The organism is Paenibacillus solisilvae, from assembly GCF_042656405.1.
In the GTDB taxonomy this organism is placed as follows: Bacteria; Bacillota; Bacilli; order Paenibacillales; family Paenibacillaceae; genus Paenibacillus_Z; species Paenibacillus_Z solisilvae.
Genome location: NZ_JBHSOW010000016.1, coordinates 57,672 through 115,342, shown reverse-complemented (window position 1 = coordinate 115,342; position 57,671 = coordinate 57,672). Strand labels below are relative to the sequence as shown.

Annotated in this window: 56 protein-coding genes (1 of these 56 only partly in view); 6 read left to right on the top strand and 50 right to left on the bottom strand. The window is 48.6% G+C overall.

The window, feature by feature from the left end:
• Position 1: 1 nt before the first annotated feature.
• The 9 genes from ACFPYJ_RS04860 to pdhA all read right to left on the bottom strand — a co-directional run bounded on the left by ACFPYJ_RS04860 (position 2) and on the right by pdhA (position 9,112).
• Positions 2 to 322, bottom strand: coding sequence for a hypothetical protein (locus tag ACFPYJ_RS04860; protein WP_379186922.1), 321 nt, complete (start codon positions 320 to 322; stop codon positions 2 to 4).
• Positions 323 to 418: 96 nt separating this feature from the next.
• Positions 419 to 1,906, bottom strand: coding sequence for a glutamate synthase subunit beta (locus tag ACFPYJ_RS04855; protein WP_379186921.1), 1,488 nt, complete (start codon positions 1,904 to 1,906; stop codon positions 419 to 421).
• A gap of 226 nt (positions 1,907 to 2,132) precedes the next feature.
• Positions 2,133 to 2,633 (bottom strand): dihydrofolate reductase, encoded by a 501-nt coding sequence (locus ACFPYJ_RS04850; protein WP_379186920.1) that lies wholly within the window; start codon positions 2,631 to 2,633, stop codon positions 2,133 to 2,135.
• Positions 2,634 to 2,653: 20 nt separating this feature from the next.
• Positions 2,654 to 3,448: a thymidylate synthase gene (thyA, locus tag ACFPYJ_RS04845; RefSeq protein WP_379186919.1), complete on the bottom strand. Its 795-nt coding sequence runs from the start codon at positions 3,446 to 3,448 to the stop codon at positions 2,654 to 2,656.
• A gap of 49 nt (positions 3,449 to 3,497) precedes the next feature.
• Positions 3,498 to 4,010, bottom strand: a complete 513-nt coding sequence (locus ACFPYJ_RS04840; protein ID WP_379186918.1) for an acyl-CoA thioesterase — start codon at positions 4,008 to 4,010, stop codon at positions 3,498 to 3,500.
• Between the two features lie 94 nt (positions 4,011 to 4,104).
• Positions 4,105 to 5,520, bottom strand: coding sequence for a dihydrolipoyl dehydrogenase (gene lpdA, locus ACFPYJ_RS04835; RefSeq protein WP_379186917.1), 1,416 nt, complete (start codon positions 5,518 to 5,520; stop codon positions 4,105 to 4,107).
• A gap of 3 nt (positions 5,521 to 5,523) precedes the next feature.
• Positions 5,524 to 6,858: a dihydrolipoamide acetyltransferase family protein gene (locus ACFPYJ_RS04830; protein ID WP_379186916.1), complete on the bottom strand. Its 1,335-nt coding sequence runs from the start codon at positions 6,856 to 6,858 to the stop codon at positions 5,524 to 5,526.
• 98 nt (positions 6,859 to 6,956) lie between these two features.
• A complete protein-coding gene (locus ACFPYJ_RS04825) occupies positions 6,957 to 7,934 on the bottom strand; it encodes an alpha-ketoacid dehydrogenase subunit beta (RefSeq protein ID WP_379186915.1) in 978 nt (325 codons plus the stop codon).
• A 107-nt stretch (positions 7,935 to 8,041) separates the two neighbouring features.
• On the bottom strand, positions 8,042 to 9,112 hold the full coding sequence (pdhA, locus tag ACFPYJ_RS04820; protein ID WP_379186914.1) for a pyruvate dehydrogenase (acetyl-transferring) E1 component subunit alpha: 1,071 nt from the start codon (positions 9,110 to 9,112) through the stop codon (positions 8,042 to 8,044).
• Between the two features lie 282 nt (positions 9,113 to 9,394).
• Between pdhA and ACFPYJ_RS04815 the strand changes: the two genes are divergently transcribed.
• Positions 9,395 to 10,132: an alpha/beta hydrolase gene (locus ACFPYJ_RS04815; protein WP_379186913.1), complete on the top strand. Its 738-nt coding sequence runs from the start codon at positions 9,395 to 9,397 to the stop codon at positions 10,130 to 10,132.
• A gap of 80 nt (positions 10,133 to 10,212) precedes the next feature.
• Here the strand turns inward: ACFPYJ_RS04815 and ACFPYJ_RS04810 are convergent, their stop codons facing one another.
• Both ACFPYJ_RS04810 and ACFPYJ_RS04805 read right to left on the bottom strand, forming a co-directional pair.
• Positions 10,213 to 10,701: a low molecular weight protein-tyrosine-phosphatase gene (locus ACFPYJ_RS04810; protein WP_379186912.1), complete on the bottom strand. Its 489-nt coding sequence runs from the start codon at positions 10,699 to 10,701 to the stop codon at positions 10,213 to 10,215.
• On the bottom strand, positions 10,698 to 11,381 hold the full coding sequence (locus tag ACFPYJ_RS04805; RefSeq protein ID WP_379187012.1) for a trimeric intracellular cation channel family protein: 684 nt from the start codon (positions 11,379 to 11,381) through the stop codon (positions 10,698 to 10,700). The genes ACFPYJ_RS04810 and ACFPYJ_RS04805 overlap by 4 nt, the downstream gene beginning before the upstream one ends.
• Positions 11,382 to 11,683: 302 nt before the next feature.
• Between ACFPYJ_RS04805 and ACFPYJ_RS04800 the strand changes: the two genes are divergently transcribed.
• On the top strand, positions 11,684 to 12,325 hold the full coding sequence (locus tag ACFPYJ_RS04800) for a thiamine diphosphokinase (protein WP_379186911.1): 642 nt from the start codon (positions 11,684 to 11,686) through the stop codon (positions 12,323 to 12,325).
• A 12-nt stretch (positions 12,326 to 12,337) separates the two neighbouring features.
• Here ACFPYJ_RS04800 and ACFPYJ_RS04795 read toward each other — a convergent pair whose 3' ends face one another.
• The 5 genes from ACFPYJ_RS04795 to ACFPYJ_RS04775 form a co-directional block, all read right to left on the bottom strand.
• Positions 12,338 to 14,344, bottom strand: a complete 2,007-nt coding sequence (locus tag ACFPYJ_RS04795) for an endonuclease MutS2 (protein ID WP_379186910.1) — start codon at positions 14,342 to 14,344, stop codon at positions 12,338 to 12,340.
• Between the two features lie 479 nt (positions 14,345 to 14,823).
• Positions 14,824 to 15,564: an MBL fold metallo-hydrolase gene (locus ACFPYJ_RS04790; protein WP_379187011.1), complete on the bottom strand. Its 741-nt coding sequence runs from the start codon at positions 15,562 to 15,564 to the stop codon at positions 14,824 to 14,826.
• 77 nt (positions 15,565 to 15,641) lie between these two features.
• The gene (locus ACFPYJ_RS04785) at positions 15,642 to 16,310 is read right to left on the bottom strand and encodes a GNAT family N-acetyltransferase (RefSeq protein WP_379186909.1); all 669 of its coding nucleotides are present in this window, start codon (positions 16,308 to 16,310) and stop codon (positions 15,642 to 15,644) included.
• A gap of 20 nt (positions 16,311 to 16,330) precedes the next feature.
• Entirely contained in the window at positions 16,331 to 17,002 is a 672-nt protein-coding gene (locus ACFPYJ_RS04780) for a GNAT family N-acetyltransferase (protein WP_379186908.1), read from the bottom strand.
• Between the two features lie 28 nt (positions 17,003 to 17,030).
• On the bottom strand, positions 17,031 to 17,891 hold the full coding sequence (locus ACFPYJ_RS04775) for a carbon-nitrogen hydrolase family protein (protein WP_379186907.1): 861 nt from the start codon (positions 17,889 to 17,891) through the stop codon (positions 17,031 to 17,033).
• Positions 17,892 to 18,055: 164 nt separating this feature from the next.
• Here ACFPYJ_RS04775 and ACFPYJ_RS04770 point away from each other — a divergent pair, with 164 nt between their 5' ends.
• Positions 18,056 to 18,538: a C40 family peptidase gene (locus tag ACFPYJ_RS04770; RefSeq protein ID WP_379186906.1), complete on the top strand. Its 483-nt coding sequence runs from the start codon at positions 18,056 to 18,058 to the stop codon at positions 18,536 to 18,538.
• A gap of 115 nt (positions 18,539 to 18,653) precedes the next feature.
• On the opposite strand, the gene ACFPYJ_RS04765 is transcribed toward ACFPYJ_RS04770, so the two are convergent.
• The 15 genes from ACFPYJ_RS04765 to ACFPYJ_RS04695 all read right to left on the bottom strand — a co-directional run bounded on the left by ACFPYJ_RS04765 (position 18,654) and on the right by ACFPYJ_RS04695 (position 35,245).
• A complete protein-coding gene (locus ACFPYJ_RS04765) occupies positions 18,654 to 20,009 on the bottom strand; it encodes a HAMP domain-containing sensor histidine kinase (RefSeq protein ID WP_379186905.1) in 1,356 nt (451 codons plus the stop codon).
• Positions 20,006 to 20,704 (bottom strand): response regulator transcription factor, encoded by a 699-nt coding sequence (locus ACFPYJ_RS04760; protein ID WP_379186904.1) that lies wholly within the window; start codon positions 20,702 to 20,704, stop codon positions 20,006 to 20,008. Before ACFPYJ_RS04760 ends, ACFPYJ_RS04765 begins: the two co-directional genes overlap by 4 nt.
• Before the next feature lie 106 nt (positions 20,705 to 20,810).
• Entirely contained in the window at positions 20,811 to 22,049 is a 1,239-nt protein-coding gene (gene chrA, locus ACFPYJ_RS04755; protein WP_379186903.1) for a chromate efflux transporter, read from the bottom strand.
• A 51-nt stretch (positions 22,050 to 22,100) separates the two neighbouring features.
• Complete coding sequence (locus ACFPYJ_RS04750) at positions 22,101 to 23,660, bottom strand: ABC-F family ATP-binding cassette domain-containing protein (RefSeq protein ID WP_379186902.1); 1,560 nt, start codon at positions 23,658 to 23,660, stop codon at positions 22,101 to 22,103.
• 143 nt (positions 23,661 to 23,803) lie between these two features.
• Complete coding sequence (locus ACFPYJ_RS04745; protein ID WP_379186901.1) at positions 23,804 to 23,959, bottom strand: hypothetical protein; 156 nt, start codon at positions 23,957 to 23,959, stop codon at positions 23,804 to 23,806.
• A 6-nt stretch (positions 23,960 to 23,965) separates the two neighbouring features.
• Positions 23,966 to 25,363 (bottom strand): serine/threonine protein kinase, encoded by a 1,398-nt coding sequence (locus ACFPYJ_RS04740; protein WP_379186900.1) that lies wholly within the window; start codon positions 25,361 to 25,363, stop codon positions 23,966 to 23,968.
• A gap of 124 nt (positions 25,364 to 25,487) precedes the next feature.
• Entirely contained in the window at positions 25,488 to 26,504 is a 1,017-nt protein-coding gene (locus ACFPYJ_RS04735) for an SAM-dependent methyltransferase (RefSeq protein ID WP_379186899.1), read from the bottom strand.
• Positions 26,501 to 27,283 (bottom strand): ABC transporter ATP-binding protein, encoded by a 783-nt coding sequence (locus ACFPYJ_RS04730; RefSeq protein WP_379186898.1) that lies wholly within the window; start codon positions 27,281 to 27,283, stop codon positions 26,501 to 26,503. Before ACFPYJ_RS04730 ends, ACFPYJ_RS04735 begins: the two co-directional genes overlap by 4 nt.
• 59 nt (positions 27,284 to 27,342) lie before the next feature.
• Positions 27,343 to 27,651: a cyclic-phosphate processing receiver domain-containing protein gene (locus ACFPYJ_RS04725; RefSeq protein WP_379186897.1), complete on the bottom strand. Its 309-nt coding sequence runs from the start codon at positions 27,649 to 27,651 to the stop codon at positions 27,343 to 27,345.
• Positions 27,644 to 28,489: a deoxyribonuclease IV gene (locus ACFPYJ_RS04720; RefSeq protein ID WP_379187010.1), complete on the bottom strand. Its 846-nt coding sequence runs from the start codon at positions 28,487 to 28,489 to the stop codon at positions 27,644 to 27,646. Before ACFPYJ_RS04720 ends, ACFPYJ_RS04725 begins: the two co-directional genes overlap by 8 nt.
• A gap of 7 nt (positions 28,490 to 28,496) precedes the next feature.
• Entirely contained in the window at positions 28,497 to 29,312 is an 816-nt protein-coding gene (locus ACFPYJ_RS04715) for an Fpg/Nei family DNA glycosylase (RefSeq protein ID WP_379186896.1), read from the bottom strand.
• A gap of 15 nt (positions 29,313 to 29,327) precedes the next feature.
• Complete coding sequence (locus ACFPYJ_RS04710; RefSeq protein ID WP_379186895.1) at positions 29,328 to 30,155, bottom strand: TIGR01457 family HAD-type hydrolase; 828 nt, start codon at positions 30,153 to 30,155, stop codon at positions 29,328 to 29,330.
• Positions 30,156 to 30,324: 169 nt separating this feature from the next.
• Positions 30,325 to 31,821 carry a ribonuclease H-like domain-containing protein gene (locus ACFPYJ_RS04705; protein WP_379186894.1) on the bottom strand — a complete coding sequence of 499 codons (1,497 nt, stop codon included), beginning with the start codon at positions 31,819 to 31,821 and terminating at the stop codon, positions 30,325 to 30,327.
• Positions 31,818 to 34,103 (bottom strand): DEAD/DEAH box helicase, encoded by a 2,286-nt coding sequence (locus ACFPYJ_RS04700; protein ID WP_379186893.1) that lies wholly within the window; start codon positions 34,101 to 34,103, stop codon positions 31,818 to 31,820. Before ACFPYJ_RS04700 ends, ACFPYJ_RS04705 begins: the two co-directional genes overlap by 4 nt.
• Before the next feature lie 161 nt (positions 34,104 to 34,264).
• Positions 34,265 to 35,245 (bottom strand): metal-dependent hydrolase, encoded by a 981-nt coding sequence (locus ACFPYJ_RS04695; RefSeq protein ID WP_379186892.1) that lies wholly within the window; start codon positions 35,243 to 35,245, stop codon positions 34,265 to 34,267.
• A 223-nt stretch (positions 35,246 to 35,468) separates the two neighbouring features.
• On the opposite strand from ACFPYJ_RS04695, the gene ACFPYJ_RS04690 reads away from it, so the two are divergent.
• Entirely contained in the window at positions 35,469 to 36,035 is a 567-nt protein-coding gene (locus ACFPYJ_RS04690; protein WP_379186891.1) for a DJ-1/PfpI family protein, read from the top strand.
• 177 nt (positions 36,036 to 36,212) lie between these two features.
• Here ACFPYJ_RS04690 and rnz read toward each other — a convergent pair whose 3' ends face one another.
• The gene (gene rnz / locus ACFPYJ_RS04685; protein WP_379186890.1) at positions 36,213 to 37,133 is read right to left on the bottom strand and encodes a ribonuclease Z; all 921 of its coding nucleotides are present in this window, start codon (positions 37,131 to 37,133) and stop codon (positions 36,213 to 36,215) included.
• Positions 37,134 to 37,253: 120 nt separating this feature from the next.
• Complete coding sequence (metH, locus tag ACFPYJ_RS04680) at positions 37,254 to 40,691, bottom strand: methionine synthase (RefSeq protein WP_379186889.1); 3,438 nt, start codon at positions 40,689 to 40,691, stop codon at positions 37,254 to 37,256.
• Between the two features lie 215 nt (positions 40,692 to 40,906).
• Between metH and ACFPYJ_RS04675 the strand changes: the two genes are divergently transcribed.
• Positions 40,907 to 41,455, top strand: a complete 549-nt coding sequence (locus ACFPYJ_RS04675) for an acireductone dioxygenase (RefSeq protein WP_379186888.1) — start codon at positions 40,907 to 40,909, stop codon at positions 41,453 to 41,455.
• A gap of 113 nt (positions 41,456 to 41,568) precedes the next feature.
• On the opposite strand, the gene ACFPYJ_RS04670 is transcribed toward ACFPYJ_RS04675, so the two are convergent.
• From ACFPYJ_RS04670 to ACFPYJ_RS04650, 5 genes are all read right to left on the bottom strand, one after another.
• A complete protein-coding gene (locus ACFPYJ_RS04670) occupies positions 41,569 to 42,354 on the bottom strand; it encodes an HAD family hydrolase (RefSeq protein WP_379186887.1) in 786 nt (261 codons plus the stop codon).
• 23 nt (positions 42,355 to 42,377) lie between these two features.
• Positions 42,378 to 42,902, bottom strand: a complete 525-nt coding sequence (locus tag ACFPYJ_RS04665; protein WP_379186886.1) for a hypothetical protein — start codon at positions 42,900 to 42,902, stop codon at positions 42,378 to 42,380.
• A 44-nt stretch (positions 42,903 to 42,946) separates the two neighbouring features.
• On the bottom strand, positions 42,947 to 43,933 hold the full coding sequence (locus ACFPYJ_RS04660) for an aldo/keto reductase (RefSeq protein WP_379186885.1): 987 nt from the start codon (positions 43,931 to 43,933) through the stop codon (positions 42,947 to 42,949).
• 25 nt (positions 43,934 to 43,958) lie between these two features.
• Positions 43,959 to 44,150: a DUF896 domain-containing protein gene (locus ACFPYJ_RS04655; protein ID WP_379186884.1), complete on the bottom strand. Its 192-nt coding sequence runs from the start codon at positions 44,148 to 44,150 to the stop codon at positions 43,959 to 43,961.
• Between the two features lie 194 nt (positions 44,151 to 44,344).
• Entirely contained in the window at positions 44,345 to 44,719 is a 375-nt protein-coding gene (locus ACFPYJ_RS04650) for a LysM peptidoglycan-binding domain-containing protein (RefSeq protein WP_379186883.1), read from the bottom strand.
• A 190-nt stretch (positions 44,720 to 44,909) separates the two neighbouring features.
• Between ACFPYJ_RS04650 and lexA the strand changes: the two genes are divergently transcribed.
• Positions 44,910 to 45,530: a transcriptional repressor LexA gene (gene lexA / locus ACFPYJ_RS04645; RefSeq protein ID WP_379186882.1), complete on the top strand. Its 621-nt coding sequence runs from the start codon at positions 44,910 to 44,912 to the stop codon at positions 45,528 to 45,530.
• A 110-nt stretch (positions 45,531 to 45,640) separates the two neighbouring features.
• On the opposite strand, the gene ACFPYJ_RS04640 is transcribed toward lexA, so the two are convergent.
• From ACFPYJ_RS04640 to miaA, 12 genes are all read right to left on the bottom strand, one after another.
• Positions 45,641 to 46,210: a hypothetical protein gene (locus tag ACFPYJ_RS04640; RefSeq protein WP_379186881.1), complete on the bottom strand. Its 570-nt coding sequence runs from the start codon at positions 46,208 to 46,210 to the stop codon at positions 45,641 to 45,643.
• Between the two features lie 203 nt (positions 46,211 to 46,413).
• Positions 46,414 to 47,742 carry a type I glutamate--ammonia ligase gene (gene glnA / locus ACFPYJ_RS04635; RefSeq protein ID WP_379186880.1) on the bottom strand — a complete coding sequence of 443 codons (1,329 nt, stop codon included), beginning with the start codon at positions 47,740 to 47,742 and terminating at the stop codon, positions 46,414 to 46,416.
• Between the two features lie 49 nt (positions 47,743 to 47,791).
• Entirely contained in the window at positions 47,792 to 48,202 is a 411-nt protein-coding gene (locus ACFPYJ_RS04630; protein ID WP_379186879.1) for a MerR family transcriptional regulator, read from the bottom strand.
• Between the two features lie 62 nt (positions 48,203 to 48,264).
• Positions 48,265 to 49,500, bottom strand: a complete 1,236-nt coding sequence (locus tag ACFPYJ_RS04625) for a methionine gamma-lyase family protein (protein WP_379187008.1) — start codon at positions 49,498 to 49,500, stop codon at positions 48,265 to 48,267.
• An 84-nt stretch (positions 49,501 to 49,584) separates the two neighbouring features.
• The gene (gene hflX, locus ACFPYJ_RS04620) at positions 49,585 to 50,877 is read right to left on the bottom strand and encodes a GTPase HflX (protein ID WP_379186878.1); all 1,293 of its coding nucleotides are present in this window, start codon (positions 50,875 to 50,877) and stop codon (positions 49,585 to 49,587) included.
• Positions 50,878 to 50,925: 48 nt separating this feature from the next.
• A complete protein-coding gene (locus ACFPYJ_RS04615; RefSeq protein ID WP_379186877.1) occupies positions 50,926 to 51,906 on the bottom strand; it encodes an AAA family ATPase in 981 nt (326 codons plus the stop codon).
• Positions 51,907 to 52,064: 158 nt separating this feature from the next.
• Positions 52,065 to 52,769, bottom strand: a complete 705-nt coding sequence (locus ACFPYJ_RS04610; protein WP_379186876.1) for a YdcF family protein — start codon at positions 52,767 to 52,769, stop codon at positions 52,065 to 52,067.
• Positions 52,766 to 53,323 (bottom strand): ribonuclease FAU-1 family protein, encoded by a 558-nt coding sequence (locus tag ACFPYJ_RS04605; protein WP_379186875.1) that lies wholly within the window; start codon positions 53,321 to 53,323, stop codon positions 52,766 to 52,768. Before ACFPYJ_RS04605 ends, ACFPYJ_RS04610 begins: the two co-directional genes overlap by 4 nt.
• A gap of 310 nt (positions 53,324 to 53,633) precedes the next feature.
• Entirely contained in the window at positions 53,634 to 54,314 is a 681-nt protein-coding gene (locus ACFPYJ_RS04600; protein ID WP_379186874.1) for a peptidylprolyl isomerase, read from the bottom strand.
• Between the two features lie 80 nt (positions 54,315 to 54,394).
• Positions 54,395 to 57,010: a PBP1A family penicillin-binding protein gene (locus ACFPYJ_RS04595; RefSeq protein ID WP_379186873.1), complete on the bottom strand. Its 2,616-nt coding sequence runs from the start codon at positions 57,008 to 57,010 to the stop codon at positions 54,395 to 54,397.
• A 205-nt stretch (positions 57,011 to 57,215) separates the two neighbouring features.
• Positions 57,216 to 57,455, bottom strand: coding sequence for an RNA chaperone Hfq (gene hfq, locus ACFPYJ_RS04590; protein ID WP_379186872.1), 240 nt, complete (start codon positions 57,453 to 57,455; stop codon positions 57,216 to 57,218).
• 18 nt (positions 57,456 to 57,473) lie between these two features.
• A protein-coding gene (miaA, locus tag ACFPYJ_RS04585) for a tRNA (adenosine(37)-N6)-dimethylallyltransferase MiaA (protein WP_379187007.1) crosses the window boundary here: on the bottom strand, positions 57,474 to 57,671 show its final stretch. Its footprint extends 777 nt past the window's final position; 198 of the gene's 975 nt are visible here — the last part of the coding sequence; the start codon falls outside the window, past its right edge; its stop codon occupies positions 57,474 to 57,476.

Genomic DNA, 57,671 nt, shown 5'->3' with positions numbered 1-57,671 from the left:
TTCATTTGGGGAGAGGGCTGGAGGTGATAAGCGCTTGTATGTCCGGGCTTTCAATATACGAGCTTATCTGCGCTTTTTCGTCAGCTGTAAACTGAAATTCACAGTCACAGCCTTCATCTAACGGCACGATTTGTGCGATGACACCGCTGACCGTACAAATAACCAAAATGGTTAATTCCGATATCCCGTCCGGCACAGGTGTTGCTGGGGATAACTTGGCCGTAAGCTCAATGTCTACCCACTGATCATCACGTCGTTCGATTCGCGGACGGAAAGCATGAAATCGTAGTTGTGTTACCTCTTCCGAATCATATTGAATCATCTGAGCATCCTCCTCTCTTTCGAAACAAAAAGCGCCCGAAGGCGCTTTGCATGTCATCATAAATTTCATTGTTTTATATATAAATATCTCAGTTATTTAAGGAAGCATGGTCGTACCCATCAGGTAACGATCCACTTCACGTGCCGCTTCACGGCCTTCGTTAATTGCCCAAACAACCAGACTTTGACCACGGCGCATATCTCCCGCAGCAAACACTTTATCCACACTTGTCCGGTAGTCGCCATATTTGGCTTTGACGTTGGAACGGCGATCTTGAGCAAGACCAAGCTGTTCAATCAATGTGTTCTCTGGCCCTTCGAAACCGACTGCGATCATTACAAGATCAGCTGGCCATACTTTTTCAGTACCAGGGATTTCTTTATAAATTTTACGGCCAGTTTCATCAACTGTACGTTCGATTTGTACGGTGTGCAGTTCTTTCAGATTGCCATTCTCATCACCAACGAATTTCTTCGTTAGTACGGAGAACGCACGAGGATCTTGACCATACAGAGCACGTGCTTCTTCCTGTGCATAATCAAGCGTATATACATTAGGGAATTGCGGCCAAGGGTTGTTCACTTGATCACGCTCAAGCGGTGCTTTGGCATGTGTACCGAACTGGGTTACCGATTTGCAGCCGTGACGCAGTGCTGTAGCAACACAGTCCGTACCGGTATCTCCACCGCCGATTACGATTACATCCTTGCCTTCTGCAGAGATATAATTGCCGTCAGTCAGGTTAGAATCCAAGTAGCTCTTGATCGTGCCATTTAAGTAATCCATCGCCAGATGAACACCTTTAAGGTTACGGCCTTCAATTTCAACTTCACGCGCTTTCGTTGCACCGCCGCAAAGAACGACTGCATCGAATTCATCCATCAGCTGCTGGGCAGAAACGTCCTTGCCGATTTCTGTGTTTGTAACAAATTGAACGCCTTCCGCTTCCATCAATTCAACACGGCGCTCAACGATCTTCTTGTCCAGCTTCATTGTTGGAATTCCATAAACGAGGAGGCCGCCAATGCGGTCAGCGCGTTCGTACACCGTAACCGTGTGACCTGCTTTGTTCAATTGGGCTGCTGTAGCCATTCCAGCCGGGCCGGATCCAACAACGGCAACCTTTTTGCCTGTGCGCACATGCGGAATTTGAGGAACAACCCATCCCTCATCAAAACCTTTATCGATAATCGCTTGCTCAATTGTCTTGATCGTAACCGAGTCGCCAATTAAGCCAACTGTACATGATCCTTCGCATGGAGCCGGACAAACGCGGCCCGTAAACTCAGGGAAATTGTTTGTTTTATGCAAACGGTCAAGTGCTTCGCGCCACAGACCGCGGTATATCAAATTATTCCATTCGGGAATGAGGTTGTTGACCGGACAGCCGGAAGCTCCCCCAGGAAGCTCAATGCCTGTGTGACAATAAGGAGTCCCGCAATCCATGCAGCGAGCGCCTTGTGTGCGCAGTTGATCTTCACTGAAATGTTTATGAAATTCTTCCCAATCCTTAATCCGCTCAAGCGGATCGCGGTCAGCGGGCAGCTCGCGTTTGTAATCCATAAATCCAGTAGGTGTAGACATGATCGCTTATCCTCCATCTGTTTTCCCGTTACCCAGTTGACAGTATCTCTCTAAAACTATATCGGGAATCCAATTATTATTCAATATCAAACTTTCCCATCATTCCGTAAACGGCTATCCACAATATCGTAGCAATTAGCCCTATACCGTTAAATGGATTATCCGTACAATCATTTGCACTTTATGACATAACGTTCGACTTTATTGGCAAGTAAGCTGCACGGCTTCATTTCCCCCGCTTGCGCTCATAAGTCTGAATTTTAAAGTCATAGCTGTTTTTCTCATCCTTCGAAAATGACTCACTATTAACCAGTGACCATTCCTCCGAATCAAACGCCGGAAAATAAGCATCGCCATCGATATTCGCATCAACTTCGGTTAGAAGCAGCTTGTCCGCATAAGGCAGAAATAGACTGTAAATTTCCGCACCGCCCATGACGACCAGCTCTTCTACCGCTGCAGCCTCGTAAAGGTTCAACGCTTCTTCCACCGTATGTACAATTTCACATCCAGCAGGTGCATAATCGATATTCCTGGTCAAGATAACATTACGTCTATCCTTTAGAGGGCGGCCTAAGGATTCAAAGGTTTTACGCCCCATCAATACGGTTCTGCCTATAGTCGATCTGCGGAAATGGCCCATTTCGGCCGGCAGATGCCAGGGCATGGCATTATCAACGCCAATAACCCGGTTATTCGCCATGGCGCCGATCATTGTTACGGTCAATGTAAAGCGCCCCTTTTTAATTATATCGCAACTTCAGCTTTGATGGTTGGATGGTGGTCGTAATTGACGATTTCGAAATCGTCGTAATGATAATCAAATATGGAAGCCGGTTTACGCTTTATGTTAAGCTGCGGCAGAGGCTTTGGCTCCCGTCCCAGCTGAAGGTTTACTTGATCAAAATGATTGCTGTATATATGAACGTCGCCGCCAGAATAGATAAAATCCCCAACCCCAAGATCACACTGCTGGGCAATCATATGCGTAAGCAAGGCATATTGTGCAATATTAAACGGCAGTCCTAAGAAAATATCAGAGGATCGCATTGTCAGCATACAGGACAGTTTACCGTTCACCACGTAAAATTGAAAAACAAAATGACACGGAGGCAATTTCATTTTATCGATTTCCGCCACGTTCCAGGCACTTACAAGGTGACGCCTTGAATCCGGATTTCGTTTAATGGAGTCGACCACCTGTGCGATTTGGTCAATATGCCGGCCGTCCGGCGCTTCCCAAGCACGCCACTGCGAGCCGTAAACCGGACCTAAATCCCCGTTCTCATCCGCCCATTCATTCCAAATACGAACGCCATGCTCCTGCAGGTATCGAACGTTCGTATCCCCTCGAAGAAACCATAAAAGCTCATGAATAATCGACTTAAGATGCATCTTCTTCGTCGTCACAAGGGGAAAGCCTTTATTCAAATCGAATCGAAGCTGGCGGCCAAAAACCGATTTCGTCCCAGTACCTGTTCGATCTTCCTTCACAGCCCCGTTATCCATCACATCTTGCAATAAATCCAAATACGATCTCAACGTTATCTTACCCCCTTTTCCAGCTATATCTATTAGTATATTCTATCATTTAAAGGTCGTTCTGTCTGTCCTGTTTTCTCTTCTTACGTAATTCATATCTCGATGGCGCGCTGGCATGAAGTGACTTCTGCTCATCCGTTTCCGGGATAATAGCTGACACCCGGGTTGGCTTGCCTGCGTCATCAAGTGCAACAAAGGTAAAGAAAGCTGTAACAGCGACTTTGCGTTCGCCGGTGTAAACATTCTCCGTCTGAACCTTCACATAGATCTCCATCGAGCTGTTATGTGTCCAAGTCACAAAGGCTTCCACTTCGATCACTTCGCCGACCCGAATCGGAGCTACAAAATCCAAGCTGTCTGTAGAGGCTGTTACAACTGGCTTGCGAGCATGCCGCATACTGGTTATTGCAGCGATCTTATCCATATATTCCATTACTTTACCGCCAAACATCGTACCGTGATAATTCGTATCCGACGGAAAGATGAGCTGTACCATCGTTGACCTTGACTCGCTTGCAAGCCTAAATGACGCTTCGTTTTCCACTTTGCATGCCCCCTGCATCCATCTTCAAAAGTAGAGAAAAGAGGCCCTGCCGCTATAATTAGCGGCGTGACCTCTTTATTCCTCATCATTCATGCTATGTTAATTATCGGTCTTATTTGCTAATCGCATGGATGGGATGGCCAAGAGCCATCTCAACGGCGTCGAGCACGATTTCACCAAGTGTCGGATGTGCATGAATCGTAAGAGCGATATCCTCAAGTGTTGCGCCCATCTCGATAGCAAGGCCAAGCTCGGCAATCATATTTGATGCTTCGATTCCCGCGATTTGTGCACCAAGCACAAGTCCGTTATCCGCATCAGCGATGATTTTGACGAACCCTTCTTTTACGCCAAGAGAGAGTGCACGGCCATTGATATTGAATGGGAATTTACCCACTTTGACATTATGGCCCTTCTCTTTCGCTTCCTTCTCGCTGTAGCCTACGCTGGAGCATTCAGGATCAGAGAATACAACAAGCGGAATACATTTGTAGTCGATTTTGCTCGGTTGACCAGCAATGACTTCAGCTGCTACGCGGCCTTCGTACATCGCCTTATGCGCAAGCGCAGGTCCGTCAATGATATCACCAATCGCATAAATATGCGGGATGCTTGTACGGCACTGTTCGTCAACTTCAATCAGACCGCGGTCAGTCATTTTCAGATCGATTAGATCCAGACCAAGCTCTCCGTCCGTATTAGGACGGCGGCCAACGGTAACGAGCAGGTAATCTGCTGTAACTTGCTTATCTTCACCGCCAACAGTGTAGGTTACAGTAACGTCTTTATCGGTTTGTTCTGCACTCTTCGCTTGAGCGCCCGTTACGATATCCGCGCCTGCACCTTTAAGTTTCTTCGCAACAAGCGAAGACATATCGGAGTCAAAGCCTGGAAGGATGGTATCCGATCCTTCAATAACGGTTACTTTCGTACCGAAACGAGCATACATTTGGCCAAGCTCTATGCCGATGTAGCCGCCGCCGATTACGACAAGGCTTTTTGGAATTTCAGGAAGCGACAAAGCCTCAGTAGAGGACACGATGCGGCCTCCGTAAGGGAATGCTTTGAGCTCAATCGGACGGGAGCCAGTAGCGATGATACAGTTTTTGAAACGGTAACGAGGCGCTTCTTGATCATTAAAGACACGCGCTTCCGTATCGCTAATGAACATCACTTCTCCAGCGAAATATTGAATCTTATTCGCTTTGAGCAAGGATGCAACGCCGCCGGTCAATTTCTTAACGACGCCGTTTTTGAACTCCTGTACTTTGCTCCATTCTACTTTCACGTCAGAAGCCGTAATACCGAATTCAGATGCATGGTTGATTGATTCGTATTGATGCGACGCTGAAATCAGCGCCTTAGACGGGATACAGCCTACATTCAAGCATACTCCGCCTACATATTGTTTATCCACGACTAGCACATTTTGACCAAGTTGGGCTGCACGAATGGCTGCCACATAACCGCCTGGTCCTGCTCCGATGACGAGCAAATCGATATCGAGTGAAGCGTCACCTACTACCATGGGTTACACCTCCATTACAAGTAATTGTGGGTCAGCAAGAAGCTGTTTGATATAGTTCAAGAAGTTTTGAGCTGTCGCACCGTCAATTAGACGGTGGTCGAAGCTGAGCGAGAGTGCCATAACAGAAGCTGCAACAATTTCACCGTTCTTAACGACGGCTTTCTCCGAGATACGGCCTGTACCCAGAATTGCAACCTCAGGGAAGTTGATGACAGGTGTGAAGAACATACCTCCGGCAGAGCCGATATTCGTGATCGAAATCGTGCTTCCCTTCATTTCCGCGGCAGACAGTTTGCCTTCGCGGCCGCGGGTGGCCAGATCCTTGATCGCCTCGGCAACCATCCATACATTTTTGCGGTCCGCATCGTGAATGACAGGTACGATCAAACCGTTCTCAGTATCGGTAGCAATACCGATATTGTAGTATTTCTTCAGTACGATTTCTTGGGTAGCTTCATCTAGCGTCGCGTTCACAATCGGGAACTGGCGGCATGCCGCAACCAAAGCCTTCACGATAAACGGCAGGTAAGTCAGCTTGATGCCTTTTTTCTCGGCAACAGGCTTGGCTTTCGTACGCAGCGCCACAAGCTCCGTAACATCCACTTCATCCATGAGCGTTACATGAGGAGCTGTGTAGACGGATTTAACCATGGCATTTGCGATAGCTTTGCGGATTCCTTTGAAAGGAACGCGCTCTTCTGTACGATCGCCGACTTGTACAGCTGCAGGCTTAGCTTCAGCAGCCTGAGCCTGTCCGGATGAAGCTGCTTGATCTTGAGCTGCCCCGGATGAAGCTGCAGCAGAACCGCCGCCGGATGCAAAGGCATCAATGTCTTCTCTTGTGATACGGCCGTTCTTGCCTGTACCAGTTACGGATGCAAGATCAACGCTTTTTTCACGGGAATATTTGCGTACACTTGGTGTAGCAAGCACAAGACCGCCTGCTGCTTTGGCAGGAGCCTCGGCTTGAACAGGTGCAGCTTCTGCTTTAGGAGCTTCTGCTTGTACTGGAGCTGGAGCAGCAGTTGCTGCCGCAGGAGCACTCGAATTTGAGCTATGGCTGTCTGCTGGAGGAGCCGCTTGTTCAGGAATCTCGCCTTCTGCATCGATGATTGCAACGATGTCGCCTACATGACACACTTGACCGTCCTTCACGAGCACTTCAAGCACTTTGCCGTTCACCGGACAAGGAACTTCTACGATCGCCTTGTCATTCTGAACTTCCATAATAATATCTTCGTCCGTTACTGCGCTTCCAGGCTTAATATGCATCTTAACGATTTCGCCTTCATGCAGCCCTTCGCCCAGCTCCGGGAATCGATATTCAAATTTTGCCACGTCCCGTGACCTCCTTTCAGGTCTAAACAACCTGCTTATTTTGTAACTTCGCAAGAAGCGAATCTCATTATCGCTGTATAAATTAATCTTTCATCCTATTAAAAGTTCAACACATCATTAACGGCTTTGATGATACGGGCAGTGTTAGGCAGCCAAGCATCTTCAACAAGCGCGAAAGGATAAACCGTATCCGGACCTGCAACGCGCAGCACAGGAGCTTCCAGATGCAGGATTGCATTCTCATTGATTTGAGCGATAATCTCAGCAGCAGCACCGGATGTTTTTTGTGCTTCCTGCACGACAATCGCACGGTTGGTTTTTTGGATGGAAGCAACAATGGTTTCGATATCAAGCGGCAGCAGCGTACGAAGATCAATGACTTCCGCTTTAATGCCTGATTTCTCCAGCTCTTCAGCAGCTTTAACCGCCGTATGAACCATCAATCCGTAAGCAATGATCGTAACATCGCTGCCTTCGCGAACGATGTTCGCTTTACCGATTTCAACTGTGTAAGCTTCTTCAGGCACATCTTGACGGAAAGCATGATACAGATTAAGGTGCTCCATGAAGAAAACGGGATCATTATCGCGGATTGCCGATACCAGCAAGCCTTTCGCATCATAGGGATTGGAAGGCACGATCACTTTGATACCCGGTGTTTGAATGGCAAGCCCTTCCAGGGAATCCGTATGCAGCTCAGCCGCTTTAACTCCGCCGCCAAAAGGTGTCCGGAATACGATCGGTGAATTGTAACGGCCGCCGGAACGGTAGCGCATGCGAGCAGCTTGGACGAACATTTGATCAAGCGCTTCGTAGATAAAACCGACGAATTGGATTTCGGCAACCGGGCGGAAGCCTTGAATTCCCATCCCTACTGCCATACCTGCGATAGCCGACTCAGCAAGCGGAGTATCAAAAACGCGGTCCTCGCCAAACTCTCCCTGCAGACCTTCAGTCGCACGGAATACGCCGCCGACTTTACCGACGTCTTCACCGAAGACGTACACATTCGGGTCATTCTTTAGCTCCACGCGCATCGCATCGCGGATCGCTTCTTTCATATTCATTTGAGCCATTGACGGAAGTACCTCCTTAAAAATTGTCGAAAGCCTATACCAGGCACGCTGCGCGGTAAGCTTACTTCGAGGGAATAGGCCAAACTATATCGGTTCAAGCTTTATATTTATTGTTTAAAATCTGCTTTTTGAGCTTCCAGATGCTTAGGAGTCGTTTCAAACATCGAATCAATTAGGCCTTCAACCGTCATTTTCTCAACAGCTTCAGCTTTCTTGATGTTCTCGTTAACCGTCGCTTTCGCTTCCTCTTTCACGCGAGCCGTATCCTCGTCAGTCCAAAGGCCTTTGTTAGCCAAGAATTTAGCGAAACGAGTAATCGGATCCTTCTCACTCCATTCGCTCTCTTCATCCTTCGTCCGGTATTTCGAAGTGTCATCCGCCATGGAATGCGGACGGAAACGATAAGTCAGCATTTCGATCAAAGTAGCGCCTTCACCGTTACGGCCCCGCTCTGCTGCGTCTGATACCGCTTTGATAACGGCAAGCACGTCCATACCATCAACTTGCACGCCTTTGATTCCTGCTGCGACTGCTTTATGGGCAACGGACAATGCTGCTGTCTGCTTCGCGTATGGAGTTGTAATGGCATAGCCGTTGTTCTGAACCACATAGATAACCGGAAGCTTGAAAGCTCCTGCAAAGTTCATGCCTTCGTAGAAATCGCCTTCAGAAGAACCGCCGTCACCTGTGTACGTAATCGCTACACGCTTCTCATTACGCTTCTTGAATGCCATGGCAACGCCGGTAGCATGCAAAATTTGAGCTCCGATGATGATTTGCGGCATAAGAACATGAACATCCTGCGGAATTTGTCCGCCATGCTGATGGCCGCGTGAATATAAGAATGCTTGATAGAGTGGCAAACCATGCCACACGATTTGCGGCATATCGCGGTAGCCCGGACATACGAAATCATCTTTATTAAGGGCATACTCACTGCCGACCATAGAAGCTTCTTGACCGGATACCGGAGCATAGAAACCAAGACGGCCTTGTCTACCTAAGTTAACTGCACGCTCATCCCAAGTACGTGTGAATACCATACGATACATAACTTCTTTTAATTGATCATCAGTCAAAGCCGGCATTAAATCCGGGTTTATGATCTCCCCATCTGGCGACAGGATGGACAACGGCTGAACTGGCTCCGTTTGTACTTCGTAAGGCAGCTTGCTCATATCGTTCACCTCAACTAAATATTTGAAAAAACGAGTGTGTCTGTTATAGAATGATTATAACCCTGTTTAACCTGAATGGTCAAAGTATAAAATAGTAAAACCCGTTGATTTTTCGCACTTTCCGTCTTTTTTCCTATCGAATTGTATATGTAACAGAGACTCAATAATAGTAGTACAGCATAATACAACTTAATGAGGAAAGCGATGATCACTGTTGTTTACTTCCTTTTGTTTACCCTTAACCCATCTAAACCATGCAGTCTATAAAGGAGAAATTTAATAATGACCGATCAACGTTATTTGAAACGCACCATTAATAAAGAAGTCATTACAAGCCGATATCTGCCAGAAGGCGAGCGAAATCTCCGTGTCTATTTGCCGCCAGGCTATAATGAGATGCTCAGTTATCCTGTCGTCTATTGTCAGGACGGCGAAGAATTTTTCAACTTTGGACGTATTGCAACAATCGCGAATCAGCTGATTCTGGATGAAGGCATCGAACCTTTTATCATCGTTGGGGTCGATGTGGATAAGAAGCTGCGTACAGCTGAGTACTCACCGGATGGCGACCGGCATCAAGGTTATATCGCTTTCTTCGGGGAAGAGCTGATTCCTTTTATTGAAGACAAGTATCCGGTCCGGCGCGAACCTTCCGAAAGGATTCTTGCCGGTGATTCATTAGGCGGATCTGTGTCCCTCCATATTGCGCTGACCTTCCCGGCTATGTTCAATCAAGTTATTGCCTTGTCCGGTGCCTTTTATCCCATCTCACAGAAGATAGCCGAGGCTCAAGCAGATCTGAGAAATCTTTCCCTATATATGATCGTCGGTTTGCAGGAAACGGCTTTCGAGACGGATCATGGTATCTATGATTTCGTCCGCATTAACCGGGAAATGAAACAAATCCTTGCTTCAAAAGGCGCGGCAATCGCCTACAGCGAGCATGACGGGGCGCATGTATGGGGCTTTTGGCAGAAATTCATTCCAGATGCCCTTATCACATTCCTTCTGTCCGAATGACGCGTGCAATCAAACAATAGACCGATTCCCCTTGCTGTTTGAACAGCTGGAGAATCGGTCTATTATAATTAAGCAAAGCCTTACACCTTCGAGTGTTCAAGCTGATCGTGAGTGATCCTCTCCAGCAATCGCTCGCAGCCTAATGAGATCAGGTCATATACTTCATCAAAATTCCCCGTATAATAAGGGTCCGGTACATCATCCATCTTCTTGTCCGGCAGCAGATCCATAAATTTAAATACTTTGGTATGGCCATCGGATTTACTTCCGAAAACAGCTCTCGTATCACGTTCATTATTACTGTCCATACAGACGATATAATCAAATTTCGAGTAATCCTCTATACTGACCTGCCTGGCTCGCATCCCTTCATAAGAAATGCCGAAACGATCGAGCAATGCCCGCGTTCCTTCATGCGGCACTTTGCCCAGATGCCAATCTCCCGTGCCAGCCGAATCCACTTGAATATCTTGTTCCAGATTGCAGGCTGTCAGCCTGTGACGGAATACAGCCTCCGCCATGGGTGACCGGCAGATATTACCGAGACACACAAACAATACAGAAATCATAACACCCGCTCCTTCTCCAACTTATCGTTTAATGCTGCAAACCGTTTCTTCCCTTCCGAATGGACCGACTGCGCAAGCGTGAATCTAAGTGACCGCCGCGGCAGGCGCCAACGAAACTGAACGGACAGCATACGAAAAACGATCACGATGACGAACAGAGTGAGCAGATCGAGCTCGGTTACGAACCATTTAAGTCCAATAGCAGCCCCCGCAGCCATCGCCCATACCGCATAAATCTCATCCCTAAGTACAAGCGGCTTCCTGCCCGCTAATACATCACGAATAATACCCCCGCCGATCCCTGTCATCATCGCTGCTACAATGACTGCGCTCAACGGGTATTTGCCGGTTGCGTATAACGCTCCTTGAATGGCAAAGGCTGATAATCCGATGGCATCGAAAAAGGCTTCACTTTTCTTCCACTGCTTGATCCATCTGACTGGAAGAATGAAGGTAATCGTCATTGCAATAATGGCTGTTTTAAGCAGCATGCCTTGCGTCCAAAGTGTTGTAATCGGGATATCGATGAGAAGATTGCGCACGACTCCTCCGCCGAATGCACTGACAAGCCCAAGCACAAATACACCTAGTATGTCGTACTCCTCTTCCATAGCTACAATTGCACCGCTGACTGCAAAGGCAATCGTGCCGATAATACTGAATACCGTAAAAATATCCATGTCTACATGCAGGTCCACTCCATGCTGCCTCCGCTACCCCGTCAAACGATAAGAATGAACAGCTTCTCACCGCTCTTATTGTGGTCTGAATTTTATCCTATCTCATTTTAGCCGCGCTTGTCGAAATGTTCAAGGATGATTTTCATAGACCGCAAAGCAATTTGGCAAGATCATACTATTATAATATGATCTTGCGGGCCGCTTGCTGATTCATCTGCTCATGCTGACGGATACGCTGGTCAATCGGTTTGAGGACGAGTATACTGACAAAAGCAACCTTGTACGGGAGGAACAATTCTCAAATGGACATAAGCCGCATTGTTATTTTTTCAGGAGGCCGCCTCGGCGATTGGGCGCTTCGGCTCATTCAGCCTGATGATTTTTTGATCGGCGCTGACAGAGGCGCGCTTTTCTTAGTGTCGAATGGTTATCAGCCGGATCTCGCTCTGGGAGACTTTGATTCGGTCACCGAAGAAGAGCTCGCTGCTATTCGGGCCGCAAGCAAGGAAACATTAGATTTTGACCCGGTTGAGAAAGATTTTACGGATACGGAGCTTGCCTGGAAGATCGCTATGGATAAGAAACCGGGCCAGCTGCTTCTCATTGGCGGATTAGGCACGCGCTTTGACCATACACTTGCGAATGTACACCTTCTTCGTCAAACCGCTGAGCACAACACAGATGCTTGGATTATGGACGAACATAACCGCATCCGCCTCGTTGCGGGAAGAGCCTGCCTGCCCGGAAGTGACTTTACATACGTGTCCTTGCTTCCTCTAACGGCTACAGTAACAGGCATTACCCTAGAGGGATTTCAATATCCTTTAACGGATGCAACTCTTGAAATCGGACAGTCCCTCGGCATCAGCAACAAGCTTCAGGCCGATGCCGGATATGTCAGTATTCGTGAAGGACTGCTGTTGTTGATTGAAAGCCGTGACTAGGATTCGCAGGAATTAGGAGCCCGGCTGTTCGGGCTCCGTAATGATTTGCAGACCGGGTGCATATTTTCGTTTCATCTGCTTCCTTATCTTCCGGTTCTCCTTCGTATCAAAGACGATATCCATATCATAATCTCCTCCAGGATACAGCTTCGCACTTGGGATGTAGAGTGACAAACGTTTGCGATTAAATGTCATTTTATTCTTCTGGACCTGAACCTGAACATCGCCCCGTTCATCCGCCTGCCGAAATACGATTCCCGTTCTCTTCAAAGGGTGAATCCAAACGCAATCGCCGACTGCAAATACCTTGGCGTTATCTTTGTGTTCAGTAATCGATTTATCTTGTTCGGCTTTCTTATCCTGAGCGCTGCGTTTATTAGAAGAAGGGTGCGCACGATTAGCTGCATCAAGGGGTCCTATAAAGCTGGTATCTTCCAACTCCTCTGCTGCTTGCCTGTTTTCTTGATGTTCCCTGTTCCCGGCATCCTTTGCCTTCGAGGCGGCTGCTCTTGTTTCAGCACGGCTCACGATTTTCTCCGGCAGTCCAAAACGTCTAGCTATTGCAAACGCGTAGCTGTCTCCCGCTTCCCCAATTTCAAGCCGGTACATGGGAATAAGCGTCTCTGCGTGAAAAGCCATCCGAGCATTCATACATCCTTCCTGCTGGGCGGCGAACCGTTTGATTTCGTTAAAATGGGTCGTTGCCGCAACGAGTGAGCCTCTCTCCAGCAGCTCCTCCAATACAGCAATTGCAAGCGCGATTCCTTCTCCAGGATCGGTCCCTGCCGCCATTTCATCCAGCAGCAGCAAGGAATGAGCGTCTGCTGCCTGAAGCATTTCTCTTAAACTCTCCATATGAGCCGAGAACGTGCTGAGGGATTGCTCAATGCTTTGGCCATCTCCTACATCAGCCAGGATATGACGGAACAAGCCGAATTCGGTTCCTTCTTGAGCTGGAATCAGCAGGCCGGATTGGGTCATGAGCGCCAGCAGCCCGATTGTTTTCAAGGTAACCGTTTTGCCTCCTGTGTTCGGACCCGTTATGATCAGCTGTTGCCAATCACCTCCGAGCTCTGCATGTAAGGGCACACAGCCTGCCGGGAGCAGCGGATGTCTCGCTCCAACCAGTTTAACGAAAGGATGATCTGAGAGCACAGGCTGAATGCCGTCATACGTCCTGGAAAGCTTTGCCCTCGCAAATATAAAATCAAAGGAAGCCATAGCCTCTAAATTCCATCGCAGACGGCTGCCCTGCTCTTCCGAAAGCTCAGATAAAGCTGATAATATAATCGTCCGCTCCCGCTCCTCCTCCGCTTTCCACATTTGCCACTCTACCTGCAGTTCAGCCACATCCACAGGTTCGATGAACAGCGTTTGTCCGCTGGATGATTCATCCCATACTGTACCCGGCACCTGCTTGCGCAGCTCGCGTTTGACCGGGAGCACATAATGGCCGTTGCGTTTGCTGACTAATTGATCTTGAAGTGCAGTCTTATATTTCCCTAAGGTCTGGTTCAGTTTTTTCTCGATCTTGTCTTCAATGCCAGCCAGATATCGCCTTATATCACCCAGATCGGGGCTTGCTTGATCTGTCAGGACACCGTGACGAATACAGCGGTCCATTTCCTTACGGAGCTCCGGGCAATCGTACATGGAGTCGGCATAGCTGCTTATCGTTGGCGCCGTGGACCGTTTGGCATCCATATATCGTTTCATTTGGGCAACGGCAGTCAGCCATGCAGCCAAGTGTCCCAGTTCCTGTTCCGTATAAATCTTGCCTTTGCCGAGCAAAGCGATGAAGGGCTCAATGCCTTCCATGGCGGACAGCGGAACGCTTGCACCGGAAATCAGCAGCTTCATCGCTTCATCTGTTTCAAGCAGCCATGCTTTGACCTGTGCCTGATTGATGCTTGGCTTGTGATTCAATGCGAGCTCCCTGCCGGAATGAGATACGGTGTATCCCACCAGCATCTGTTTGATTTTGTCATACTCGAGTTTTTTTAAACTGGATTCATTCATTGTTCATTATCCTCCCGGATGCTAATGCCTTTGGAGCAGAAGCTGTAAATTGGGCAAATCGTCTAAGCAAAACGAGACAAAAAAAACAGGAACAGAACGCATACGCGTCCCATTCCTGTTCGTTTAACGGCATCAATCAAACGAAAGCCATCTGCTCTTGAAAACAGATGATCCCTTCGTCCAATAAAAAAAGCGTGCTCGAAAGAGCACGCAGATTGCCGTCCAGCAGGCGGAAATCGTTATGTCCTTAACTCTTGGTTGACACGGAGATTGAATGCAGCTTAACAAACCTGCCCATTTAAGGACAAGCTGAAAGGGTTACGCTTCAACTTCCTTCTGTAAGGAACTTGCCGTTCCGTACAGTGTCTAATATCCAATTATGAGTTAAGAACACCAGCAAACATCAAAATTTCCCCTAACTGCTTAAAGTTATTGCCATAATATCGGAAATCGAGCACCCGTGTCAAGGGGCTTCCGCCCTATACGGTTACCTTCAATCCTGTGGTCGCAAAAGCAGCCCCGCTCGGCAGCTTATAATCACGGTTCAAGTCAATATCATGCGACAAATGGGTGAATAAAGTACGTTTTGGCTGCCAGTCATGAAGAAGTTCCAGCGCTTCGGTCACATCATAGACGGAACGTGTCTCAAACGGAAACGGCTCGCGATAGAAGCTGGTTCCAAACACGAGCAAATCAAGTCCAGCGAGCGGCTTGCGCTGTTCTTCTGTTAAGGCAATCGAATCCGAGCAATAAGCCCAGCTTCGACCGCTCGCAGAATGGTCGAACCGGAAGGCATACGCATAGCCATTCTTGCCATGGTTAACTTTCCAGCAGCTGACGGTCCATCCCCCGAACGCAAGATCACCTTCAATCGGGCATAAATCAATTTGATTCCGTACCCAGGGATACCGTGCATGAATGTCAGCAATAACATCAGGCATCGCATATGCCTTTCCTTTTCGCTGCAGCCATCTGCACATATCCGCCCATTCCGCAATTCCTCCAATATGATCGAAGTGTGAATGCGTAATTAATATACGATCGATTTGCTTTAGACCGGCAGCCTCCATTTGGGCGCGCCAATCCGGTCCGCAATCAATTAACAGGGAGCCATACTCTGCATCCTCCAGATGAACAAGTGAACGAAGTCGTTTATTGCATCCGGTATTCCGAGCTTCCTCGCAAACCTCGCAAGAACAATAGACACGCGGGACTCCCATCGAGTCCCCCGTGCCCCAAAAAGTTATTGTCGTTGTCAATCTGTTTCCCACCTTTACCCTTGCACTTGCATGATCGATTATATAGCTTGTAAGGCAACCGTTTCCTTCTGCTCCAGCTCCTGAATCATATCCAACCATTCAGCCGGTTTACCTTGCAAAGCGGAATAATATTCTTTCAAGAAATCGACGACGAGCGATGCTTCAAGCTCCAAGCAGGTATCGTCCATTGGAAGGAAACATAAATCCAATCCTCTCACAGCCTTCCCATCCTCTTCCCACGACGGGTGAACATATGCCAGATCCAGACGCAAATATCCAATGTGTGAGAGCACTTCACGGCGTACATAAGGGTTCATTGGAGTGACACCGCCAAAATGATAATCCACATTAAGCGGGTTATAGATTTCGGCAAACATGCCTCTAACTTCAGTTCCACTCTCGTGAGCAAGCCTTGCAATATCCCTTTCCCTGCTCTTCAGAATAAACCGCCCCACGCCTAAACCCGCACGCCCAACAATTGTGAAATCCGTCATCGCTACTTTCATAGAAGGGTAATAGCGATATTCGGTCGCTCCTAAGACATCGCCCTCATGAACCGCTGCATAAACATGGATGCCGCTATCGGCAAGCGGTCCTTCCCATTTCTCGAAGGCATAAACTTCTTCTGGCGGAAATACGTTTTGCATGAGCTGGTGCATGCTTTTGAACAAAGGATCGCTGATAGATTGAATACGAATATAATCCATTTCTTACATCTCCTTAAGCGTTAGTTGTTTCCGTTCCAGAATGGATTTCTCCATTCCATAAGCGCAGCGTAGTTGCAGGACTGCTCATCTTCCAAATAATCCGGTATAACGCCGGCCGGCATCCGGCCGCAGCGAAGCAGGAACGAAAGTACAGGATCACTCCATTCCCCTGCCACAACACGGTCAATGTACTGACCAGCCGATGCTTCATGCTGATAACGATGGTAGCCTGGAATGCGGCCACCTCCAAGAAGCCGCTTCAATTGCAGATGAACGACAACCTCATACATCGTTTGCATCAGCCATTTTCCAATCCCCGCTTGACGGTAAGCCGGTATGACGCATAAATCCACGACGTAGAGCGTGTTCCCAGCGGGAGCGTGATTACGAATATACCCATTGTCTGTTATCTGCGCCCAACTGTGGTCGGCATCTGTTTCTGCACCATCGATCAGCAAAGCTGTCATCGATCCGATCAGCTTCCCGTTAATCTCGGCACATATCGCTCCTTCAGGAAACCTCGTGATATGCTCATTTAATTGCTCCCTGCTCCACCAGAGCTCAGATGGAAAAGGAGGCGGGAAGCTTTCGCGCTGGATTCCGATCATATCTTCAATATCGTCTGCGGAATAATTTCGAATGATGACACGCAGCGGCATACCTGATAAATAGGCAATGAATTCTTTTCGCATCGTCTTCTATTCTCAGCCTCCTACTCTGCTAGGACCAGTCCGAATAGAGATCGGTTCTGCGATCCCGCCAAGTCGTAACCGACCCGGCTGCCCGAACGTCAGCCAACAGCTGAAGATTCAGATCTCCAACCACAAGCATGTCCTCATTAATAACACCCTCGCTTAATATGCCTGCTGGAGGAAATGGAATATCGTTAGGCGTAAGGATAGCCGCCTGCCCGAAGTTTGCGCGCATAAAATCCACCTTACGCAAAGAACCTACAGTGCCGCTCGTAACGATATAAATTTGATTCTCGATCGTTCTGGCATGGCAGCAGTACCGAACTCTATAAAAACCATGCCGGTCATCCGTACAGGATGGACAGAAAATGATGTCGGCCCCCTTTGCCCGGGCCATACGTACAATCTCCGGAAATTCAATATCATAGCAGGTCAGCATACCAATTGTGCCGTATTCCGTCTCGAAAACTTGCAGAGAATCCCCTGCTGTCATATTCCATTCATCCACCTCTACCGGAGTCAGGTGGATTTTGGCCTGAACCGCTACCCGTCCATCCGGGTAGAACAGATGCGCGGCATTTTGAAGCTTACCGCCTCCAACGTCGATGACATGTGTTCCGCCCACGATATGAACACCATATTCTGCAGCCAATCCTTGGAAGAGCTGAATATATCGTTCCGTAAAGGAAGGAAGTTTGTCTATAGAAAGAGGCTGACCCCGGTCGTCCCCAATGGACAATAACTGTGTTGTGAAAAACTCCGGGAAAAGCACAAATTGAACGCTGTATTCCGAAGCATTCCTTACATAATGTGTCACTTGATAAGTAAATTGATCAAAACTATCAATATCTTCCAGTTTATATTGAATAGCGCTCACACGTATACTCAATTCCTGCTAGCCTCCATTAGAAAATTCTCATCATATTTTAATAAATTTGCTGCAACCCCTGGTACGTATGGGGTTAAACCACCTGTGGTAATGTTTAGGTAACAATAAACCTGCTATAGTATCCCTATGACCAACTAGAAGAAATATGGGAGGACAACTAGAACATGTCAAAGAATGTAGTTATTCGCAAACTCATCACAATCAGCCTAAGCGCCGTAATCGGGTTATCCGCCGTGGCAATGGGAACCGCCCCTAAAGTTGAAGCGGCTTCGGCCAGCACAGCTAATCGGATTATAAGTATCGGAGATAATTACCTGGGTGTCAAATATCGCTTCGGCGCGCCTGCAGGTGTAACATATGTGTTTGACTGCTCATCCTTCACTCAATATGTGTATAAGAAAGTCGGTATTAAATTGCCCCGTACTTCCGCAGCACAATCTAGAGTAGGATCGTTTGTTTCACGAAAAAACCTGAAAAAAGGCGATTTGGTCTTCTTCTCCACCTCACGTACAGGCAGAGGTGTCGGACATGTAGGTATTTACGTCGGCAACAACCGCATGCTGCACACTTATGGTGCCGGCGGTGTGAAATTCTCGACCATTAACTCTTATTGGAGCTCGCACTATGTAACGGCTCGCCGTGTGTAAGCGCTTCTAGCACCTTAATCTCATCCTATCACCAATCGAACAATGCAATAGCAGTTTGATGGGAGGCGGCTTCGTTTATTCACTTGTGAATAAACGAAGCCGTTTTTTAATTAAATTACTTCTTTTGCGGGAGAGCGACCGTAATTGTCGTCCCCTTCCCATGCTTGCTGAATACGTCGATTTGCCCTTCATGCAGCTCCACAATCCGCTGTGCGATGGATAACCCCAGCCCCGATCCCCCTGTTGAACGGCTTCTTGCGCCATCCACACGGAAGAATCGTTCAAATAAAAACGGCATTTCATCATCCGGTATTCCAATCCCTTTATCCGCAACTGACATCCGTACTACACCCTTAGATACCGATAAGGTGATATCAATCGCTTCTTTGCTGTATTTAATCGCATTATCAAGCAGGATGACAAGAAGCTGCCGAATTTTATCTTTGTCTCCATTAAGTCTTACATCCTGCTTCCCGGTGTGAACGCGAATCATACGCTGAAAGGTCATATGGAGCATATCCGCCGTTTCATCTGCGAGCTGAACAAGATCGAAGGATTCGACCTTCAGCCAGTCCTCCTGCTCTGCCTGTGCAAGCATCAGCATGGATTTGGTCAGGTTCTGAAGACGCTGTGCCTCATTACTGATCGCCTCAATGGCCTCATCGCGAACATTCTCATCATCCCGGCCCCATCGTTTCAGCATCCCTGCATAGCTGCTGATCACCGTAAGCGGTGTTTTCAGCTCATGCGATGCATCAGCGACGAACTGCTTCTGCCGCTCGAACGTACGGTCCAAGCGGTTGATCATTTGGTTGAAGGCTCTTGCCAGCTGAAGCAGCTCAGCGGATTGATCCCGTTGATGCAGTTCAATTTGCCTTAGTTTACCGCTTCGGTCAATCTCCCGCATCGTCTGCACCATATGCTGGATAGGTGATGTTAGTCTTGAAGTGAACCAGTAGGTTCCGAATATGGCAAACAGGATTGCACCTATACTGGTAATTGTCAGTGCGATTACAAGCACCTGTAAATAACTGTCTAAAAGGGTAAGCTTGCGGTATATCTCTAAAGTTCCGATGACCCGATTCTCTTTGAACAGCGGAACTTTCATATAAAGCACCCGTTTTCCTTCAATAAAGATCATACCTGTATCGTGCTGAACCGTAAATTCAGGCTTCAATGCAAGCAGCTGCGGATCGGATCCCTGTGAATTGACAACCTTTCCATCAAAGTTAACAATCCGCATAAGCTCGCTCACATTATAGTAGTCTTTAAGCAGGTCGCTATTCGAAAGCTGAGCAGGCTCGTTTATTCGTTTATCCTCAAGAAGGATATTCACTTTATTTGTAAGCAGCTGATCTTCACTTCGGATCGTAATCTTAATGACGAACAAATAGACGAATATGTTGAACAAAATCAGGATGAAAATTAACCAAAAGATTGTAAAAAAAGTAAATCTTCTGCGAAGTGTCATGCGTCAGGCTCCTTGAGCATATAACCGACACCGCGAATGGTATGAATTAGCTTGTGGCGATAGCCTTTATCGATTTTTTGACGTAAATATCGAATATAAACATCCACTAAATTGGTCTCCCCGATGAAGTCATATCCCCATACCTCGGATAAAATATCTTCGCGGGATTTCTCCTGATTGCGGTTTTCAGCTAAGAAAACAAGAAGCTCGAACTCGCGCGGCGTCAGCTCGATTGGAACATCCTTGCGGAATACCTTTCGTGTTCGAAGCTCAATTGTAAGATCGGCTGTCTTGAGAATATCCGGACTCTCCACTTCCTTGGCCGGCTGCTGAAAGATACGCAATAGGTTACGGACACGAGCCAGCAGCTCTTCCATCGCAAAGGGTTTGGTCACATAATCATTGGCCCCTTGCTCAAAACCGCTTACTTTATCAGGAATGGTATCACGGGCAGTCAATAAAATAATCGGAATCGGATTCCCAGCTTGTCTTAAACGGCGCAGTACCTCAATCCCGTTCATTTCCGGAAGCATGACATCCAAGAGCAGCATATCCCATTCGCCGGAGACAGCCATCTCAAGTCCGCTTCTTCCATCTGCCGCGCGGCCAACCGTGTAGCCTTCATGTTCAAGCTCCAGTTGGAGGATTCGCGCAATCCCTTCCTCATCTTCTATGACAAGTATGCGTTCATTCATCTGGTTGTACACCCGCTTCTCTTCTCTAATTTAGAATATAGGCTGCTTGTTTCCCTATCATAATGAAGCATGTCCTTCTTTGCAAGCAGGCGCCCTGTAGTGCGTTTTATAGAATTAACCAACCTGCAGCCGCTGCTGCAGCGACAGATTGCCAAGGCTGTCTTCTCCATACGTGCAGCAGCAAAAACACAAGCAGTACGATAACAAAATGACGGGGAGAACGAACGGCATCGTACCAGATAGGATGATACAAAGCAGCCAGCAAAATACCAACGATTGCTGCATTAATTCCCATTAGTGCAGCCTGTGCTTGTCTATTCCTTTTTAGTGTTTGCCAGAATGGCAGAGCACCTGCAAGCAGCAAAAAGGAAGGCAAGAAAATCGCAGCAAGCGCGATCAGACCATAAAGCACACCTGTAATGCCTTCAGCCATAGATCCACCGATATAAGCAGCGAAGGTAAATAACGGCCCAGGCATCGCTTGAACCGCTCCATAACCGGCAGTGAAAATATCTGCTGTCAATTTCCCTGAACCCGTTCCGACAACCTCTTGCTCCAGCAATGGCAAAACGGCATGTCCGCCGCCGAAAACAAGCGAACCTGCACGATAGGCACTATCCGCAATCGACCAAAGAGGAGATGCGCAGTTTCGGGCGAGGATTGGAAGGATTAGCAGCAGCATCGCGAAAACAGCCAATGCTGACCATGCCAGCCGGTAAGACATGGGTTTCTCTTGACTTAAAAGAACATTCTGCTCCGGCTCGAAGTCAGCTGTATGCATGTCGGTTGGCTGCAGCCAGCAAAGTCCTGCAATCGCTCCTGCTAATAATGGAACAAGCTGACCGCCAATACCCGGTATTACAGAGGCTGCTATAGCAGAACCAATGGCGATCGTCGCTCGTAGAGGCCCTTGGGCTAAAGTCTTTCCCATGCTCCAGACCGCAAGCGCTACAACGGCAACAGCTGCAAGCTTCAACCCCTGCAGCCAGCCTGCTTCCGAAAAGCCGGTTCCGGATGAAGTTAAAGCAAACAACAGCATAAGTGCAGCAGACGGCAATGTGAAGCCTACCCATGCAAGAAACGCGCCGGGTAAGCCGGCGCGTTTGATTCCGATAGCCATTCCCAGCTGACTGCTTGCCGGACCGGGTAAAAATTGACACAATGCAACGAGATCAGCAAACGAACGCTCGCTAAGCCAATTTTTTCGCTGCACATACTCATCGCGGAAATAACCGATATGCGCGGTTGGACCGCCAAATGATGTCAAGCCTAATTTAAGGGCCGTTGTAAAAACTTCAGCATAACGGTTTTTCAATGGTAATGGTTGAACCTTCTCGTCAGCCAATTCCTATCCCTCCATATGCAACTTTATCGAAAGCGGCAAAAGCGGAACGGTTTATTGATTGCTCGGCTGCATCGACCACTGTTCAACATCCCAAACCTTCGTAACCCAGTCCTCATAGAAATCCGGTTCATGTGAAACGAGTACAATCGTTCCTTTAAAGGCTTGAAGCGCACGTTTCAGCTCCGCTTTGGCAACAACATCCAAATGGTTGGTCGGCTCATCGAAGGCGATCCAGTTGCTCTCGCGCATCATTAATTTACACAGGCGCACTTTAGCCTGTTCGCCGCCGCTCAGCTGACTGAGCGAACGGGTGATATGCTCATTCTTCAATCCGCATCGCGCCAGGGCAGCGCGGACTTCATGCTGGTTCATGGACGAGAACTCATTCCATACATCGTCAAGCGGTGTCATGCTCGGTGCTTTCGCTTCCTGCTCAAAATAAGCAGGATGGAGGAAATCTCCGCGATATATTTTACCATCCAGAGGAGGAATTACGCCAAGTATCGTTTTGAGCAGAGTCGATTTCCCGACTCCGTTACAGCCAACGATTGCGATCTTATCGCCGCGCTCGATCAGCATGTTCAGTTCAGGCAGCAGCGGACGGCTGTAGCCGATTTGCAGCCCTTGTGCTTCAAAAACGGTTTTGCCGCTGGTTCGTGCTTCTTTAAAGCCGAAGGTCGGTTTAACGGACTCTTCCGGACGATCGATTCGTTCGATCCGATCCAGCTGCTTCTCGCGGCTCTTCGCTCGTCCGCTTGTGGATGCACGCGCTTTATTGCGCTGAATGAAATCTTCCTGTTTCTTAATATAATCCTGCTGCTTCTCAAAAGCCTCAATGTGCTGGGTTTTATTCATATCCGCCATCTGCAGAAACTTCTCATAGTTCGCCGCATAGCGGGTCAGTTTAGCAAATTCAAGGTGATAAATGACATCCACCACTTCATTCATAAAGCCCGTTTCATGGGAAATCAGGATAAAGGCATTCGGGTAGTTCTTCAAATAGTTCGACAGCCATGCAATATGCTCATCATCCAAATAGTTCGTAGGCTCATCGAGCAATAAGACCGTCGGCTTCTCGAGCAGCAGCTTAGCAAGCAGTACCTTGGTCCGCTGGCCGCCGCTTAATGACGTAACATCACGATCCAAGCCAATCGCGCTTAAGCCTAAGCCATTGGCCATCTCCTCGACTTTAACGTCAAGCAGATAGAAATCGCCGATATCCAGCGCTTCTTGAATCTCACCCATACGTATGAGCAGTTCCTCCAGCTTCTCCGGATCAGCGTCCGCCATTTGCATAGCAATTTCATTCAGCTCATTCTCCAGCTCCAGCAGAGGCAGAAAAGCATCCTTCAATACATCACGAATGGTTTTGCCGGACTCCAGCTTCGTATGCTGATCCAAGTAGCCGTAACGAACTTTAGGTGTCCACTCTACCTTGCCTTCATCCTTCAATTGCTTCCCTGTCAAAATATTCATCATCGTGGATTTGCCTGTACCATTTGCTCCTACAAGGCCAACATGCTCACCTGCCAGCAGACGAAAAGATACATGCCTAAACAACGTGCGATCACCAAAATTATGGGATAAATCTTCAACTGTCAATAAACTCATGGGATTTGCTGCTCCATTTCTCTAATTCAAATCGATGAAGAATCGGCCGTTTCGTTTACGATCGGCCTTGCTAATTGTTAAAGCGACTTAAATACACCGCCCGCGTTTCATTGTATCACACGTGTTCCTGACTTGTGTCAACTTCATGCAAAAACCTTGTTGAAAAAAGGCTGAAATGCTCGCTCCAGCGCAGGCAGCCAAGCTTTATGCGCGGTTGCCCATTCTCCCCGCCACATCTGTTCCGCCCAATCTTCAGGAGGCAGCATCGGAATAGTGACAATGGGTTTGGCAGGAATCATCCCGAGTCATTCCGTTCGCGACTGAAAACGAAGGTCTTTATTGGCTGCCCAAAAAGTTGCCCGGTGATGCTTCTCTCTTTCATAAATAAGCGACAAAGCCGCTTTCATTCGCTCAGGCGTCCATTTAGACGGGAAAGGATCAACCACAAAGAGAAGCATATCGGCTTGAAGCAATTCTGCTTCCATCGGCTTCGCCATCCACGCCGAAGATAGATCAGTCACAACAACGGATTGCTGAAGGGAGTCCATCATCAGCCGATATTGAAGCTTATTTTCCGAACGCTCAACAGGGACTTCCGGACGCAGTGCATGCCAAGTAACCGGATAAGATGATGCAGTTCTTCTCATATACCGGGAATCAAGAGGACTGCTGCCTCCAGCAAACGAGGATTGATCGGTTATATTTAACAGGGCATGCCACTCCGGCTCCAGCTCCGGATGCTCCACTGCCGCACAGTCAACTCCTCGAAGACCCAACAGGTGTGCAAGTGTAATGGCGGCGAATGTCGACCCCGATCCGGGCGATAAAGAAGCAACGGTTATGCGTACTTGCTTATTGGGCCGAGGAGAAATCGGATGCTGGGAATGAAGCTCTTGCCCTAAGCACCGAATTAATGCTGTTTTGGCTGCTTCCATAGAGGAATAACGATGTTCCGGCACAGGATCCAGCATACGTGCCAGTGCATTTTTTAGTTGAACCGGGAGATGTGACAAAAAGCGGCTGGACTGCATGGCTGTGCCTGTAAACCGATTGCCGCCGCTTAGAAGAAAATATAAGAGTGACCCGAGCCCATACACATCCGTCCTGGCGTCGCTTTGCTGCTGGCCGGCCTGTTCGGGAGCCGCAAAACCAGGCGTTCCCAGTATTTGCGTATCTTGATCTTTCCCCTGCTTAAAGCTTCTGGCAATACCAAAGTCAATCAAGCGAACAAACCCGCTGCGGTCCATCATCACATTTGTCGGTTTCAAATCACGGTGAATAATGGGCGGCTGCTGGCCGTGCAGGTAGCCGAGTGCATCGCATAGCTGTACACCGATTTCAATGACTGCTTTCAGGCTTAAAGAACCGCCGCTCTCCATCAAATGAGCCTGCAGGGTTATACCGTCAATGTAATCCATCACAAGAATTTCATGACCAAACTCACAGGCCGGGAAATAGTCAATAATTAAGGGCAGATGCGGGTGATTCAACCTCATGAGCAGCCCAGCCTCCTCAGCGCTGTACATCGCATCTGCGGTATTCGCCTTATTGACCTTAAGGGCACGCAGCTTTCCTTGAAGCCTCAAATCCTCGGCCGCATATACTTCGCCCATGCCTCCCTGACCGATCAATCCTAATATGCGGTATCTGCCGCCGATTACTTTGCCGTTGTCATAGCCTGCTTGATTGAATGGCATCTTCATCTTATACAACCTCCTCCAAGTGTAATGGACCCTGACAAAAAAATAAGCATCCCGAGTGAACAGGGCAGATGCCTGTTCGCTCGGGATGCTTTCCCGGTTATTCGATGTGCTCAACCGCACGCGGTTATTTCTTAATTAAATATAGCGTGATTTCGTCACGATTGTGAAACAACTGCTTGGCTTTCTTCAGAATGAATTCGGATTCAAGCCTCTCAATAACGTCACGAATCGTTTGAAGCGGCTTTTTATGCATCAGCTTGACCGTAATGATGGCTGTCGCATTCTTGGACAGCGCGTCGATCTTCTCGAGCACCAGCTTCGACATTTGCATTGGACTCCAGCTCATATCACAAACAAGCAGGTCGAAGGTACCGCTCGGAAATTTAACATCGGAAGCATTCTTCTTCAAATAATTCAGCCTTTGGTATGCTTTCAAGGATGAATGGAGTTCAGCAGGATCAACAGAGGTAACGCGCAAGCCGCGTTCAAGCAGCAAATGCGTCCAGCCGCCAGGCGCTGCTCCAATGTCGAGTGCTTCACGGTACGTTTCAAAGCGCAGGCCGAATGCTCTCTCCGCTTCGAGCAGCTTGAATTTTGCACGAGAAATTTGTCCTTCTTCACGCTGAAACCGCACGGCTCCACCAGGCCAATCAGAGAGCTGCTCCTTGGGCGAGCCCCATCCGACATAAAGGTCGTCCACTCCCGCGTAGATGGAGCAGATCATCTCAGGCGACTGCATCTCAGGTTCACCGCCAAGCTCGGTCAACACCGCATCTAAAACCGCCTTCGTATCTGCAGCTGAATAAAGAAATTTGGTATTCTCCGCACGCCGCAGATGTACAGCTATCGTCTTCCCCTCACAGCGCATGCGGGCTGAACGAACCAGTTCTGATAAAGCCTGCAAATCATCAGCGTTCCCTTGAATAGGCAAAGTGCGATCAATCGGCTGTATATGGCGAAGAAAAACCGGTTCTTTCTCCAATAAACCGGACATGATCTCCTCCCGGCTGAGCGGCACTTCCATTCGGAAAATCTCTCCCGCTCTTAGCTGCACAAATTTAATATCACGAAATAATCGGCGGAGCTCCTCCATTGCAAGTGTCGCAAAGCCATGATTAGCCGTTCCTATCCAATCGCTCACTGCTCATTTCCTCCTGATACTGCTCGAATCCAGGGCCTTCCGCTTACCCAATCCATTTCAACTGGCCAGTCGTACAGCTCGCTAAGCATTTCTTTGTTCAAAACCTCTTCTTTAGGACCCGCAGCAATTATTTGACCCTCACGAATGAGTGCGACATGCGTAAATAATGGAATAATTTCTTCAATATGATGCGTCACATAGACGAGCATCATATCACGGCTTGCCAGCCTGCCAAGGTCAATAAGCAGTTTCTCCCGCTCGTGAAAATCCAGTCCCGCACACGGCTCGTCCATAATAAGCAATTTAGGCTCCAGCATTAATGAACGCGCCAGCAGCACTTTCTTTCGTTCCCCCTGCGATAGCGTGCTAAGCGGCTGATCAGCCATATGACCAAGACCAACCTCATTTAACAGACCCAGAGCTTTTAGACGAACCTGCTTGTCAATCTCTTGATAAAAACGCAAAAACGCATATTCACCGGTCGCTACCACTTCCCATACCGGATCGCGAAGCGTTAATTTCTCGATAACGGATTGACTGATGTAACCGATTTCCTTCCGAACCTCTCGAATATCCGTTTCGCCATATCGGTGACCCAGCACATCGACAGTTCCGGTTGAAGGGAACATGTAGCCATTCATCATTTCCAGCAGCGTTGTTTTACCAGAGCCGTTGCGGCCAAGAATTACCCAATGTTCGCCTTTGTTCATATGTAAATGCACATCGCTCAGCAGCTGACGTTCTTCTCGCCGCAGATAGATTTCGTTCAAATGAATCATTCTATTGTCCTCCCTCATTATTCATCCCTAGCCTGATTGCATTCTATGTGTCTATGTGTCTAATAAGAAATCATTGGACCGTTATGAAGTTGGACCTCGGGAGGAGCATGCTGCATAAGTAAATGGACCATTTCCATGCGGCCTGCCGAACTAGATGTATGAAAATAAATCTGCTTGGGGTAGCGTCCGCTGGCGACAATATATTGAACAACCTCAAGCCCCGTAGGCTGACCCCAGCCTAAATCATAATCAAGAGATAAAATATCAACTTCCTCCGTACTCAGAAGCCGTACACATTCCTCAACATTTACAGCCAAAACAAAGCCTTTCGGGCATGGACGATAATCATCCAAATAAAGGTTAATCACGCTTATTCTCCCCATCCCATGTTCGAATTAGCTCCAGTTCGCCCCTGTGGGTTCCATCCTCCCCGGCAGGCGTTTCTAAGACAAAAGGAATCTCTGCCAGCTCTGGATGGCGAAGCAGCCACTTGAAGCCGCGCTCTCCGATGAAACCTTTGCCAATTGCAGCATGCCGGTCTCGCTTTGCTCCTGTCGGGTAAACCGAATCATTCAAATGTATGGCAGCCACATGCTCAAGAACATGCAGCTCTCCCGCTCTCTTTAGCCAAACTGCATCAGGCCCTCCATCCCATACCCCGCTTGCAAACAAATGGCAGGTATCGATACAGAACCCGATTTTATGAGGATCTTTGCTTAATTGACGAATTTGAGCGAGCTCCTCCATCGTTGTTCCCATAAACGTATGTTCTCCGGCTTGATTTTCAATCAGCAGCTTCGCCTTCCCATTCCATTGCGATGTAACCGCACTTAAGGTAATTACGGCATTCTGATAGCCTTCCAGCGGATTAGGCCCCTTATAGACACCAAAATGAACGACAACGCCAAGTGAGCCGCAAGCTTCTGCAATGTCCAGATCATTGAGCAGGGATACAACCGTTCTCGCCCGATGCTCCGGGTCTTCCGCTGCAATGTTTGTGGGGTAAGGAGAATGCGCAATAGAAACGATACCGCGCTCTTCACAGAACGATGCACATCGTTTCGCATCACGCTCGTCAAATGGCTTTACGACCAAACTGCGAGGATTCTTCGGAAAATATTGAAAGGATTCCGCTCCTATAGAAGCAGCTGCTTTGGCAGCTTGTGCGTATCCGCCGCGTGTGGAAACATGACATCCGGCCCGCACCCCGTAATTACCTGTCCCTCTGGCAGGATGGGCAGAAGAACATTTTTCGTGAATTAATTTCACCCTGTTCCACCGTACCCGAGCAGCGGATGCACGGTTCGCCGCCGCGATCATAAACGAGGCAATGATTATTATAGCCGCCAGTCAGCGTATCATCCGCTGTTAAAGGCATCTCCATATATCCGCCATATTCTGCAGCTTGCAGCAGTATTTTGTGCATGGCATGGTAGAGGCGCTCCCAGGATTCCGGCTCAATAGCGGAAATTCGTGCGTCCGGCCTTATTCCAGCTTCGAAGGCAATTTCATCCGCGTAGCAATTGCCGATACCCGAGATCACACGCTGCTCCAACATTGCGGTTTTAATTGAACCGCGTTTGCTCTTGAAGCGTTGAATGAAGCTGTCCAAGGTCAGCCTTTTGTCGAAGGGATCCGGTCCAAGATCAGCAAGCTTCGCCTCCACTTCCTTGACGGACAATAAGTGAATGTAACCGAGCCGCAGCCCGATGAAGCATAATTCTCCGCTGGACATACCGATAGCCACCTGGATGGAACGGTCCGGGCGTTCTTCTCTCGGGCCATAATGAATCAATCCACCCAGCATCAGATGAAGGAGCAGACGTTTTCCGTTATCCAGATGGAAAAGCAGCATTTTGCCCCGACGTTCGACAAACCAGATCGTCCGCCCAATCAGATTCTCCTTAAAGTCTTCAACAGAGACGTTGATTGATTTGGGTCGAGTTACTTCCACTTCCGTTATCGGCTGACCGGAGATCCGCTCCGCCAGCATTTTGCGATAGGTTTCCATTTCTGGCCATTCCGGCATCGCTTTACTTCCTTCCTAAGGCGTCAACTGATGTGAAGCTAGCTTGTCGCCAATGTATGTGTGTAAGCTATGTAAGTCTTCCAAGACGACATCTGCAGTACAGCCTGCCGCTTCAAGAAGCTGCTGATAATTATGGGGGGTAGCAAGTCCGGTAAGCACGAGAACCGATTTGCAGCCTGCCGCATGACCAGCGGCAATATCCGTCATCGGATTATCTCCGATCACCCATGCTTCTTCAGCCTTCAGCCCCAATTTATTCAGTGCAAAATCCATCAGAATGGCAGACGGTTTACCGATTACAGTCGGCTCAATTCCTGATGCAGCCTGAAGCATCGCTGAGAGAGACCCCGCTCCTGGCATGAATCCTTCTGCTGTTGGCAGGAGACGATCCGGATTCGTCAATACATAGCTTGCACCAGCCAGCAGAAAACGAACCGCTTGTGCCATTCTGGAAAATGTAAATTCTCGATCCATGCCCTGCACGACAATGTCCGGATTCTCTTCAACCAGCTGCAAGCCGGCTTCTATCAGCGCCGTTTGCAACCCTTCTTCACCAATCGCAAAGACGCGGCCGTTCGGATGATTATCCGCCATGTAAGATGCCGCAGCCTGTGCTGATGTGCATACATCTTGGGCTTGAGCGGGAATCCCCATTGCCTGCAGACGCTCTGCAACTACTCCAGGCGTTGCCGTCGAGTTATTGGTTACGAATAAATAAGGGAGCTGCTTGTCCTGCAGCATCCGAATAAGTTTATCCGCACCATCGATCATTCGATGACCATGATAAACCGTACCGTCCAGATCAATTAACAAACCGCGTAAAGGCAGTTCCTGCTCCGCCACTTTAAGACCACCCCTTATTTTCTTGATCTTGATGAGCTGCAGGTTCTTGTCACGACAATCTCAAGATCGGGACAGCAGCTCTTACTTTATAATTGACAGCGCTCGAATCGCTGACATAAGTGTGTTTAACAATCTTGCCGAAGCCATGAAAGGGCGAATCGCACTAATTTCATCCGTAATGTCTCCTGATCTTCGAACGTAAACGATCCATACGCTTACGAATCGCTTCAAGCTCGCTGCGCCGTTTGGCATCCAGCCTTAATCCGGAGTATCGCCGCTGTGCAAGGGCAAGCGAGGTCTCTGCAAGCGTCAAGGCTTCCTCGAGCTGCTTGGTCTTGTGCTCGTAGTACATGGCCAGTTCGATATGCGCTTCCCAATCCGGCCAATCCGAATGCCGGGCAGCATAAACAGCCTTCTGCCACAATACCACAGCACGCGTCCAATTTCCACATTTCTTGTCTCTCTCTGCCAGGAGACATAAGCATTTCACCGATACGTTCTCGTCCTCGGCAAGCTGAATGAACAGCTGCTCCGCATACTGTGTTTGACCCATCTTCTCAAGCCACAATCCTGTACGAAGCTGCTCCTCATGTTCAACAGGCAGAGCAACGGTTGAGCCGAGCTCTCCGTTTAATATATGACCGAATCGAATGGCTAGACAAGCCAGTGACAGCATATCCGTCTCATTATGCAAGAATACCCCCAGCAGCGGCTCCGGCCGACCGTCAGCTAAGTATTGAAAGTAGAGCGCAGGAGCCAGAGAACCCGGTACATCGTCTGTCCGGGTAATCCCTAGCCGTTCCTCTTCAACATGGCTGAGCTTACAAGAAGTCAGTGTGTTCCTCCATACGCTTCGGGAAGGATGAAGCAGATCGATATGAGTCGGCTCCCAAGTGAAATGGCGGAAACCGTTCAAAATAAACCGGTTATGGAGAACAGGCCAATCAAACGTCCGCCCGTTATATGTAACCAAATGAGTATAGTCCGGCAGCTTCTCGCTTAAATAAGCGATCATCGCGCGCTCCTCTGCCGGATGGCGGATCAGCATCTGCTCAACGAAGAATAAACCGTCCTTGCTGAAAGCCAATCCAACCATGAATGGAACGTTTCCGGTACCGACACCAAGACCCGTAGTCTCGAGATCCAGGAATAACACCTTATCCGGCTCAATAATAACGGGCTGGAAAATGCCAGGGGGATCGATTGCAGCTGACGCCTTATTTTCCGAATTTATTGCAGCTGCAGCTGAACTCAATAACCGGGATCGTTGGCTGCGTTTAATCGGCCGATCTTCCGGTTTGCGGAAATGGGACAGTCCACATGCAGCCTGCTGAAGCTCATCTAAACCATGAAGGCCATGCCGATGAGCAGCCGGGTAACGAACCTCACGAAGCAGAAAAGCTCCTTCGCTGTTCTGCATCAATTGAACGCCAAGGCCTGCCCATTCCAAAGGCAGCTCTTCGATCATTTCCCCGCCGCCTTGTTCTGCAGGCGGAGTGAACACTTCAGGCAGCACTTCTGTCTGCTCGCCGCTATGGCGCTGTTCGTTATGAATGCCATTATCTGGACTATGCTCTTCCACCGGATCCGGCATACCCGCTCTAAGCTCATCCCGTAGTGCAGCAGAGCCTCTCATCCGCAGCAGCCGATCCCGCAGGCCGCTCATAAAGGAACCTCTGCCGCCTCTATTAATTCGAGGGCTAATGATTTTCCCAGCAGCCCTACTTCTTCGATAGGGCCTACGCATGCCGGACAGCCGCTAAGGCAGGTGCAGCGGCGTATCAGTGATTTGGCCTGACGAAGCAGCTCATCATGGACTTCGAATAACCGCTCGCTGAGACCGATGCCTCCGGGGTAACGGTCATAGAAATAAATGGTCGGCAGCTTCGTATGCACGGCCTTTACCTGAGGAACGACCGCGATATCCTGAGGGTCGCACATCAGATACAGCGGAGCAATATGAACGAGTACGTTTGCCAGCCCCAGCAGCGCCTGCTGCATATCATTCGTGCTCTTGCGGGCTGCAGCCTCTTCGCTGAAGGAGAACCAATACCCGCTCGTATGCAGCTCCTCTTCCGGCAGATGAATAGGACCGGAACCGATATTTTCATGCGACCGCAGCCTGATTTTTTTGAAAATCGTTGCTTTTGCATTAACGGTCACTTCTCCGTACTGCCTTGACAGCTCACCGCTCTGCCGCTCCTTATCCACATGAAGAACCTTCAGTTCAACTGCCATATTCGCATCGGTGAAGTAATCCACGTCCACTTCGCGAACAAATGCCTTCTTCTCAGGATAATCGAGCTTCTCCACCTGGTATTGGACACCCTCATGAATGTAGATCGCTTCCTCGTGAATGAGCGTTGGCGCACTGAAGCGGTCTACCTCGCCCAGAACTCTGCTCCCGGTCGTGATATCGATAATGACGAAATTCTCCTGGGCGGCAGATCGAAGTGAAATACCATGTGCCGGAAAGGACTGCTCCATCCAATACCAACGGCTTTTCACGCGATGAAGCACCTTCTCCTCGACCAGAAATTCAAGCATATGCTCAAGCGGCTCATCACCGAATCTATCTCCTGCTTCAAACGGCAGCTCATAAGCGGCGCATTTGACATGATCAATGAGGATAAGTAAATTATCAGGATGGATAAGTGCGCGCTCCGGCGGCCGATTAAAGAAAAAATCCGGGTTCTGAATCATGTATTGATCAAGCGGATTGCTGCTTGCAACAAGGAAGGTTACCGAGGTTCCCTGCCGTCTGCCGGCGCGGCCGGACTGCTGCCAGGTGCTGGCGATCGATCCCGGGTAGCCATTCATGACGCATGCCTGCAGCTGCCCGATATCGATGCCAAGCTCAAGCGCATTCGTACTTACAACCCCGCGAATTTCCCCGTTGCGCAACCCTTTCTCAATCTCTCGCCGCAGCTTCGGCAGATAACCGCCGCGGTAACCGCGAATCGTTTTCGTCCCAAGCTCATCCTTAACCAGCTCCTGCAAATAAGTGAGCAGCAGCTCAACCCTCACTCTGCTCCTTGCAAAAACGATCGTCTGCACTCCCTGTTTCAGAAGCAGCGCTGCCAGCTTCTGCGTTTCAAGCACGCTGCTGCGCCGAATGCCAAGCTGTTTATTCACGACAGGAGGGTTGTAACAGACAAAATGCTTCTCTCCCATTGGAGCGCCATTATTATCAACTAGAACCACCTGCTCGCCAAGCAGTCTTTCCGCATGCTCTCTCGGGTTATCAATAGTCGCTGATGCGCAGATAAATTGCGGGCTGGACCCGTAAAACTTGCAAATCCGCTTCAGCCGTCTGATTACATTGGCCACATGGCTGCCAAAAACCCCGCGATACGAGTGAAGCTCATCGATCACGATATATTTAATATTTTCAAACAGTTTCACCCATTTCGTATGATGGGGAAGAATAGCGGAATGGAGCATATCCGGATTCGTCACGACAATATGTCCGGCATTTCGAACAACTTGACGAACCGTGGGCGGCGTGTCGCCGTCATACGTATTGGTCTTCAAATCAACATCCATCACAGCTGCAAGCTCCTGCAGCTCTGCAACCTGATCCTGGGCTAACGCTTTAGTTGGAAATAGATAGAGCGCGCGTCCGCTTTCATTCTCAAGCAGCGACTGGAGCACCGGCAAATTGTAGCAAAGCGTCTTCCCTGAAGCAGTCGGCGTCACAGCCACGACATGGCTTCCATCACGCACGGCCTTATAAGCAGAGGCCTGATGGGTGAACAAACGGTTTATTCCCCGTACCCCCAGCGCTTCCGCCAGCTTCGGATGTATATCGGAAGGCATTTCCGACGATCGCGCCTCGCGCGGCGGAATCGTATGCCAATGCGTTACATTCTCCATGATCTCCGGTTTCTGTTTGAGCAGTTCTAACCACTCATCCAAGCCGGATGCTTTTCCCGTCCACCGGTTCATGTCTGCACTCCCCTTTTACACTATCAATTAAGTCTTTCTATATATTGTACAGAATGCATGTTCGGTCTGCAATTGCAAAAGTTGTCATCCTGCTCTCCTGGCACTCCGAAAACAAAAAAACCGCACTCCGTCGCATGCATGCGACAAGAATGCGGTAATGATTATACATGCGGAGGTTCCCACGACTTTTTCTTCCATCCCAGCTGATCGCTAAGCACATTCAAATCCCGGTCTAGAGTGACCGCAGCAGAGAACGGCATCTTATGATTATGCCAAAACCGCACATCGCTCCACGTCACCTCGTACCCGTCCAATCGTTCATTTACATGAACATGCACGCTTTGCGCAAAATGCAGGAATGCGCGCACGCCGTCAGTTCCCATCGTCGCTCTTGCAACCGATGAATAGCTGGAAGGAGCGGTCTTCATCAAGACTGCTTCTTGGGTGACCATGCCTCGTTTCATCCTACCGGTTATATACGAATCCTCAGACTCCGCCACGTACTGCCAGGAGCCACCGAACAGACTGGGTATTAGAGAGATATATCCCTGCTCTCCGTAAGTGCGCTTAAGCTTTTTGACTGTCCGCTTGCTCTCCCAGGTTCGCCACGCTACATATAGGATTGTTACCCCATAGACGCAGGCAAACATCGGCCCTGCCGGTCCCCCTCTGAACAGCCATATAAGCGCTGCGGCAGCATGGATGGTAAACAAATACGGATCAAAAAGACAAAGCACATCAAGGTGCCACCATTTTCTGGAAAACGGCCGCAAACACTGCACCCCATAGGCGTTGAATAAATCCAGCCCAATATGAAAACATACCGCGATCAAAGCCCACAGCACAACGATCCAACTATGCGAGGCAGCTCCAAACAGCCAAGCAATTGGCAGCCCGATAACCGGCGCCCATACAAAAGGTGCGGGCAGGGAATGTGTCAATCCCCGGTGATGGCGAATGTAAGCCGATTCTCCGCGTAAGCGCATCACAGAATCAAAGTCCGGGGCATGGCTGCCAAGCAGCGCTGCTGCAAATACAGCGTGCAAAACCTCCGGATGAGCAGATACAGCCGGATCAAGCATAGAGAGACCAGCTAACGTGACGCCAAACAGTAAATGACTTCCGGTATCCAAGATGATCACCCTTTCTCAGGTCGTTTCGGAGCCTTCGGGAACATTGTAACCCCGGATCATTAGAAGATGATTTGCGTTTTATGTTGAATTTGTAAGGCAGGACAAAAGAAGCAGATTATCATGACTTGCCAGCACCATTCGACAATAATTCACACCTTCTACCTGTTTACAGCCCATCAAGAATTGATTCATAATGAAAGGGTTACCATACATTTCCAAGGAGTGTGAAACCATGTCTAAACAAGTATTAATCGTCACTGGTGATGGAGCAGAGGTATTGGAAGTGTATTATCCCTACTACCGTTTGCTTGAGGAAGGTTATGAAGCGGTCATTGCATCTCCAGCCAAAAAGGTACTGCACACGGTCGTCCATGATTTCGTTGATGGCTGGGAAACCTATACCGAGAAGCCGGCGCATTTGCTGCCTTCCCACATTGCATTCGCAGATGTCAATCCCTCCGATTATATCGGCTTAGTCATTCCGGGAGGACGTGCACCTGAATATATCCGCTCGAATGAAAGTCTCCCTGGCATCATCCAGCATTTCCTTGATGCGGACAAGCCTGTCGGAGCAATCTGCCACGGTGCACAGGTGTTCGCCGCTCTCAAGGATAAGAGTTACTTTGAAGGCCGCACATTGACGGCCTATAGCGCCTGCCGCTTAGACGTAGAACAGCTGGGCGCCACTTACGCTGCCGATACCCTTCATGTGGACGGAAACCTGATTTCCGGGCATGCCTGGCCTGATTTACCCGGATTCATGCGGGAATTTATTCTTAAACTTAAGTCTACACAGTGAGTGTTTGAGTGTTTGAGGTCTTTGAGGTCTTTGAGGTCTAACGGTCTTTGCGAGGTTGAAGAAGAATTCGAGCGATTGAGATTTCTCAATCGCTCTTACTGCTGCGGCGAAGGTTTTGAGTGTTTGAGCGACTTTGGTACGAAGTACCACGGGAGCACAAACACCAAAACCGGAGCTTTACCGGTGAATACAAAACTCCCCATAATCATAAGCAGCCGCTGAATGCTCGAAAATTTCCTTAGCATCCAGAACAAGCTGCTCAATCGCTTCATCATCGAACCGGGAGCTGAAGTGCGTCATGACTAATTGTTTCACCTTAGCCTCAGAAGCGGCTTTCGCAGCTTGCAGCACCGTAGAATGTCCGTAAGCATACGCTTTTTCTTCCATACCTCCGGAAAAAGTTCCCTCATGAACGAGCAAATCTGCATCTTTGGCCAGTACAAGCACATTATCACATGGACTCGTATCTCCCAAGATCGTTACGATCCGCCCATTCACAGGCGGTCCAACTACATCAGAAGATCGAATCGTCTCCCCGCTGGCAAGCGTAACATCCTCACCCTGCTTGAGTTTTCCATAGAGAGGCCCTGAAGGGACACCCAGCGACTTCAGGAGCGGCAGGTTCAATTTACCCGGCTGTGAATGCTCAATAATCCGGTATCCAAAGCACTGCATGCGGTGAACAAGTTCAGCTGCCTCGACTGTGAAATAGCTGTCGCTAAATACATGGCCCGCTTCGACCTCGATGATTTCTAATTCGTAACCGAGATGGACACCGCTCTGATGAAACACACAATCAATAAAGGTTCGAATACCTGGAGGGCCATAAATCGTGAGCGGTACAGCTCCTTCAAAATAAGAACGGCTGGTCAGCAAACCCGGCAGACCATAAATATGATCTCCATGTAGATGGGTAATGAAAATCCGCTCCAGCTTATTTAATTTCAGCTTGCTGCCAAGCAGCCGGTGCTGTGTGCCTTCACCAACATCGAACAACCAGAAACCGTGCTGCGGCTCCGGCAGTGACAGGGCGATAGACGTTACATTCCGCGCTTTTGTCGGCCTGCCTGCGCTTGTGCCTAGAAATGTAAGTTTCAAAGTTGCCCCTCCTATTCTGACCTCTATAGCAATACCCTCCTTAGTCACGGGTTTAGCCGTCTCTACGGAGGGTATGCAAGGATTGACCGGCTTCATGCCGATTAAACGCAATTGGGATCGTTAAGCTTTGTCTACGTTAAAATATTTAGCTTCCGGATGTGAGAATACCATTGCGGATACAGAAGCCTCCGGCTCCATCATAAAGCCTTCAGTCAGCTGCACGCCGATATCCTCTGGTTTCATAAGATCAAACAACGGCTCCTGATCCTCCAAATTCGGACAAGCCGGGTAACCGAAGGATACACGAATACCTTGATAACGAGCGCCGAAACGCTTCTGCATGGTCATATCATGCGGATCCGGGAAGCCCCAAGTATCGCGCATCAAGTGGTGGACACGTTCAGCCATAGCCTCAGCAACCTCAAGTGCTACGGATTGAAGCGCATGGGAGCGCAAATAATCCCCATTATCCTTTAAGATGGACGCTTTCTCACGAACACCTTCGCCGGCTGTAACAACGAGGAAGCCGACATAATCCATAACGCCGCTCTCAACCGGCTTCAAATAATCAGCCAAACAGAGATATGGCTCAACCTGCTGACGCGGGAACGTGAAACGCTTGATCTCCTTGCCAGGATCCTTCGGATCATAGATGATGATATCATTGCCAGCCGATTGTGCCGGGAAGAACCTGTACATCCCGTGGGCATGAAGCTCACCTCTGGCAGCATCCTGAAGAATGCTATCTACCGTTTCCTTCAAATTCACAGCTTTATCATTGCGTTCTGCGAGCAGTTGATCCACATTTCCCTTTAATCCTAAATGATGACCAAGCAGCATTTGCATATTAACATATGGCACGATATGAGGGATCGGCACTTCACGCAGCACATGGCGTTCCAGATCAGGCGGAATATATACCGGAGCATCCACCGAAATGCTTGAACGCTCCACGCGTGTCAGCTCAGGAAGCGGCTTCTTCTCTTCCTCTTCTATGCCGCCCGCAGCTTTGAATGCAGCCATTTCTTCTTCATACACTTGCCGCTGCTGTGGATTCATCAGCCGGTTGGCAATATCAAGTCCGTCCATCGCGTCTTTCGCATAGAGCACAAGCCCATCGTACTCCGGACCAATCCGGTTCTTCGTGAACTTTCGTGTTAATGCCGCTCCGCCGACCATAATAGGCGCATCAATACCAGCCGTTCGTAAATCCTGTGCCGTTATAACCATCTGCTGGGCTGATTTAACTAACAAGCCGGATAGTCCGATGGCATCCGCTTTTTCTTTGCGATAAGCTTCAATCAGCTGCTCTGGCGGTACTTTGATGCCAAGATTGATTATTTTGTACCCATTATTGGAGAGGATGATCTCCACCAGGTTTTTACCGATATCATGAACATCACCTTTAACGGTGGCTAGAATGATTTTTCCTTTAACGGCAGTCTCATTCTTCTCCATGAAAGGCTCCAGATAGGCGACCGACGCTTTCATAACCTCTGCGCTCTGCAGCACTTCCGCTACGATGAGCTCATTGTTATTGAACAACCGGCCTACTTCGGCCATCCCTTCCATGAGAGGTCCGTTGATGACTTCTAGCGGCGAGTACTTCTTTAGTGCTTCTTCCAAATCAGGAATAAGCCCTTCCTTCGTTCCTTCGATGACATACGAACCGAGGCGCTCCTCCAGAGGAAGATTCGAAGTCTTCTCTTTGTTCTCGATCTTCTTATCCCGGAATGCGGCGACAAATGCGGCTAAAGTATCATCCGTTGTATTGTAAATGAGCTCTTCCGCTAATTGGCGTTCTTCAGCCGGAATGGAGGCATAACGCTCCAGATTCTCGGTATTCACGATTGCATAATCAAGACCGGATTTGGTCGCGTGATACAGATAAACCGAATTTAATACTTCACGTCCTGCCGGCGGCAATCCGAAAGAGATGTTACTCAAGCCGAGGATCGTCTTCGCCTTTGGAAACTTCTCCTTAATCATCCGAATACCCTCGAGCGTCTCAACCGCAGAACCAATGTACTGAGGATCACCCGAACCTACCGGGAACATATTAGGGTCGAAAATAATATCTTCCGGGTTCATTCCATATTTGTCGACAAGCAGGTTATAAGAACGGGTAGCGACTTCCATTTTCGCTTCACGGGAAACGGCTTGTCCTCTCTCATCAATTAGAATACACACGACAGAAGCTCCGTATTGATGAATAAGCGGGAGTATCTTCTCGAACTTGGATTCGCCATCCTCCAGATTGATGGAGTTAATAATGGCTTTGCCCTGCGAGTATTTCAAACCAAGCTCAATAATGTGGTCATAAGTTGAATCGAGCATCAACGGCGCTTTAACTTTCTTCACAACTTCCGGCAGAAACCTATGAACAGCCCCTGCTTCATCAATATCTGTATCCTGAAGATTGATGTCAATGACATGAGCTCCGCCTCGAACCTGCGCTCTGGCGATTTCCGATGCTTCTTCAAACTTCTCTTCTTTAATTAGACGCTTGAACTTACGCGAACCAGAGATATTGGTCCGTTCCCCGATCATGATTGGACGGTTATCCTCTTCAATAAAGACGGTTTCAATACCCGAAACTGCCGGAGGATGATCCCCTTGTTCACGCCGCGGCTCAAAATTAGCAAGAGTTTCAGCCATTGCACGAATATGATCCGGAGTTGTGCCGCAGCAGCCGCCAGCAATGTTCAACCAGCCCTGCTCTGCAAAAGCACCCATTTTCTTGGCGAGCGACGCCGGTGATTCATGGTATTGTCCGTTCTCATCCGGCAACCCTGCATTCGGATAACAGCTGATCGCCGAGCGTGAAATCGCGGACAAGGAACGAATATGGTCACGCATGAATTCGGGGCCCGTAGCACAGTTAAGTCCGATGGATATCGGGTTAAGATGCTCAAGCGAAATGTAGAACGATTCAATGTTCTGTCCGGCCAGCGTTGTACCCATCGGCTCGATTGTTCCGGAAATCATAATCGGCAGTTTCTTTCCTGTCGTTATGAAAGCTTTTTGAATCCCGATTGTACCTGCTTTAACATTGAGCGTATCCTGTGAAGTCTCAAGCAGCAGTGTATCGACATTTCCTTCGATCAGAGCAACCGCTTGCTCATAATAACTGTCAACGAGCTCATCGAATGTTACTCCCCCGGTAACGGATAATGTCTTGGTCGTCGGTCCCATTGCTCCGGCTACAAAACGTGGATGCTCCGGAGTCGAAAATTTATCAGCCGCTTGCCTGGCCAGCGCTGCAGCCGCAAGGTTAATCTCTCGGGACTTCTCCGGGATATCATAATCATTCAGTACAACGCTTGTCGCTCCGAATGTATTCGTTTCTAATATATCCGTGCCAGCTTCCAAATAAGCTTCATGGATACCAAGAATAACATCAGGCCGTGTCAGAACAAGCATTTCATTACAGCCTTCAAGCTCCTCGCCGCCAAAATCCTCAGGCCCGAGATCTGCTTGCTGAATCATTGTTCCCATCGCTCCATCGAGAATGAGAATGCGTTTATCTAACATTTCCTGTATCGTCGGTTTTGACATAGATGAACTTCCTTTCCGAAACTGCGTTCACCAACATAGAATTTATCTTCTCTATAAGGCGAGCGTCAGCCAAAATCATTAATCTTTAGTCTATCAGAATCGAACGTGCGTGAAAAGGCTCTATCTGTCACATCATCTGCGGTCGACAGCCTTTCTGTTTTGCTTTATAATTATTCTTATCGGAATTAAAACTTTTTGAAGTGAGGGATCTCCCAATGGCAGAAATCCGTATTCGCAATACCGACGAACGTATTTCCGGCGAAGAAAACGTTCGCGCCTTTTTAGAGAAACAAGAAGTATTATATGAACATTGGAATCCAGCTAAGCTGCCTGCAGAACTTGACAACAAATTTGTCTTATCAGATGAAGACAAAGAACTTATTTTATCGACTTATAGCGATGAAATTAATGATCTTGCAGCACGACGCGGCTACCATACTTGGGATATTGTTGCTCTATCTGACGCAACTCCAAATCTCGATGAAGTGCTGCGTAAATTCGAGCAGGTTCACACGCATACAGAAGATGAGGTTCGCGCCATTACGGCAGGCCGTGGAATCTTCATTATTAAAGGTGCCGACGAGGTTGGTTACTTCGACGTCGAGCTTGAGGCAGGCGATGTTATTTCCGTTCCTGAATACAAACCGCACTTCTTCACCTTGATGGACAATCGTCAAATTGTTGCTGTTCGACTCTTCATCGAGAAAGAAGGCTGGATCGCGCATCCGTTTGAAGATCCAACGTTTCAGAAAGCACAAGCATAACCAAATAAAACGTTAAACAAACAAGACCCTTTCCAAGGCAGTATGCTCCGCACCGGAGATCATGTCTTGGAAAGGGTCTTTGTGTTTCAAAGTTTCATGCTGACCAAGCAGCTCTAAACGAGCAGAGGCAGCAGCTCTTCTAAGTGTTTGATCTCATGAGTAGGAATAATTTCATCTGTTCTTGTCATGCCATGGCGGTTGACCCATACGGAAGTCATTCCGATCGTGTTGGCGCCAAGAATATCTGTGGTCAGTTTGTCTCCAACCATGATACCATCTTCCGGGTCAATGGACAGACGTTCTAAGGCATGCAGAAAGATAGGAGCAGCAGGCTTACCCTGGCCAAACTCACCGGAGATGATAATGTGATCGAAATACGGAACCAGCTGAGGAACTCCCGCAAGCTTCTCTTTTTGAAGATCTGGCGAGCCGTTGGTGAGCAGCAGCAGCTTGTACTGCCCTTTTAGCTTGTCCAGCATGCGGAAGGTCTCTTCATATATGTACGGACGTTTCCGGCGTTCTGCTGGGAACTGCTCGGCAAGCTCAGCACCAAGCTTTGCATCATCTACTCCCAGTGCCTTCAATCCTCGAGTCCAAGCTTCCTTCCGGTAACCGGGTGCAAGAAGTTCAAGCTTACGGAATTCTTCCTGCTCGCCTTCCCTGAAATCAGCCCACAAGCCTTCAAAGGGATTAATCCCGATCATTTTGGTGAACGCAAAGGTTTCATAGGTTTGGTACAGCTCGCGCGCTTCATGGCGCACCGCTTCTTCCAATGCCTCTGCATCAATCCCAGTTTTGGCAGATGCCGCTCTGCAGGTAGCCTCAAAGGCTTCCTTTACACTGCGGTCATCCCATAATAACGTATCATCCAGATCAAAAAGAACTGCTTTCTTAGCCATAGTCACAATCGCACTCCAGTCATCTATTTTTCTGTAAGGGGAATATCTTGGCTTGCAGCAAAGGAGCGTAAACGTTCGCCCATTTCATTCGTTGGATAGCGATTAATGACACGAGAGAACACCCAATTGCCGCCCTTTTGCTGTGCAATAATAATGTAGCCCTTTTGAAGGGTGATCGACTTAATATTCGCTTTGTAGAGCGAACGGTCTCCCCCAAATCGACGGGAACGGATGAAATCCTTGCCGACCGCCATGTATGGTCGGCGCAGAACAAATACTAACGCAAGGAACAAATACAATCCAATGGTTACCCAGAACATGGTATTCGATTCCTTATAGGATTCAGAACCAACTGTTAAGATGACGTACATGGCGGTGAACAATACGAGAAACGCAGGCATTAGAATACTGCGGCCCCTATACGTATCTACCGGCGCAGCAGACGATTTGCCGCTTGTGGACATCAAAGGCTCTTTTCCTTGTTTTTTGCGCTGTTTGTTAATCGTTGATTGATTCTTCTGTACTTTCCGTTCCCAAGATCGTGACAATGTATTTCCCCCTCATAGGTATAACAAACTAAGCCTCAATGCTTCTAAAACGGTCTTGCGAATTTTGCGATAAATCGGTTCGGATATTCGGATGGAAGCGAACTCACTTCATCCAACCGTTTCCAAACGGGTTCCGGCATCGACCAGCCGACAGCTCCCATATTATCCTCAAACTGTTCAAGCGTGCTAGCTCCAAAAATCGGTGATGTAATGCCTTCTCGCTGCAGCAGCCAGCTGAGTGCGACTTGTGCCGGGGTTTTATCAAGCTCCTTAGCTGCGTGAAGGACCGCATCAAGAACAGCAAAGTTTTGCTCGTTCGCACGAATGGCCCAAGAGCTCTCGCCGGCTTTTGCAGTTAAGCGGCCTGAGTTCGGTTCCTCTCTCGTATAACGGCCGGTGAGGAAGCCTCCGCCAAGCGGCGCCCATGGGATAACACCCACATTCTCCTCTAAGCAAAGAGACAGCATTTCCCGGTCCATCTCACGGCTCACCAGACTGTACTGCGGTTGGATCGAGATAAAGCGAACATAACGGTTCCAATCACTGGTAGCCAGCGATTTCATAAGCTGCCAAGCAAAGAAATTCGAACAGCCAATGTAACGAACCTTACCCGACGTAACTAAGTCGTCAAGTGTACGTAATGTTTCTTCAATCGGTGTGGCATGATCCCATACATGAACTTGATATAGATCGATATAGTCGGTATTAAGCCGCTTCAAGCTTGCTTCGACCCCATCCAAAATATGTTTGCGTGATACGCCCACACCATTTGGGTGACCAGCCGTTGCAAACCGCACCTTTGTCGCAAGAATAACTTCAGATCGGCGGTCTTGAATCGCTTTCCCTACGATTTCCTCAGAGCGTCCGGATACATACACATTAGCTGTATCGAGAAAATTACCTCCACGATCCAGGAACCGGTGAATCATATCGATGGAGTCGCTCTCACTAGTTGTATTGCCAAAAGTCATCGTTCCGAGACACAGTTCAGATACAGCAAGCCCACTTCGACCAAGTAAACGATATTGCATTTTGGATTACCTCCTATTAATGGATTTAGTGCTTCATATTCTTGTCGTCCTCATCTTCAGCCCACTTGATGGTATCGAGCTGATCACGGAAGTTTCGTTTGAAATTTTCCAAGTATTTCTGGCGCAGTGCATCTCTCTCAATCGTTTCTTCAGGTGTCAGGCCTACTGTTTTATTTTTTCTAGAAAGCTCATTAATCCGAGCAATAAGTTCATCCATAACAAAAAACTCCTTTCTATGTATGATCAATATTCCACTCTTTACTTTGACATTTTTAATCCCGCATTGTCAAGGCGGGACAGTGTCAACAAGAGAAGGAAATCAACCTAGAGAGGAGTTGTGAAATGATTGCCACCTGTCTGTATATCAGCATTCAAAATCTCGTCATGCAACGATCGTCAAGCCATTCATCATTAATCTGCAGGAATAATTAAGGTTTGACCTGCTTGAAGTGTGCTCGAGGTCAGATTATTGCGTACCTTCAGATCGTATACAACTCTGCGAACATCTTGACCAGAGTCACGGATGTCATTTGCGATATTCCATAGCGTATCGCCTGAGCTAACAATAATAACCCGCTCCCCTGCACCAGCTGCAGCAGGCTGTTCACTGTTAGCAAAGCTCTTCATGAGCGTCATACCTGTAAACAGCAGTACAAAAAATAATGCTGCCACAGCTAATCTAAGTACTAATCGTTCTACTCGCCACTGCTTATGTGTCCGAAGGCTGCTTTGCTTCGCTTCGGTTCCTTTATAGTTAGTAGAGTAAGAAGATATCGTTGTCATCATTCTCCAGCACCCCAAACGTTTGTTCTATTTGTTCTGAAATCAGAATAACACGAACACCCGTTTGCAGTCAACAGATAAAAAGAACATTTGTTCCCTAAAAAATACGAACCCTTGTTTCTCGAACTTATGTTTGTACGAACTCCGGTTCTGTGTTATAATTTGACACAAATGAAACTTTGGAGTGATTCTGGTGTCGAAACTTTCAAACCGCCAGCAGGCGATTCTTGAATTTATCAAGATGGAAGTGCGTGAGAAGGGATATCCGCCTTCCGTTCGGGAAATCGGAGAAGCCGTCGGACTCGCTTCCAGTTCAACCGTGCACGGCCACTTGGACCGCTTGGAGAAGAAAGGGTTGATCCGCCGGGATCCAACCAAGCCCCGGGCCATTGAAATCCTGGATGCAGATGATAATGAAATTCCATTCCCGCTTGCAATCGCGAAGGTTCCTGTTATCGGTAAAGTAACTGCAGGTATCCCGATCACAGCTACTGAGAATATTGAGGACTACTTCCCGCTGCCAGCCGAAAAAGTAGGCGATCATACCGTATTCATTCTTAACATTGTCGGCGAGAGCATGATTGATGCAGGCATACATAACGGCGATTATGTTATCGTCCGCCAGCAGCAATCTGCATCAAACGGCGACATCGTTGTAGCTATGACAGAAGACGATGAAGCAACTGTGAAGACCTTCTACCGGGAACGCGACCATATCCGGTTGCAGCCTGCGAATGATTCCATGGAGCCTATTCGTCTTCGCAATGTAACTATTCTCGGTAAAGTTATCGGACTGTTCCGCGATATTCACTGAATTGCCTCTTCGATTGAAAGGTCCAATCCGTCCTGCTGACACAGCAGAACAGATTGGACCTTTCTTTATTGTATCCCAATCGCTGCTAAATCCTGAGATTTCTCAGGTGGTTAACCGCTAAATTCTCGGAAAAGCGTATTCTCATACGTATGTTTAACCCCTCTATATTTAAAACCCAAAGAGAAGCCGGCGAAATCGATCGTAATCGATTTCAATGCCTTCGAAGTGACATACATGCGAACTAAATGAGAAAGACGCCTCTTATTGTTCGAGCGTACAGCCGAAGCAACTGACGCTGCATAAGAACGATCGGTAGAAAGCTTGATATAGAAGAGCAGAATCGCTTTGGCAATCGCTCGATGCACCGGTGTAGCAAATGTGAACTGCGCCGTTCCCGGTATAATTGATGTCCCGTTCGTATACTGCAGGATTGGCTTCGGAAATTCAAAATCAACAAAATAACCGATTCCATTCGCGGATAAACCGTTAGGCTTTCCGGTAACTGCGGTTTGAAACAGCTTCTCCATTTTGTCGAGATCGGCCTCCCGGACCGCTTTGGACCAAGCCTTTGCGTAGGTCTTGTTCACTGCTATTTTATAATAGAATGGCGCCATCTTGCGTGCGACTTTAGCCAGAACAGATCCTGTTACCCTGAATTCAACGGTTTTGTTTGATGCCATACGAATTGTGCCACCGCCTTTAGCCTTTTGTGGCATTGTATGCTGATCAGGATAGCGAAGTGTAATTCGCAGTCAGGTATGAAATATGATGGACAACAGCCGTCGTACAACGGCCTATCGCACGGGGCGAGAAGCCTCAAACAAACAAAAAACTGCCAGGCTCCTCCCTTCCGAGGCTACCTGGCAGTTTTCCTATAAGCGGCTTAGTACAAAGATAAGTATTGATCGCGTTCCCACTGATGAACCTGCGTGCGGTACATATCCCACTCAATTTCTTTGAGCTCATAGAAATGTGCTAGCGCATGATCGCCAAGTGCATCACAGATGACTTCATTGCGAAGCAGCTCCAGCAATGCTTCCTTCAGATCATCCGGTAAGGTTGGAATGCCCTCTTCAATACGTTCTTCGTCCGTCATAACGTAGATGTTGCGGTCTGTTGGTGCCGGCAGCGGTGTTTTGTTCTTAATGCCATCCAAACCTGCTTTGAGCATAACTGCAAGTGCAAGATATGGATTCGCTGCTGGATCCGGGCTCCGAACTTCAATACGCGTGCTCAGGCCGCGGGATGCTGGTACGCGAACCATTGGGCTGCGGTTGCTAGCGGACCACGCCACATACACAGGCGCTTCATAGCCTGGTACAAGACGTTTGTAAGAGTTAACCGTCGGGTTTGTGATCGCTGAGAATGCACGGGCATTACGCAGGATACCAGCCATGTAATACCGAGCGATTTGGCTTAGGCCAAGCTTGTCACTCTCATCGTAGAAAGCATTCACGTTGCCGCGAAACAAGGATTGGTGGCAGTGCATACCGGATCCGTTTACACCAAACAACGGTTTAGGCATAAAGGAAGCATGCAGTCCGTGTTGGCGGGCAACCGTTTTAACGACTAGCTTGAATGTTTGAATCTGATCGGCTGCTTTAATGGCATCCGCATATTTAAAATCAATTTCATGCTGACCGGGAGCAACCTCATGGTGAGAAGCTTCGATTTCAAAGCCCATTTCCTCAAGAGTCAAAACAATTTCGCGGCGGCAGTTCTCACCAAGGTCCATAGGCGCAAGATCGAAATAACCACCCTGGTCGTTAAGCTCAGTCGTTGGTTCGCCTTTATCATCCGTCTTGAACAAGAAGAACTCAGGCTCCGGTCCGACATTCATCGCTGAGAATCCAAGCTCTTCGGCTTCAACCAAAGCACGCTTCAGAATTCCGCGCGGGTCACCTGCAAAAGGTGTTCCGTCCGGCATGTAGATATCGCAGATCAAACGAGCGACGCGATCCTGCGCAACCCATGGGAATACAACCCACGTTTCCAGATCCGGGTATAAATACATATCGGATTCCTCAATACGAACATAACCTTCAATTGAAGATCCGTCGAACATCATTTTATTATCGAGCGCTTTCTCCAGTTGGCTTACCGGAATTTCCACGTTCTTAATAGTTCCCAGCAAGTCAGTAAACTGCAAGCGAATAAATCTTACATTTTCTTCTTTGGCAATACGTCGGATGTCGTCTTTAGTGAAACTCACGATATCATCTCCTTTGAAAGTTAATTGCTGTGTAGAAACAAAATGACTGTTACTTTTTGTTATAGAAACGGGATAGCTGACCTTGAATCATTGATGCTTTGCCAGGTCTCTTCTCCAGCAGCTGCTGCTTCAGCAAACGATGAAGCTGCGCGTCAGAGAGCTCGCGACGCTTAACTTCGGAGAGTTCACTTACAACTGTCGCATCCTCGGACTCTTTCGAAACCGGATACATTACTTGCTTAATGCCGGCAATGTTAACGCCTTTTTCGATCAGCGATTTGATCTCAAGCAGCCTCTCCACATCATTGAACGAGAACAGCCGCTGGTTCCCGGACGTACGAGCCGGAACAATCAATTCATGCTGCTCGTAGTAACGGATTTGGCGTGCTGTTAAGTCGGTCAATTTCATGACGATGCCGATCGGAAAAAGCGCCATATTTCTGCGTATTTCGTCACCCATGTCGCATCAACCTTCCAGTATCTGAATTTATGTGTTTATTGTACCCTTCTGCCAAAAACATGTCAAGTTGTGTAAGGTTTAATCACAATTAACTGTCGCTCGGCAAGCACTTTTAAAGCGTTCAGAACACCGTATTTGACATGCGAATAGGTGAGCCCGCCTTGCATATAAGCGATATAAGGTTCCCTTATCGGTGCATCTGCAGACAGCTCCAAGCTGCCTCCCTGCATGAACGTTCCAGCAGCCATGATTACCGGATGCTCATAACCGGGCATGTCCCACGGCTCAGGCACAACATGGGAATCCACCGCCGCTGCTTTCTGAATGCCTTGGACAAAAGCGATCAGCTGGTCGCTTTCCTTAAACTTTACCGCCTGGATCAGATCCGTACGGGGAGCATTCCAAGGCGGATTAGATTCAAACCCGAGTCTCTCGAAGATCGCTGCGGCGAAGACGCTTCCTTTGAGTGCTTGTCCGACTAGATGCGGGGCTAAAAATAACCCTTGGAACATTGAGCGTAGTGTCCCGAGTGTAGCTCCTACCTCACCGCCGATCCCAGGGGCTGTCAGCCGATAGGATGTCAGTTCTACTGCATGTTTCGTTCCCGCAACATATCCCCCGGTAGGAGCAAGACCCCCTCCCGGATTTTTGATAAGAGATCCTGCCATCAAATCGACGCCAACCTGCGTAGGCTCAAGCTCCTCAGTGAACTCCCCATAGCAATTGTCGACAAAAACAGTTACATCCGGCTTCCATGCTTTTACCCGCTTAACCATCTCGCCAATCTCGGCTACGGTAAAAGAAGAACGCCAGTCATAGCCCCGTGAACGCTGAATGCCGATAACCTTAGTTCGCTCGTTCATCTTAGACTGAACGGCGTCCCAGTCGACAGAGCCGCTCTCATTGAGCGGAACCTCCGTGTAGGTGATGCCGAAATCCTGCAGAGAGCCTGTCCCATCTCCGGGCTTCCCAATCACCTTATGAAGCGTGTCATAAGGCCTGCCCGTAATGTAAAGCAGCTCATCGCCAGGTCGCAGCAGACCAAACAAGGCACAGCCGATCGTATGCGTGCCTGACACGAAATGCGGTCTAACAAGAGCGGCCTCGGCACCCATAATGTCGGCATACACAAGATCGAGAACTTCACGTCCGCGATCATTATATCCATAACCGGTAGAACCGTTAAAATGAAAATCGCTTACACGATGACGTTGAAAAGCCTGGATGACTTTCCAATGATTACGTTCGGCGATTTTGTCCAATGAGCGGAACATGGCGTTAACCTGTTCTTCCGCCACATCCGCCCAATCTAAAAGCTTTTTCCAAGTCTCATTCTCATGCTGTATCACAACCGTTGTCTCTCCTCACAATTCCACGTCTTGTTACACTTGCTCGACATAGCTTTCCAGCTTGTAGCCATGCACTTCATAATCCTGTTTATTGAGCTGAACGGTGAGGCGCATATGATCTCCGTCTACATCCTGAGCAATGACATCCCCTGTTCGGTAAGCAAGGGCAATGAGATCGCCCCGCTCTGCCGGCAGAACAAATGTACGTGTATCCCCTGTCATCCGATCTTGAATGATCTGACGAAGACGCAGTAAATCCTCTGCACGGTACGCACTCATAACTAGCGCATCTTCACGGTTTGCCGGCAGAAGTTCTGAACCGTCATCCTGGCAAAGATCAATTTTGTTGTATATCCGAAGGGTGGGCTTCCCTGCTGCGCCAAGCTCCTGAAGAATGTTCTCAACAACTGCAATTTGTTCTTCCCGCATAGGGGACGAGCTGTCAATCACATGCAGAACCAGATCGGCCTCTAGAACCTCCTCCAGCGTTGCCCGGAACGCGGCAATCAGATCATGAGGCAAATTCTGAATGAAGCCTACGGTATCCGTTAGCACGACTTCCTTGCCGCTTGGCAGCTCCAAATTTCTGGAAGTCGGATCAAGCGTGGCAAACAGCTGGTTCTCCACGTACACATCTGCTTGGGTAAGCTCTCGAAGAAGAGTCGACTTGCCGGCATTCGTATATCCGACCAAAGCAACCTGAGGCACGCCTGATTTGCGTCTGCGTTCACGGTGGAGCGTACGATGGCGTACGACTTCCTCCAGCACATTCTTGAGATCGGAGATCCGATCACGGATATGACGGCGGTCAGTCTCCAGCTTGGATTCCCCTGGACCGCGCGTTCCAATTCCGCCGCCCAGACGGGATAAGTTCTTGCCGTGCCCCGATAATCGAGGCAGCAAATAGCTCAGCTGGGCCAGCTCGACTTGAATGATCCCTTCTCTCGTCTTCGCACGCTGTGCGAAGATCTCTAAGATTAGCTGCGTCCGATCAATGATTTTCAGATCCAGCGCTTCTTCAAGGTTCCGCACCTGAGCGCCTGAAAGCTCTTGATCGAAAATCGCCGTCGTAGCACCAAGCTCATCAGCCATCGCTTTTAATTCTTCCACTTTTCCTTTTCCAATAAACCACTTCGTATCACGCGCTTCTTTATTTTGAACCATTGTCGAGAGCACTTCTACACCTGCCGTCTCAGCTAAACTTACGAGCTCTTCAAGGGAATGCTCCGGGTCGCTGGAACCTCGTTTGATATCCTGCGTTACGAGGCTCACCAGCACGGCACGATCTAATATATCCTGCTCGGTGTCATAGGTTGTTTGTCTCATCGATGAGGCGGGCTCCTTTTTGGGTATATCCGTTTATTAAATTGACTGTTATTTGTCCCACTTCAAATCTTCCGGGCGGACTGCCATAAGCTCCTGCTTGCCAGGGGAGGTGCTGGGGTAATGATTAAGCAATCGTACCGCTTGATGACGGAAGGCCTTCTCAATCACATTGCGCACGTATCTCGCATTGCTGAACGCATAGAACGAGGCCGTCTTCTCCTGCATCAGATGCTGGCGAAGCTTGAAGATCGACTGCGGCATCAACGTATAATCCCGATCTTTCGCCATCAATTCTGCAATTTGGATAAGCTGATCCACAGAGTAATCGGGAAAATCAATCTGGATCGGAAAACGCGAAGGCAATCCGGGATTGGTCATCATAAAATGTTCAATTTCCAGCGGATAACCAGCGAGGATGAGCACAAACTGATTGCGGTAATCTTCCATTGATTTCACCAAGGTATCAATGGCTTCCTTGCCGAAATCCTTCTCCCCACCCCGCGCCAAGCTGTACGCTTCGTCCACAAACAACACGCCGCCCAGAGCTTTCCGCACCAAATCACGTGTTTTCTGTGCGGTATGGCCGATATACTCACCTACAAGGTCTGCCCGCTCCACTTCTATAAGATGGCCTTTAGACAAAACGCCCATCTTATTAAACAGCTTTGCTACGATCCTCGCAATGGTCGTCTTGCCTGTGCCGGGGTTTCCTTTAAAAATCATATGATAGACATGCGAACCGCCGGATAATCCAGCATCCGTACGCATACGGCTGATTTGGAGCAGTGCGAAAATCTCATAGATCAGCAGCTTAACGTTATCGAGGCCGACCATGGGATCGAGCTCTCGTTGAATTTCCAAGTAGGGGTCATTGCTGACTAAAGGTTTAACCTGTGAAACAGGTTCAGCTTCTACGGTTTGTGCGGCAGCTGCGCCTGTGAAAGACTCTTGACTGCGCAGGACGACATTGATTTGCCGCGACGGTCTGGCGCTGCCGGCTGTACTTGAAGATACGACTCGCTCATTCATCTGCTTGATCACCTATCCTTCGCAACCGGTAATGGGGGCGGTATATGACTTTGCCCGAATGCTGGATCATCCTCGTCTTATACGCCGCATGATCCATTGTATTCTAGCGATACCAGCCATATTAACAGTTTTCAAAGGATGACAAGGTGATTCGATGATTAGAACGGCGTATCCGGCATCTGCAGACCGATCCGCAGCAGCAAGGAATCCATCTTCCACTTCGTAAACGCTAATACTTCTCTGGATTGATTGCGCGCCGTAGACAGCACTTGAGACTTAAATCCGAGCACCGCAGTATTCGTATAGCCCAAATAGTCCGCAATCTCCGCCGATCTTGGAGAATGATAGTCGTTCGTTACGATAATCAGCTTATCCCAGCCGTTCTTCTTGGCAATAGGCTTGCTGAACAGCAGGTTCTCATATGTACTTCGCGCATCATTCTCAAGCACGAGACGCTCTTTGGGAATCCCTTTTTCAACCAAATAATTGCGCATGCCTTCGGCTTCCGTTAGTGTGGACCCGTTATGATCGAGGCCTCCGGTAAGGATCAGATGCTGCACATTGCCATGCTTGTACAAATTAAATGCGTATTCAAGCCGTTCACGCAATCCAGGGCTTGGCTCATCGCTCCATAAGGAAGCGCCAAGCACAATTGCGGCATCGGCCTTCGGTATAGGCTTCGGAACCTCATAACTGTTAATGACCCATAACAAATAAGCACACCAGAACACGCCAACTGCCGCAGTCCAAGCTGCTATGCGCAGCAGCAGGACAACCGGGCGGAATCGCTTTCGGGAGCGTTTCTTATGCCGTACCGGTTTTACGGCAGACTTGGCGGCTGCCGGCTTCACCGCTGATTTCATGATTCGCTAAGCTCCCCGCTCTGAGGTGCCAGCGCCTTGCGGTGTTTCAGGCTCATTGTGAAGTAGCGAAACCTTCCATTGCGAATGGATGATAAAAGACGTCCCGCCGTCTTACGCGCAAGTGCAGCATCCTTGGAGGTGACAGCGCCGTCGCGAACCGCTTCCTCAAGCTCATCCTCATCCAGCAGAAACACCTCTCCGCTTGGAAGCACAACAACATCCAAATATAAATCATCGAACCATGGAACCTGCTGATCGGTAAGCCCTTGTGTTTTGCAAATATCAATGTACCATTGAACAACCTTGTTCTTATCGTCAAACATCGTCGTAACAACAAAATGCTCACCGCGCGGAAAGTGCTGCATCCACAGGTAACCGCGATCAGCAAGACATAATTTACGCCCATTGTATTCTTTCCAAAGCGGCTCGCGCAATTCGTGGATCCGATAAAAAGTAACCAATCCTTTAAACTCGTCTCCGTCCATTGCAAGGCATGTATAGCTTCTTCGCAGGATGCGGCGCCAATTGGCTCGGTCAGAAAATTTACGTTTCATACAGAACGACCTTTCCATTAGGATCGCTTTCTGGCTGTTGCAGGATCTACAATTTCCTATAGATTTAAAAAAAGCTTACCACAACTTAACCTTCATCTCCAGCAGCCATGGAAAATAAACCAAGCTATTCCGTAGGTTAAAGCAGCGAACAAGCTAAAAAAGCTTGACAGCCACCTGCTGACCCCATCATTAAAGTTAATGCAAGAACCTTCTTCCTCATGCCTGGCTGAGTACGCTGGGAGAACTATAGTTCTTGCCCTGCAGGTGTAAAAAAGGAGAGCCGCCTAAGCGCCCTCCTAGTGTCAATGATTTATTTCTCTTCAATGGTTACGGAGCTAATCAATACATCATCGATCGGCTTGCTCAACTCACCGTTGCTCTCCTCAACCGGAGTATTCGCAATTGCGGTTACAACATCCATACCTTCGGCGATTTTACCGAAGATTGAATAGCTGGGCTGCTGATCCAGATTTGCTGCAGTCGGCCCCGTACAGATGAAGAACTGGCTTCCGCCGCTGCTAGGCTGCCCGGTGTTCGCCATGGCCAATGTGCCTACCTCGTACTTATGCCCGTTGTCCAGCTCATCTGGAATATTATATCCAGGGCCGCCCGTTCCATTGCCGAGCGGATCCCCGGTTTGGATCATGAAGTCACTGATTACGCGATGAAACTTGATACCATCAAAGAACTTCTGATTCGCCAGGAAAACAAAGTTATTCACGGTGATTGGCGCATCTTTGGCGAAGAGCTCAGCTGTGAATTCTCCCTTGTCTGTCTTGAAATGAGCCAGATACGTTTTGTTCTTGTCAATCGTCATCTTCGGCGGCTCAGACCAAGATTTTGCATCGGCAGCGTTATTGCCGCCAGCAGTTGTGCCGCTGTTTGACGCTGTATTATCAGTACCTGCGGCTGGAGTTTCATTGTTCGGTTTATTGCCGCAGCCCGTTAGAACGAGCAGGAGAACGGCTGCTAGTACAATCATTTGCTTCATGGTTATTGTCTGCCCCTTAATGGTTAGTGGTTAATAGTCTTGCAGCTTCCTGCATCCGGCTCTAATTTTAATTCGTAAGCCTAAGTGCCACCCGCAGTCCCTTGGTCAACTGGCGGATTGGGTAATAGTCCGTCCGGATTCACGGGATCACCGCCATCCGGCGGTGTAGTTCCCGGTTTATCTTTCCCGTTTCCATTACCAGGCGGCTGCCCGTTATTGCCTGGCGTCTCTCCTCCATTGCCCCCGCCATTACCAGGCGTTTGCCCATCGTTGCCGTTTCCTGGCTCTTGACCGCTGCCATTACCTGGTGTTTCGCCGCCATTTCCCGGGTTCTGATTGCCATCGCCTGGCGTCTCTCCTCCATTACCCGGTATGTCGGTACCGTCACCCGGCGTTTGACCGTTGCCCGGCGTTTCACCGTTACCTGGAATTTCGGGATCAACCGGCGTCAGTTCTTCAGCCGGAATTTCAACAGTTACCTGCCCGGACGGTTTGCCTTCAATGTCCTTGCTTGCATCATAAGGCGTGACGTAATACGTATAGGTCATGCCTGGGGCAACGCTCATATCGTCGACTCCGGTCGTATCAAGTGAATCCAGGAGACGCGTAAACTCAGCTTCACTCGCTTCTTTCCGGTAAACACGGTACGTAAGACCGCTGCCTTCCGCAGCTGTCCAGACTAATTTGACCCTTACATTCTGCGGGTCATAAATCGCATTGAAATTCGCGATGCCTGCCGGCGGCTTCTCTTCCTCTACCTTAGCCGGTTTATGGAAGCTGGATTTCGGAACGTCTTTCATAGCGGCTTCCATCACTTTACCGAACATCGCCGCGGACTGCGAACTGCTTTTCTTCAATAGATGGTTCTTGTCGGTTCTGTCGTAACCCATCCAGACCACTGCTGTCCATTCCGCTGTATAGCCTGAGAACCAAGCATCACGGTTATAGCTGGATGTATAGTTGGGAAGACCGTGCTGCGTCGTTCCTGTTTTACCGGCAACAGGGCGATCGATACGCGCTCGTGTTCCTGTTCCGCCCTTCTCAACGACGCCCTGCATGATGTCCGTCATATAGTACGACGTCTCCGGTTTCATGATCTGTTCCGCATCCGGTGGACTGTATTGATAGATCGGCTGATCATTACTGTCCTTAATTTCCAGAAGAGCGTGCGGATCTACCGATTTGCCGTCATTTGCAAAAGCGCTGTATGCGGTGGCCATCTGCAGCGGTGTTACCCCTGTTGTCAATCCGCCCAGACCAATCGCCAAGTTCCGGTCCTTCTTGTCATCGAGCTGAAAGCCTAGCTTCTCAGCGAAATTCAGTCCGGTTTTGACGCCGATTTCATTCAAGAGCCATACCGCTGAGGCGTTTCGGGATTCCTTAATTGATTGGCGAATCGTAATCGGACCAATGTATTTGTTCGCATTGGAATCGCTCGGACAGTAGTCGCCATAGCATTTCTTGACATCCTGCACGATGGACCACGGGAAATAATCGCCGGTATCGATTGCCGGACCATAGACTGTAACGGGCTTGAAGCCAGATCCAGGCTGACGGGGAATCAGGACACGGTTTGTTCCTTTTTTCTCATAGTCCCGGCCTCCGACAAGACCTTGGATCGTTCCATCCCGGTGATCAATAATAATCATAGCGCCTTGAACCTTCTGATCATCGACGCTTTTCTCGAAATTATCGTCATCGGCAAATTCTTTTTCCATAATCGACTGTGCATTCGTGTTTAAAGTGGTAAAGATTTTGTATCCGCCTACCCGGAGCTGTTCCTCAGTAAGGCCTGTTTTATCTTCAGCCTCATCGACCAGATAATCAATGAATGCCGGATACGTATCACTTGTAACGGCATGCTCGGTTGGAGTATACGTATGAGTCTTGGCTTCCGCTAGTTCAGCCTGTGTAATATACCCTTGATCAAACATCAACTGGAGCACCACATTGCGGCGTTCCGTCGACTTCTCCGGATTTCTTATCGGGTTATACGTGCTTGGCGCCTTCGGTATTCCCGTAAGCGTAGCAATTTCCCAGATTTTTAAGTCTTTTAACGGTTTATCAAAATAATAATCCGCTGCCGCTTTGATTCCGTAGACGCCTTTGCCGTAATAAATCCGATTCAAGTACATCGTCAATATTTCGTCTTTCGTCCTCTTATGCTCAAGAGCAACAGCTATCGAAGCTTCCGTTGCTTTACGGAAGAATGTTTTATCTTGGGTCAGGAACAAGTTCTTTGCAAGCTGCTGAGTAATCGTAGAGCCGCCCTCCGCAGCGCTTCTGGATATAACGTCCCGTACTAATGCCCTTCCGATTGACCATAGATCGATCCCGGAATGTTCTTCGAACCGCTTATCCTCTGTCGCAATTACGGCGTCTCTGACCAGCTTCGGAATTTCATTGAACTCTACATTTTCCCGGTTGCCTCCGGATTGGGACAGCTTCATAACCTCATTATGATTAGAATCGTAGATCGTTGAAGCTTCGGGCAGAATGAATTTATCCTGATTCTCCGTCAGAATTCGTTCACCGTTCAAAATAATTAACAAATAGCCGATGATCCCGCAAACGACGGCGACCGCCCCTGTAAAGAACAGCCAGACAAGCAGCTTGCGTCCGGAAAATTTGCGTTTGCCTTTCTTCTTCTCTGTCTTCTTTTCTACCTTCTTCTTGGTGCGTGGTCCTTCGGTCATAGCAAGGTTCCCCTCCAGCTTTAACGAGTTATAGCTCTCGTCTCTATTTATACCCTATAAATGTACACGGCAACGGCATAGCAGAAACATTCTAAGCCTAAACGAAAAGAACAACCCCGCACGTCGCAAGGGTTGCTCTGTCGTGCCGCTATCCAATTAAACGGTTCACGTCGAGAAAAAGTTTCAAAACGTGCCGTTTGGGTGCCTAAGCTTCGTTGTCTTGCACCTGTACTAACGATACATTGCGCTGCGGGGTAAAGGTCGAAATTGCATGCTTGTACACCATTTGTTGACGGCCTTCACTGTCAATAACGATGGTAAAGTTGTCAAACGCTTTAATAACGCCGCGAATTTGAAATCCATTGGTTAAATATACCGTAACCGGGACGTTGTCTTTGCGCAATTGGTTGAGAAAAGTATCCTGAATGTTGATTGATTTGTTCATTAGCCGTTACCCCCATCGTCAAAAAGATTGGTTAGAAGTATATTCAATGTTCATCCTAAACTTTCCTGCTATTATACCATGAATCGTTTGCAAATTCTTGTGAAAATTTTCAGAACTGTCGATCCAATGAATATCTTTCATGTGTCTGAACCATGACAGCTGCCGCTTGGCAAATCTGCGGGTGTCCCGTTTTAGCAATTCAACCGCTTCTTCGAG

What these genes read in the sequence shown, in the direction of transcription:
- ACFPYJ_RS04630 (WP_379186879.1), bottom strand. Translation starts at nt 48,202, where the DNA reads ATGGGTGACGAAATACGCAGAAATATGGCGCTTTTTCCGATCGGCATC.
- ACFPYJ_RS04815 (WP_379186913.1), top strand. Translation starts at nt 9,395, where the DNA reads ATGACCGATCAACGTTATTTGAAACGCACCATTAATAAAGAAGTCATT.
- ACFPYJ_RS04730 (WP_379186898.1), bottom strand. Translation starts at nt 27,283, where the DNA reads ATGATTCATTTGAACGAAATCTATCTGCGGCGAGAAGAACGTCAGCTG.
- ACFPYJ_RS04660 (WP_379186885.1), bottom strand. Translation starts at nt 43,933, where the DNA reads ATGCAATATCGTTTACTTGGTCGAAGTGGGCTTGCTGTATCTGAACTG.
- ACFPYJ_RS04825 (WP_379186915.1), bottom strand. Translation starts at nt 7,934, where the DNA reads ATGGCTCAAATGAATATGAAAGAAGCGATCCGCGATGCGATGCGCGTG.
- ACFPYJ_RS04615 (WP_379186877.1), bottom strand. Translation starts at nt 51,906, where the DNA reads ATGAATGAGCGAGTCGTATCTTCAAGTACAGCCGGCAGCGCCAGACCG.
- ACFPYJ_RS04705 (WP_379186894.1), bottom strand. Translation starts at nt 31,821, where the DNA reads ATGAGCGGCCTGCGGGATCGGCTGCTGCGGATGAGAGGCTCTGCTGCA.
- ACFPYJ_RS04840 (WP_379186918.1), bottom strand. Translation starts at nt 4,010, where the DNA reads ATGCAGGGGGCATGCAAAGTGGAAAACGAAGCGTCATTTAGGCTTGCA.
- hflX (WP_379186878.1), bottom strand. Translation starts at nt 50,877, where the DNA reads ATGAGACAAACAACCTATGACACCGAGCAGGATATATTAGATCGTGCC.
- ACFPYJ_RS04790 (WP_379187011.1), bottom strand. Translation starts at nt 15,564, where the DNA reads ATGGGAGTCCCGCGTGTCTATTGTTCTTGCGAGGTTTGCGAGGAAGCT.
- metH (WP_379186889.1), bottom strand. Translation starts at nt 40,691, where the DNA reads ATGTCAAAACCGACGATACAGGAAATGTTAGATAAACGCATTCTCATT.
- ACFPYJ_RS04800 (WP_379186911.1), top strand. Translation starts at nt 11,684, where the DNA reads ATGGACATAAGCCGCATTGTTATTTTTTCAGGAGGCCGCCTCGGCGAT.
- ACFPYJ_RS04675 (WP_379186888.1), top strand. Translation starts at nt 40,907, where the DNA reads ATGGCAGAAATCCGTATTCGCAATACCGACGAACGTATTTCCGGCGAA.
- ACFPYJ_RS04640 (WP_379186881.1), bottom strand. Translation starts at nt 46,210, where the DNA reads ATGGCATCAAACAAAACCGTTGAATTCAGGGTAACAGGATCTGTTCTG.
- ACFPYJ_RS04595 (WP_379186873.1), bottom strand. Translation starts at nt 57,010, where the DNA reads ATGACCGAAGGACCACGCACCAAGAAGAAGGTAGAAAAGAAGACAGAG.
- ACFPYJ_RS04690 (WP_379186891.1), top strand. Translation starts at nt 35,469, where the DNA reads ATGTCTAAACAAGTATTAATCGTCACTGGTGATGGAGCAGAGGTATTG.
- ACFPYJ_RS04610 (WP_379186876.1), bottom strand. Translation starts at nt 52,769, where the DNA reads ATGAAATCAGCGGTGAAGCCGGCAGCCGCCAAGTCTGCCGTAAAACCG.
- ACFPYJ_RS04655 (WP_379186884.1), bottom strand. Translation starts at nt 44,150, where the DNA reads ATGGATGAACTTATTGCTCGGATTAATGAGCTTTCTAGAAAAAATAAA.
- ACFPYJ_RS04795 (WP_379186910.1), bottom strand. Translation starts at nt 14,344, where the DNA reads ATGAATGAATCCAGTTTAAAAAAACTCGAGTATGACAAAATCAAACAG.
- ACFPYJ_RS04860 (WP_379186922.1), bottom strand. Translation starts at nt 322, where the DNA reads ATGATTCAATATGATTCGGAAGAGGTAACACAACTACGATTTCATGCT.
- ACFPYJ_RS04855 (WP_379186921.1), bottom strand. Translation starts at nt 1,906, where the DNA reads ATGTCTACACCTACTGGATTTATGGATTACAAACGCGAGCTGCCCGCT.
- ACFPYJ_RS04600 (WP_379186874.1), bottom strand. Translation starts at nt 54,314, where the DNA reads ATGAAGCAAATGATTGTACTAGCAGCCGTTCTCCTGCTCGTTCTAACG.
- ACFPYJ_RS04750 (WP_379186902.1), bottom strand. Translation starts at nt 23,660, where the DNA reads ATGAGTTTATTGACAGTTGAAGATTTATCCCATAATTTTGGTGATCGC.
- hfq (WP_379186872.1), bottom strand. Translation starts at nt 57,455, where the DNA reads ATGAACAAATCAATCAACATTCAGGATACTTTTCTCAACCAATTGCGC.
- ACFPYJ_RS04760 (WP_379186904.1), bottom strand. Translation starts at nt 20,704, where the DNA reads ATGAATGAACGCATACTTGTCATAGAAGATGAGGAAGGGATTGCGCGA.
- ACFPYJ_RS04715 (WP_379186896.1), bottom strand. Translation starts at nt 29,312, where the DNA reads ATGCCGGAATGGCCAGAAATGGAAACCTATCGCAAAATGCTGGCGGAG.
- pdhA (WP_379186914.1), bottom strand. Translation starts at nt 9,112, where the DNA reads ATGAGCAAGCTGCCTTACGAAGTACAAACGGAGCCAGTTCAGCCGTTG.
- ACFPYJ_RS04745 (WP_379186901.1), bottom strand. Translation starts at nt 23,959, where the DNA reads ATGATTCCTGCCAAACCCATTGTCACTATTCCGATGCTGCCTCCTGAA.
- ACFPYJ_RS04780 (WP_379186908.1), bottom strand. Translation starts at nt 17,002, where the DNA reads ATGCGAAAAGAATTCATTGCCTATTTATCAGGTATGCCGCTGCGTGTC.
- ACFPYJ_RS04805 (WP_379187012.1), bottom strand. Translation starts at nt 11,381, where the DNA reads ATGGATATTTTTACGGTATTCAGTATTATCGGCACGATTGCCTTTGCA.
- ACFPYJ_RS04785 (WP_379186909.1), bottom strand. Translation starts at nt 16,310, where the DNA reads ATGGATTATATTCGTATTCAATCTATCAGCGATCCTTTGTTCAAAAGC.
- ACFPYJ_RS04765 (WP_379186905.1), bottom strand. Translation starts at nt 20,009, where the DNA reads ATGACACTTCGCAGAAGATTTACTTTTTTTACAATCTTTTGGTTAATT.
- ACFPYJ_RS04700 (WP_379186893.1), bottom strand. Translation starts at nt 34,103, where the DNA reads ATGAACCGGTGGACGGGAAAAGCATCCGGCTTGGATGAGTGGTTAGAA.
- lpdA (WP_379186917.1), bottom strand. Translation starts at nt 5,520, where the DNA reads ATGGTAGTAGGTGACGCTTCACTCGATATCGATTTGCTCGTCATCGGA.
- ACFPYJ_RS04810 (WP_379186912.1), bottom strand. Translation starts at nt 10,701, where the DNA reads ATGATTTCTGTATTGTTTGTGTGTCTCGGTAATATCTGCCGGTCACCC.
- ACFPYJ_RS04670 (WP_379186887.1), bottom strand. Translation starts at nt 42,354, where the DNA reads ATGGCTAAGAAAGCAGTTCTTTTTGATCTGGATGATACGTTATTATGG.
- ACFPYJ_RS04605 (WP_379186875.1), bottom strand. Translation starts at nt 53,323, where the DNA reads ATGAAACGTAAATTTTCTGACCGAGCCAATTGGCGCCGCATCCTGCGA.
- ACFPYJ_RS04770 (WP_379186906.1), top strand. Translation starts at nt 18,056, where the DNA reads ATGTCAAAGAATGTAGTTATTCGCAAACTCATCACAATCAGCCTAAGC.
- ACFPYJ_RS04650 (WP_379186883.1), bottom strand. Translation starts at nt 44,719, where the DNA reads ATGATGACAACGATATCTTCTTACTCTACTAACTATAAAGGAACCGAA.
- ACFPYJ_RS04740 (WP_379186900.1), bottom strand. Translation starts at nt 25,363, where the DNA reads ATGAAGATGCCATTCAATCAAGCAGGCTATGACAACGGCAAAGTAATC.